The organism is Mesorhizobium sp. WSM3859, assembly GCF_002295065.1.
In the GTDB taxonomy this organism is placed as follows: Bacteria; Pseudomonadota; Alphaproteobacteria; order Rhizobiales; family Rhizobiaceae; genus Mesorhizobium.
Map to the genome: position 1 here is coordinate 1 of NZ_NSGG01000018.1, position 53,580 is coordinate 53,580.

The 53,580-nt window shown below is 64.8% G+C and carries 58 protein-coding genes, 1 tRNA gene and 1 pseudogene (1 of these 60 only partly in view); 31 read left to right on the forward strand and 29 right to left on the reverse strand.

Annotated elements, in window-relative coordinates:
• Window positions 1–162 precede the first annotated feature (162 nt).
• From CK230_RS28155 to CK230_RS28170, 4 genes are read right to left on the reverse strand one after another with little or no spacing between them, the layout of a single operon-like run.
• Complete coding sequence (locus CK230_RS28155; RefSeq protein WP_095820078.1) at window positions 163–1,299, reverse strand: ABC transporter permease; 1,137 nt, start codon at window positions 1,297–1,299, stop codon at window positions 163–165.
• On the reverse strand, window positions 1,296–2,216 hold the full coding sequence (locus tag CK230_RS28160; RefSeq protein WP_095820079.1) for an ABC transporter ATP-binding protein: 921 nt from the start codon (window positions 2,214–2,216) through the stop codon (window positions 1,296–1,298). Before CK230_RS28160 ends, CK230_RS28155 begins: the two co-directional genes overlap by 4 nt.
• The gene (locus CK230_RS28165; protein WP_095820080.1) at window positions 2,213–3,166 is read right to left on the reverse strand and encodes an HlyD family efflux transporter periplasmic adaptor subunit; all 954 of its coding nucleotides are present in this window, start codon (window positions 3,164–3,166) and stop codon (window positions 2,213–2,215) included. Before CK230_RS28165 ends, CK230_RS28160 begins: the two co-directional genes overlap by 4 nt.
• Entirely contained in the window at window positions 3,163–3,867 is a 705-nt protein-coding gene (locus CK230_RS28170; protein ID WP_095820081.1) for a DUF1956 domain-containing protein, read from the reverse strand. The genes CK230_RS28165 and CK230_RS28170 overlap by 4 nt, the downstream gene beginning before the upstream one ends.
• Window positions 3,868–3,958: 91 nt before the next feature.
• Here CK230_RS28170 and CK230_RS28175 point away from each other — a divergent pair, with 91 nt between their 5' ends.
• Window positions 3,959–4,432 carry a CYTH domain-containing protein gene (locus tag CK230_RS28175; RefSeq protein WP_095820082.1) on the forward strand — a complete coding sequence of 158 codons (474 nt, stop codon included), beginning with the start codon at window positions 3,959–3,961 and terminating at the stop codon, window positions 4,430–4,432.
• Window positions 4,429–5,358: a CHAD domain-containing protein gene (locus CK230_RS28180; RefSeq protein ID WP_095820083.1), complete on the forward strand. Its 930-nt coding sequence runs from the start codon at window positions 4,429–4,431 to the stop codon at window positions 5,356–5,358. Before CK230_RS28175 ends, CK230_RS28180 begins: the two co-directional genes overlap by 4 nt.
• Before the next feature lie 109 nt (window positions 5,359–5,467).
• Here the strand turns inward: CK230_RS28180 and CK230_RS28185 are convergent, their stop codons facing one another.
• Both CK230_RS28185 and CK230_RS28190 read right to left on the reverse strand, forming a co-directional pair.
• Window positions 5,468–6,844 (reverse strand): adenylate/guanylate cyclase domain-containing protein, encoded by a 1,377-nt coding sequence (locus CK230_RS28185; protein WP_095820084.1) that lies wholly within the window; start codon window positions 6,842–6,844, stop codon window positions 5,468–5,470.
• Window positions 6,845–7,039: 195 nt separating this feature from the next.
• Window positions 7,040–7,834 carry a helix-turn-helix transcriptional regulator gene (locus CK230_RS28190; protein WP_095820085.1) on the reverse strand — a complete coding sequence of 265 codons (795 nt, stop codon included), beginning with the start codon at window positions 7,832–7,834 and terminating at the stop codon, window positions 7,040–7,042.
• Between the two features lie 113 nt (window positions 7,835–7,947).
• Here CK230_RS28190 and CK230_RS28195 point away from each other — a divergent pair, with 113 nt between their 5' ends.
• Entirely contained in the window at window positions 7,948–8,802 is an 855-nt protein-coding gene (locus CK230_RS28195) for an ATP/GTP-binding protein (protein WP_095820086.1), read from the forward strand.
• 68 nt (window positions 8,803–8,870) lie between these two features.
• Here the strand turns inward: CK230_RS28195 and CK230_RS28200 are convergent.
• A pseudogene (locus CK230_RS28200) lies at window positions 8,871–9,123 on the reverse strand (helix-turn-helix transcriptional regulator).
• Here CK230_RS28200 and CK230_RS33835 point away from each other — a divergent pair.
• Complete coding sequence (locus CK230_RS33835; protein ID WP_245430082.1) at window positions 9,038–9,214, forward strand: hypothetical protein; 177 nt, start codon at window positions 9,038–9,040, stop codon at window positions 9,212–9,214. The pseudogene CK230_RS28200 and the gene CK230_RS33835 sit on opposite strands and share 86 nt — an antisense overlap.
• Window positions 9,215–9,219: 5 nt before the next feature.
• On the opposite strand, the gene CK230_RS28205 is transcribed toward CK230_RS33835, so the two are convergent.
• Together CK230_RS28205 and CK230_RS28210 are read right to left on the reverse strand one after the other, a co-directional pair.
• Window positions 9,220–9,930 carry a phosphatase PAP2 family protein gene (locus CK230_RS28205; RefSeq protein WP_095820087.1) on the reverse strand — a complete coding sequence of 237 codons (711 nt, stop codon included), beginning with the start codon at window positions 9,928–9,930 and terminating at the stop codon, window positions 9,220–9,222.
• Window positions 9,931–9,942: 12 nt separating this feature from the next.
• On the reverse strand, window positions 9,943–10,281 hold the full coding sequence (locus CK230_RS28210; protein ID WP_095820088.1) for a hypothetical protein: 339 nt from the start codon (window positions 10,279–10,281) through the stop codon (window positions 9,943–9,945).
• Between the two features lie 249 nt (window positions 10,282–10,530).
• Between CK230_RS28210 and CK230_RS28215 the strand changes: the two genes are divergently transcribed.
• Window positions 10,531–12,528, forward strand: a complete 1,998-nt coding sequence (locus CK230_RS28215) for a PhoX family phosphatase (RefSeq protein ID WP_095820089.1) — start codon at window positions 10,531–10,533, stop codon at window positions 12,526–12,528.
• A gap of 333 nt (window positions 12,529–12,861) precedes the next feature.
• Window positions 12,862–13,899 carry a phosphatidylglycerol lysyltransferase domain-containing protein gene (locus CK230_RS28220; RefSeq protein ID WP_095820090.1) on the forward strand — a complete coding sequence of 346 codons (1,038 nt, stop codon included), beginning with the start codon at window positions 12,862–12,864 and terminating at the stop codon, window positions 13,897–13,899.
• 242 nt (window positions 13,900–14,141) lie between these two features.
• Here CK230_RS28220 and CK230_RS28225 read toward each other — a convergent pair whose 3' ends face one another.
• The 8 genes from CK230_RS28225 to CK230_RS28260 form a co-directional block, all read right to left on the reverse strand.
• Window positions 14,142–14,939, reverse strand: coding sequence for an ABC transporter permease (locus tag CK230_RS28225; protein ID WP_095820091.1), 798 nt, complete (start codon window positions 14,937–14,939; stop codon window positions 14,142–14,144).
• A complete protein-coding gene (locus CK230_RS28230) occupies window positions 14,936–15,862 on the reverse strand; it encodes an ABC transporter ATP-binding protein (protein WP_095820092.1) in 927 nt (308 codons plus the stop codon). Before CK230_RS28230 ends, CK230_RS28225 begins: the two co-directional genes overlap by 4 nt.
• Before the next feature lie 286 nt (window positions 15,863–16,148).
• Window positions 16,149–17,900: a phospholipase D-like domain-containing protein gene (locus CK230_RS28235; protein ID WP_095820093.1), complete on the reverse strand. Its 1,752-nt coding sequence runs from the start codon at window positions 17,898–17,900 to the stop codon at window positions 16,149–16,151.
• Window positions 17,901–18,681: 781 nt separating this feature from the next.
• Complete coding sequence (msrA, locus tag CK230_RS28240; RefSeq protein ID WP_095820094.1) at window positions 18,682–19,425, reverse strand: peptide-methionine (S)-S-oxide reductase MsrA; 744 nt, start codon at window positions 19,423–19,425, stop codon at window positions 18,682–18,684.
• Between the two features lie 258 nt (window positions 19,426–19,683).
• Window positions 19,684–20,010 (reverse strand): hypothetical protein, encoded by a 327-nt coding sequence (locus tag CK230_RS28245; protein ID WP_095820095.1) that lies wholly within the window; start codon window positions 20,008–20,010, stop codon window positions 19,684–19,686.
• An 89-nt stretch (window positions 20,011–20,099) separates the two neighbouring features.
• Complete coding sequence (locus tag CK230_RS28250; protein WP_095820096.1) at window positions 20,100–20,786, reverse strand: DUF1223 domain-containing protein; 687 nt, start codon at window positions 20,784–20,786, stop codon at window positions 20,100–20,102.
• 122 nt (window positions 20,787–20,908) lie between these two features.
• Window positions 20,909–21,253, reverse strand: a complete 345-nt coding sequence (locus CK230_RS28255; protein WP_095820097.1) for an antibiotic biosynthesis monooxygenase — start codon at window positions 21,251–21,253, stop codon at window positions 20,909–20,911.
• Window positions 21,250–21,618 carry an NIPSNAP family protein gene (locus tag CK230_RS28260; RefSeq protein WP_095820098.1) on the reverse strand — a complete coding sequence of 123 codons (369 nt, stop codon included), beginning with the start codon at window positions 21,616–21,618 and terminating at the stop codon, window positions 21,250–21,252. The genes CK230_RS28255 and CK230_RS28260 overlap by 4 nt, the downstream gene beginning before the upstream one ends.
• Before the next feature lie 167 nt (window positions 21,619–21,785).
• Between CK230_RS28260 and CK230_RS28265 the strand changes: the two genes are divergently transcribed.
• A complete protein-coding gene (locus CK230_RS28265; RefSeq protein WP_095820099.1) occupies window positions 21,786–22,460 on the forward strand; it encodes a winged helix-turn-helix domain-containing protein in 675 nt (224 codons plus the stop codon).
• A 216-nt stretch (window positions 22,461–22,676) separates the two neighbouring features.
• Here CK230_RS28265 and ligD read toward each other — a convergent pair whose 3' ends face one another.
• From ligD to CK230_RS28280, 3 genes are all read right to left on the reverse strand, one after another.
• Window positions 22,677–25,178, reverse strand: coding sequence for a DNA ligase D (gene ligD, locus CK230_RS28270; RefSeq protein ID WP_095820100.1), 2,502 nt, complete (start codon window positions 25,176–25,178; stop codon window positions 22,677–22,679).
• An 8-nt stretch (window positions 25,179–25,186) separates the two neighbouring features.
• Window positions 25,187–26,047, reverse strand: a complete 861-nt coding sequence (locus tag CK230_RS28275) for a Ku protein (RefSeq protein WP_095820101.1) — start codon at window positions 26,045–26,047, stop codon at window positions 25,187–25,189.
• Window positions 26,048–26,149: 102 nt separating this feature from the next.
• The gene (locus CK230_RS28280; RefSeq protein ID WP_095820102.1) at window positions 26,150–26,656 is read right to left on the reverse strand and encodes a ferritin-like domain-containing protein; all 507 of its coding nucleotides are present in this window, start codon (window positions 26,654–26,656) and stop codon (window positions 26,150–26,152) included.
• 397 nt (window positions 26,657–27,053) lie between these two features.
• Here CK230_RS28280 and CK230_RS28285 point away from each other — a divergent pair, with 397 nt between their 5' ends.
• The 5 genes from CK230_RS28285 to CK230_RS28300 all read left to right on the forward strand — a co-directional run bounded on the left by CK230_RS28285 (window position 27,054) and on the right by CK230_RS28300 (window position 29,672).
• Complete coding sequence (locus CK230_RS28285) at window positions 27,054–27,200, forward strand: hypothetical protein (RefSeq protein WP_095820103.1); 147 nt, start codon at window positions 27,054–27,056, stop codon at window positions 27,198–27,200.
• A gap of 2 nt (window positions 27,201–27,202) precedes the next feature.
• Window positions 27,203–27,328, forward strand: a complete 126-nt coding sequence (locus CK230_RS34055; RefSeq protein WP_280952574.1) for a hypothetical protein — start codon at window positions 27,203–27,205, stop codon at window positions 27,326–27,328.
• 109 nt (window positions 27,329–27,437) lie between these two features.
• The gene (locus tag CK230_RS28290) at window positions 27,438–27,890 is read left to right on the forward strand and encodes a thiol-disulfide oxidoreductase DCC family protein (protein ID WP_095820104.1); all 453 of its coding nucleotides are present in this window, start codon (window positions 27,438–27,440) and stop codon (window positions 27,888–27,890) included.
• 156 nt (window positions 27,891–28,046) lie between these two features.
• A complete protein-coding gene (locus CK230_RS28295; RefSeq protein WP_095820178.1) occupies window positions 28,047–28,418 on the forward strand; it encodes a YciI family protein in 372 nt (123 codons plus the stop codon).
• A 6-nt stretch (window positions 28,419–28,424) separates the two neighbouring features.
• Window positions 28,425–29,672 carry an RNA polymerase sigma factor gene (locus CK230_RS28300; protein ID WP_095820105.1) on the forward strand — a complete coding sequence of 416 codons (1,248 nt, stop codon included), beginning with the start codon at window positions 28,425–28,427 and terminating at the stop codon, window positions 29,670–29,672.
• Between the two features lie 216 nt (window positions 29,673–29,888).
• Here CK230_RS28300 and cysK read toward each other — a convergent pair whose 3' ends face one another.
• The 5 genes from cysK to hrcA form a co-directional block, all read right to left on the reverse strand.
• A complete protein-coding gene (gene cysK, locus CK230_RS28310; protein ID WP_095820106.1) occupies window positions 29,889–30,869 on the reverse strand; it encodes a cysteine synthase A in 981 nt (326 codons plus the stop codon).
• 190 nt (window positions 30,870–31,059) lie between these two features.
• Window positions 31,060–31,677, reverse strand: a complete 618-nt coding sequence (locus CK230_RS28315) for a LysE family translocator (protein ID WP_095820107.1) — start codon at window positions 31,675–31,677, stop codon at window positions 31,060–31,062.
• A 258-nt stretch (window positions 31,678–31,935) separates the two neighbouring features.
• Window positions 31,936–33,276, reverse strand: coding sequence for a sorbosone dehydrogenase family protein (locus CK230_RS28320; RefSeq protein WP_095820108.1), 1,341 nt, complete (start codon window positions 33,274–33,276; stop codon window positions 31,936–31,938).
• Window positions 33,277–33,391: 115 nt separating this feature from the next.
• Window positions 33,392–33,589 carry a hypothetical protein gene (locus tag CK230_RS28325; protein ID WP_095820109.1) on the reverse strand — a complete coding sequence of 66 codons (198 nt, stop codon included), beginning with the start codon at window positions 33,587–33,589 and terminating at the stop codon, window positions 33,392–33,394.
• A gap of 24 nt (window positions 33,590–33,613) precedes the next feature.
• Complete coding sequence (gene hrcA, locus CK230_RS28330; protein ID WP_095820110.1) at window positions 33,614–34,711, reverse strand: heat-inducible transcriptional repressor HrcA; 1,098 nt, start codon at window positions 34,709–34,711, stop codon at window positions 33,614–33,616.
• A gap of 170 nt (window positions 34,712–34,881) precedes the next feature.
• On the opposite strand from hrcA, the gene rph reads away from it, so the two are divergent.
• The 5 genes from rph (at window position 34,882) to CK230_RS28360 (ending at window position 38,365) form a co-directional block, all read left to right on the forward strand.
• Window positions 34,882–35,598: a ribonuclease PH gene (gene rph / locus CK230_RS28335; protein ID WP_095820111.1), complete on the forward strand. Its 717-nt coding sequence runs from the start codon at window positions 34,882–34,884 to the stop codon at window positions 35,596–35,598.
• Between the two features lie 184 nt (window positions 35,599–35,782).
• Window positions 35,783–36,193, forward strand: coding sequence for a VOC family protein (locus tag CK230_RS28345; protein ID WP_095820113.1), 411 nt, complete (start codon window positions 35,783–35,785; stop codon window positions 36,191–36,193).
• Window positions 36,193–36,870: an RdgB/HAM1 family non-canonical purine NTP pyrophosphatase gene (rdgB, locus tag CK230_RS28350; protein ID WP_095820114.1), complete on the forward strand. Its 678-nt coding sequence runs from the start codon at window positions 36,193–36,195 to the stop codon at window positions 36,868–36,870. Before CK230_RS28345 ends, rdgB begins: the two co-directional genes overlap by 1 nt.
• Entirely contained in the window at window positions 36,867–38,039 is a 1,173-nt protein-coding gene (gene hemW / locus CK230_RS28355) for a radical SAM family heme chaperone HemW (protein ID WP_176480258.1), read from the forward strand. The genes rdgB and hemW overlap by 4 nt, the downstream gene beginning before the upstream one ends.
• A 5-nt stretch (window positions 38,040–38,044) precedes the next feature.
• Entirely contained in the window at window positions 38,045–38,365 is a 321-nt protein-coding gene (locus CK230_RS28360; RefSeq protein ID WP_095820115.1) for a low molecular weight protein tyrosine phosphatase family protein, read from the forward strand.
• 205 nt (window positions 38,366–38,570) lie between these two features.
• On the opposite strand, the gene CK230_RS28365 is transcribed toward CK230_RS28360, so the two are convergent.
• Window positions 38,571–38,759: a hypothetical protein gene (locus CK230_RS28365; RefSeq protein WP_095820116.1), complete on the reverse strand. Its 189-nt coding sequence runs from the start codon at window positions 38,757–38,759 to the stop codon at window positions 38,571–38,573.
• A gap of 157 nt (window positions 38,760–38,916) precedes the next feature.
• Between CK230_RS28365 and rsmI the strand changes: the two genes are divergently transcribed.
• Both rsmI and CK230_RS28375 read left to right on the forward strand, forming a co-directional pair.
• Window positions 38,917–39,807, forward strand: coding sequence for a 16S rRNA (cytidine(1402)-2'-O)-methyltransferase (gene rsmI, locus CK230_RS28370; RefSeq protein ID WP_176480259.1), 891 nt, complete (start codon window positions 38,917–38,919; stop codon window positions 39,805–39,807).
• A 51-nt stretch (window positions 39,808–39,858) separates the two neighbouring features.
• Window positions 39,859–40,236, forward strand: a complete 378-nt coding sequence (locus CK230_RS28375; protein WP_095820118.1) for a YraN family protein — start codon at window positions 39,859–39,861, stop codon at window positions 40,234–40,236.
• 237 nt (window positions 40,237–40,473) lie between these two features.
• Here CK230_RS28375 and CK230_RS28385 read toward each other — a convergent pair whose 3' ends face one another.
• On the reverse strand, window positions 40,474–41,280 hold the full coding sequence (locus CK230_RS28385) for an undecaprenyl-diphosphate phosphatase (RefSeq protein ID WP_095820119.1): 807 nt from the start codon (window positions 41,278–41,280) through the stop codon (window positions 40,474–40,476).
• A gap of 160 nt (window positions 41,281–41,440) precedes the next feature.
• On the opposite strand from CK230_RS28385, the gene CK230_RS28390 reads away from it, so the two are divergent.
• From CK230_RS28390 to mepA, 4 genes are all read left to right on the forward strand, one after another.
• A complete protein-coding gene (locus CK230_RS28390; RefSeq protein WP_042645260.1) occupies window positions 41,441–42,133 on the forward strand; it encodes a glutathione S-transferase family protein in 693 nt (230 codons plus the stop codon).
• Complete coding sequence (gene queG, locus CK230_RS28395; RefSeq protein ID WP_095820120.1) at window positions 42,114–43,265, forward strand: tRNA epoxyqueuosine(34) reductase QueG; 1,152 nt, start codon at window positions 42,114–42,116, stop codon at window positions 43,263–43,265. Before CK230_RS28390 ends, queG begins: the two co-directional genes overlap by 20 nt.
• Before the next feature lie 12 nt (window positions 43,266–43,277).
• The gene (locus CK230_RS28400; protein ID WP_095820121.1) at window positions 43,278–44,180 is read left to right on the forward strand and encodes an SDR family oxidoreductase; all 903 of its coding nucleotides are present in this window, start codon (window positions 43,278–43,280) and stop codon (window positions 44,178–44,180) included.
• Between the two features lie 79 nt (window positions 44,181–44,259).
• Window positions 44,260–45,342 (forward strand): penicillin-insensitive murein endopeptidase, encoded by a 1,083-nt coding sequence (gene mepA / locus CK230_RS28405; RefSeq protein WP_095820122.1) that lies wholly within the window; start codon window positions 44,260–44,262, stop codon window positions 45,340–45,342.
• Window positions 45,343–45,795: 453 nt separating this feature from the next.
• Here mepA and CK230_RS28415 read toward each other — a convergent pair whose 3' ends face one another.
• Entirely contained in the window at window positions 45,796–45,981 is a 186-nt protein-coding gene (locus CK230_RS28415) for a hypothetical protein (protein WP_141246129.1), read from the reverse strand.
• 187 nt (window positions 45,982–46,168) lie between these two features.
• On the opposite strand from CK230_RS28415, the gene CK230_RS28420 reads away from it, so the two are divergent.
• From CK230_RS28420 to CK230_RS28445, 5 genes are all read left to right on the forward strand, one after another.
• Entirely contained in the window at window positions 46,169–47,188 is a 1,020-nt protein-coding gene (locus CK230_RS28420) for a glucokinase (protein WP_095820125.1), read from the forward strand.
• 222 nt (window positions 47,189–47,410) lie between these two features.
• Complete coding sequence (locus CK230_RS28425; protein ID WP_095820126.1) at window positions 47,411–49,282, forward strand: ABC transporter ATP-binding protein; 1,872 nt, start codon at window positions 47,411–47,413, stop codon at window positions 49,280–49,282.
• Window positions 49,279–50,100 (forward strand): 4-hydroxy-tetrahydrodipicolinate reductase, encoded by an 822-nt coding sequence (dapB, locus tag CK230_RS28430; RefSeq protein WP_095820127.1) that lies wholly within the window; start codon window positions 49,279–49,281, stop codon window positions 50,098–50,100. Before CK230_RS28425 ends, dapB begins: the two co-directional genes overlap by 4 nt.
• Before the next feature lie 74 nt (window positions 50,101–50,174).
• A complete protein-coding gene (locus CK230_RS28435; protein ID WP_095820128.1) occupies window positions 50,175–50,795 on the forward strand; it encodes a 2,3-bisphosphoglycerate-dependent phosphoglycerate mutase in 621 nt (206 codons plus the stop codon).
• A gap of 335 nt (window positions 50,796–51,130) precedes the next feature.
• Window positions 51,131–51,215, forward strand: a tRNA-Leu gene (locus tag CK230_RS28445).
• 202 nt (window positions 51,216–51,417) lie between these two features.
• On the opposite strand, the gene CK230_RS28450 is transcribed toward CK230_RS28445, so the two are convergent.
• Window positions 51,418–51,609, reverse strand: coding sequence for a Flp family type IVb pilin (locus CK230_RS28450; protein WP_095820130.1), 192 nt, complete (start codon window positions 51,607–51,609; stop codon window positions 51,418–51,420).
• Window positions 51,610–51,975: 366 nt separating this feature from the next.
• Between CK230_RS28450 and CK230_RS28455 the strand changes: the two genes are divergently transcribed.
• The 3 genes from CK230_RS28455 to CK230_RS28465 form a co-directional block, all read left to right on the forward strand.
• Complete coding sequence (locus CK230_RS28455; protein ID WP_095820131.1) at window positions 51,976–52,266, forward strand: DUF1778 domain-containing protein; 291 nt, start codon at window positions 51,976–51,978, stop codon at window positions 52,264–52,266.
• A complete protein-coding gene (locus tag CK230_RS28460) occupies window positions 52,263–52,757 on the forward strand; it encodes a GNAT family N-acetyltransferase (protein WP_095820132.1) in 495 nt (164 codons plus the stop codon). The genes CK230_RS28455 and CK230_RS28460 overlap by 4 nt, the downstream gene beginning before the upstream one ends.
• Window positions 52,758–52,855: 98 nt before the next feature.
• Window positions 52,856–53,580, forward strand: partial view of a cyclic nucleotide-binding domain-containing thioredoxin-disulfide reductase gene (locus CK230_RS28465; RefSeq protein ID WP_095820133.1) — the 5' end (the start) only. It continues 943 nt past the right edge of the window; 725 of the gene's 1,668 nt are visible here — the first part of the coding sequence; its start codon is at window positions 52,856–52,858; the stop codon falls past the right edge of the window.

Genomic DNA, 53,580 nt, shown 5'->3' on the forward strand with positions numbered 1-53,580 from the left:
AAGCGATTCGTGTGTCATCCCCAGCGTAGAATCACAACCGATTCCGCACTGCAATGCCTATCTTAGCGCCTATGCCCTTGTGGGGGAGATGGCCGGCAGGCCAGAGGGGGCGCTGTCCCGCCAGCCTTCGGCTTTTGTGCGCGCAGGGTATCTTCCGTGATTTCAGTCCAAAGTCCGCCTGAACCGCACCAGGGCCACGCCGGCAAACAGCGCCACGAACACCGCCAGCCAGCCGATTTCCGTCGCCACCGCCGGCAGCTCGGCGCCCTTCAGCATGACCGCGCGGGTGATGCGCAGGAAATGCGTCAGCGGGAAGATCTCGCCAAAGGCCTGCGCCCAGCCCGGCATGCCGCGATAGGGGAACATGAAGCCGGAGAGCAGCAGCGAAGGCAGGAAGAAGAAGAAGGTCAGCTGCATGGCCTGCATCTGCGAGCGGGCCATGGTCGAGATCGTATAGCCGAGCAGCACCAGCGAAAGCACGAAGACCAGCACCGAGGAGAGCAGCAGCGTCAGGCTGCCGACGAAGGGGATGCCGAACAGGAGCTTCGCCGCCACCAGCACCACCACCACCTGCACGGCGCCGACCACAAGGTAAGGCAGCACCTTGCCCAGCATGATCTCCAGTGGGCTCGAGGGCATGGCGAGCAGGTTTTCCATCGTGCCGCGCTCGGTTTCCCGGGTCAGCGCCATGGCCGTCATCATCACCATGGTCATCTGCAGGATGACGCCGAGCAGGCCGGGCACGATGTTGTATTGCGAGACGCCTTCCGGATTGTAGCGCCGGTGCACTACGACATCGAGCTGGCCGCGCGCCGCTTCCCTGGCCGCGTCCTGGGTGCCCTGGGCTCTGAGCAGCGCCTGGCCGGCAACGGTGCTGAGCGTGGAGATGGCGCCGCTGGCGACGGACGGGTCGGTGGCGTCGGCCTCGATCAGGATCTGCGGATTGTCGCCGCGCTCCACCCGGTGCGCGAAATCGGCGGGAATGGTGACGACGAAGGAGACGTCGCCCCGCGCCATCAGGAACTCGGCTTGCGCCGCACTTTGCGCCACATGGTCGAAGCGGTAGTAGCCGGTGGTCTGCAGCGCCGAGACCATCGCCCGCGTGTAGGGATCGCTGCTGGTCGCCACAAGCGCGGCCGGCAGGCTCTTCGGGTCGTTGTTGATCGCAAAGCCGAACAGCACGAGCTGCATCAGCGGCACGCCCAGCATCATGGCGAAGGTGATGCGGTCGCGCCGCATCTGGATGAACTCCTTGATGAGCAGCGCGCCCAGCCTGGCGAAGGAGAAGATCGCGTTCATGCCATATTGTCCTTCGAGCCGGACATGAACTGGATGAACACATCCTCGAGGCTGGTCTCGCCCGGCGTCACCGTCACGTCCTTGTGCTCCTTCTCGACGACGGCAAGCGCCTTCTCCAGCGCCGCCTTGTCGGAGCCCACGACATGCAGCGTCGCGCCGAACGGCGCCACCTGGTCGACGGCCGGCCGCCCTTGCAGCGCCGCGGCCACCTGGTCGAGCCGCGGCCCATGCAGCACGAACGTGGTCAGCCCGGCATTCCTCACCACTTCGTCGACCGTGCCGCTGGCAAGCATCTTGCCATAGGAGATGTAGCTGATGCGGTGGCAGCGCTCGGCCTCGTCCATGTAGTGGGTGGAGACGAGCACCGTCAGACCGCCGCCGGCGAGGCGATGGATCTCGTCCCAGAACTCGCGCCGCGCCTTCGGGTCGACGCCGGCCGTCGGTTCGTCGAGCAGCAGCAGCTTCGGCTTGTGCATGATGCAGGCCGCCAGCGCCAGCCGCTGCTTCCAGCCGCCGGAAAGCGTGCCGGCCAGCTGGTTGCGGCGGCTCGCCAGGCCGAGCTCTTCCAGCGTCCTCGCCACATATTGCTCGACCGGCTTCAGCCGGTAGAGCCGCGCCACGAATTCAAGATTCTCGCCGATCGTCAGATCCTCGTAGAACGAGAATTTCTGCGTCATGTAGCCGACTTCGCGCTTGATCCTGAGCGCGTCGGTGCGGATGTCGAAGCCCAGCACCGTGCCGTTGCCCTCGTCGGGCGTAAGCAGCCCGCACATGATGCGGATGGTCGTCGTCTTGCCCGAGCCGTTCGGCCCGAGGAAGCCGACGATCTCGCCTTCGGCGACCGTCATCGTCACATGGTCGACGACAGTCTTGTCGCCGAAGCGCTTGACGAGGCCGTGGACGTCGATGGCATTCATTGCCCGAGATCCGCGAGATCGACATCGACGATCTGGCCGGGCTGCAGCGGCCCGGCATCGCCCTCCGGCCGCGCCTCGACGAGATAGACCAGCTTCTGCCGGTTCTCGAGCGAGTAGATCACCGGTGGGGTGAATTCCGGATCGGGCGAGACATAGCTGACGCGCGCCTTCAATCCCGTCCCGCAGCCGTCGCAGTGGACATTGAGTCCGGTGCCGACCTTGACCGACGAGAACGCGCTTTCGGGGACATAGACACTGAGCTTCACGGCGCCGTCCGGCAGGATCGAGATCACCGGCGCCGTCGGCCCGGCGGTGTCGCCGGGATTGCGGATCACGTCGTTGACGCGTCCGGGCGAGGGCGCGGTCAGCACCCGCTTCGACAGCCGCCACTCAGCCTGCCGCAGGGCCGACTGCGCCTGCTTGACCTGGTTGTCGGCGGCCTTGATGGTTTCAGTCCGCGCCGGCAGGTTGCCGACGGCGAGATTGGCTTCCGCCTGACCGACCTGGGCATTGGCCGTCTCCAGCGAGGCCGAGGCGGTGTCGTAGTCGGCCTGTGTGCCGGTGCCGCGCTTGTAGAGGTCGCTGGCGCGGTCATATTTGCGCTTGGCGTCGGCGGCCTGGGCTTTCGCCATGTCGACCTCGGCCCTCAGCACGGCGATTTCCTCGGGACGCTTGCCGACCTGCAGGTCGGCAAGCTGCGCCTGCGCCTGGGCGAGCGCGGCCTCGGCCTGCGCCACCTCGATCCTCGCGTCGGCATCCTCGAGCGTCGCCACGGCCGCGCCGGTCTCGACGCGGTCGCCGCGCCTCACCGTAACCGTCGCCACCTGGGCCACTTCGATCGGCGCCATCAGCACATATTCGCCCTCGACATAGCCGACGGCCAAAGGTGCGGCCGGCGCGCAGGCGCCGAACAGCTGGGCCGCGAGCGGCAACGAACAGAGAAAGCTCATGATTTGCCCTTCTTGCCGGCGGCCGGCCTGCGCGCCGCCAGCATTGCCCTGAGGTTGTCGGTCGTGGCCGCCACCACCATGGCGGCCTCTTCGTCGCCGATCTCGCGCCAACCCATGCGACGCATCACCGCTTCGCGGCCGATGCGGAAATAGATGACCTGGCCGATCAACGTGAAAACGGTGAGCCGGGTTGCCTCGCTCTCGGCCGGCTCGCCGGTCGCCTGTTCCCAGATCTGGCACAGCCGGCGATGCGTCGGCTCGAACACGCCGGCATAGATGCGGTCGAGCGCGGCGGTCGGGTGCGAGAGCTCGCGAAGTACGAATTGTACGATCTCGCCCGCCTGCGGACTGACGACGACGAAGCCCACCATCCGCTCCAGCGCGGCGAAGAGCTGTGCTCTCGCGGCTTCCGGATTTGCCGGGGCGGCCGCCTGGGCACCGCCCAGCGCCTGGCCGGCGATGCCCTGGATGGTTTCGACGATGAAGTCGGCGGCGGCGGCGCGCAGGCCTTCCTTGCCGCCGAAATGATAGGCGATCGAGCCGATATTGGCCTTGGCTTCCGCCGCGATCTGGCGTGTCGAGGTGCCGTCGAAACCCTGCCGCCCGAACAGCTTGAGCGCCGCTTGCACCAGCGCCGCGCGCGTCTGCTCGGCGGTGGTGGCCTCGCGCTGCTGCCTTTTTGAGTCCAGTTGCTTCTTCATGTCGCAACTTTAATCAATCGATTGATTAAAGTCAAATTTGACCTTTGAACCGGCTTGCCTTCCCGGCCCCTACAGGCTTTAGTGCGCGGCCATGGGCAAGGAAGTCGAGCGCAAGTTCCTGGTCTCCAGTTCCGCCTGGCGCGACGAGGTCGAGGCGGAGATCCGCATTCGCCAGTTCTATGTCGCCGCCCAGCCCGGTCGCACCGTGCGCGTGCGCATCAGCGACGGACGCTCCGCCGAGCTGACGCTGAAGTTCGGCGACAGGGCGCGCGAGCGCGACGAATTCGAATATTCGATCCCGCTTGCCGAGGCCGAGGAATTGATGGCCTTTGCCATCGGACGTGTCATCGAGAAGACACGCCACCATGTTAGACACCGCGGCTATCTCTATGAAGTCGATGTTTTCGGCGGCAAGCTCGCGGGTTTGGTGATCGCGGAGTTGGAGACGCCGGAGGACGTATCTGACGAAATGCTGCCCGACTGGCTCGGTCGCGAGGTCACCGGCGAGTCGAGGTTCTATAACGCTTCGCTGGCCCTCGGGGGGATTCCGGAGATCGCCGCATGAGCTTCCGCATCGATCCGCGCTTGCCGCTGACCGGCGAGGTCAGGCGCATATTGGCCGACGAGATCGGCAAGGCCATCGGCCATCTCGAGACCGCGCGCGAGAAGCCGGAGCAGGGCCTGCACAAATGCCGCAAGCGGCTGAAGAGCGTGCGGGCCTTGCTGCGCTTGGTTCGTTCCGGAGACGAACCGTTCTGCCAGACCGAGAACGAATGTTATAAGCAAGTCTCGGCGCTGCTCGCCGGCCCGCGCGAGGCGACCGCTTTGATCGAGACCGTCGATCGTCTCGCCGATGCCTTTGCGGAGCAATCGGTCGGCGGCCTCGATTCCGTGCGCGAACGGCTGGTGCTGCGCCAGCACGAGCTCCACGCCGGCCCGGACCTCGACGCCGCCATCAATGCGGCCGTGGCCGCCTGCCGGGAAGGCCTGGAGCGCATCGACCGGCTGGCGCTGCCCGACCAGCCGGAACAGGCGGCCGACATCCTGGCCGACGGCGCCCGCACCACCTTGCGGCGGGCGAAGAAGGCGCTGGACAAGGCGCAGTCGCGCGGCGAAGCCGACGATTTTCACGATCTGCGCAAGGCGGCCAAGACGCACTCGATGCATCTGTCCTTGCTCGGCCGCTTGTGGCCGACGCCGATCAAGGCGCGACGCAAGGCGGTCGACAGACTCGGCGAGCAGCTCGGCGAATTGCACGACGTCTTCGTCATGCGCGCGCTGCTCGACGCCGAGGGCGAGCCGCTCGGCCCCGCCGATGAAACGAAGCTTCTGCGCAAGCTGTTGAAGCGCTCCGAAAAGAGCCTGACCAAGGCCTGCCTCGCCGATGCCGCGGAGCTCTTCGGCGACAGCCCGAAACGCTCGGCCAAAAGGCTCGCCCGCAAGGCGCGCGACGACATCGCTGCGCCGCAGGAAGAAGCGAAGGCGGCCTGATCACGGCGCTCGTGCACGTGATGGCTTTCGGCCTGGGTCAGGACATGCCCCTATGGCGGGAGCTACTGCTATCCGGACGACGTGCAGGCTTTTCGCATGGCGGCCTGTATCAGGCTGAAACCGCAACAGCGCCTTGGTCCTCGGCTCTGTGCTCGACCCAGACATGGACCGGTTCGTCCCGACCGCGGACGCTGACCGGCCCATGATCGCGCGCATTCAACTGTGTCGTGGGCGATTCCGCCTTTGCGGCCTCTATCAGTCGTGACCCAAAGCAGATATTCGCCCGAAGCTCGCGGCAGAGCGCCTGCAAACGGCTGGCGACATTGACGGTGTCGCCGACCACCGCGAAGGACAGATTACGCTCGCTGCCGACCGCGCCGATGACGACTGCGCCATATTGCGCACCGATACGAACGTCCAGCGGCGGGTATCCCCTGGACACACGCTGCACATTCCATGCTTCGACAGCGGCGACTATCGCTTCAGCGCACTTGATGGCCCGGGTCGCGTCGTCATGGCTGGTCTGCGGAACTCCGAATGTCGCCATGATGCAATCGCCGATATAGTTGTCCACGGTGCCATGGTGATCGAAGACGACCTGCTCCATCCGGCGGTGGAACTGACGCAAAAGTTCGAACACTGCTTCGGCCGGATTATCCTCGGAATAGTGTGTGAAGCCGACGATGTCGGCGAACAGCACCGCGATATCCTGCCGGCGGACGGGGCCGAAGGGCTCGTCATCCGTGGCGAGCTGGTCGACCACATTGGGCGAAAAATGCCGGGCGAGATTGGCGCGGGCGCGCTCCGCCTTGACATAGTCTTCCGAGAGACGCCGTGAACGGGAGACGACCAGCGCCATGATCGCGCCGATGATCAACACAACCAACACGTTGGTCGCCTGCGTGAACGTATCGACGAAATTGGGATTGAGATAGAGGTTCAGTCGCTCTGCTATCGGCAGCGAATAGAGGTTCGTCGCCGGAATGACGGTTCCCGGATCAAGGATCACCCATCCCACGCCAGTCGCCCAAGTGAAGGCGGCGAGCGCGCCGAGATAGAGCGCCAATCGTGGCGAAAGGGTCAGCGCGCCAAGGCATACGAAAATCAGCAGGTATTTGAAGCTACCCTCGCGCAGTTGCATCGCAGCCGGCGTGACCTCCGGGGAAAACGGGTTGGGCGTGACCAGCAGAACGGTCAACAGGATGATGTCCAGCGTGCCGACCAGGTAACCGATCCACCATGGCGCCGTGGGGCGGCGCTCAAAGAGAAACTGGATCAGGCCGACGAGTTGGAACAGCACGAGGCCCGCCAGCACGAAGAGCAGCGCGGCATCCCAGCGACTGATCAATGAAAAAAAGCAGAAGATCGCGGCGAGCGATGCGGTACGTGCCCAGAACTGCAATCCAGCACCTTGCCGCTCTGCGCGCTCCCGCAATTTTTGCAGGCGCGAATAGCGGCGAAGTTCGAGTGTTGGCGCGGTCGGCATTGGATCACTTCGATTTCGCATTCGGCAAACCCGCCCCACCACTGTCCGGCAAATCAGTGCGTGAATTCTATCATGAATGTTGATGCCGGATTTCTATTCTATCCCGACGGTCGGCGTCACCGGCGGCGATCCGCGCCGACGGAGCGGCGCGCGACAAGCTCGACCGCCAGATGCAATCCTGCTCAAGATGAATGGTCAGGCCGGCAAGGGGCGGCGTCCCTTTGCAGGAGCGGCGGCCTGGGCGCCGGCGTCGCGCGGATGCGGCCCGATCGGCATGATCGCCGGAAACGGTGTCGCCCCGAAGGCAAAGGTCCATTTGTAGCCGGTGAGCTGTTCCTCCGGCGTGGTGTGCTGGTCGTGATGGGCAAGCAGCCTGGCGCGTTCGGCGAGCTCGTCGGCCTCGCGGCGCAGCATCTCGGCCGTTTGCGGCCGCATGCGCCGGGAAAAGCTGATGAAGGTCGCGGCATGCTCCATATGGCCGAGCGCCCAGCCGACAAAATTCTTGTTGGTCATCTCGAAATGCGGCTTCAGCGGCCCCTCGAAATCCCACTGGATCGGCGTGTCGACCAGCAGCCTTGCCGAAAGACCGCGCCCCAGCGTCACCAGCCCGAGCTCCTCGAGATCGCGCAGATAGAGGAACATCGAGGCTTCGCTAAGGCCTTGCGAGCGCATGATGCCCTCGGGCGTGAATTTCTCCGACAGCATGATGAAGACGAAAAGCAGCGCCGGTCGCGCCGCCAGCCGGCGCTCGATCTCCGGCGAAACGCGGTTGGCCGGGCCCGGCCCGCGGTTCATCGCGCCGAGCACGTTCTCCAGCTCGACATCGGCCGCGGCGCAGATCTCCATCAGCCGGTCGAGCTTGCAGTTCCGCTCATGGAATATCCGCTTCACCGTCGGCTCGGAAACGCCCATGCGCTCGGCCAGCGTCCGGTAGGTCAGGCCCTTGGCCTTCAGCGTGCGTTTCAGCGCCTCGAAGATCGGACCGTTCATGGACTGCGCCTCTTTCGTGCGGTTTGGTATCGGAGCGCGATACTAGCCTCATTCCTGCTTTCCGAGAAGTATCGAAAATCCTAGCTCTCCTTCGTCATCACAGGAGAGCACTCATGAAACGTCTGATCGCCTCAACCATCATCGCCGTTGCGGCCCTGTCTGTCGCGCAGGCCGGCGAGCTCTGGCGTAGCACCGGTTTCGAGCAGCCGGAATCCGCGCTTGTCGACGCCGCCCACAACCGCATTGTCGTCTCGAACATTGCCGGCAATCCCGGCGCGGCGGACGGCAATGGCTATTTGTCGCTGCTGTCGATGGACGGCAAGGTCATCGCGCGCCGCTGGGTGGACGGCATGGACGCGCCCAAGGGCATGGCGATCGCCGGCGGCAAGCTCTACGCCGCTGACATCACCAAGGTGCGCGTCGTCGATCTCGCCAGCGGCAAGCTGATCGAGACCATCGACGTGCCGGGCTCTGTCTTCCTCAACGATATGACGCAGGACAGCGCTGGCAAGGTCTATGTGAGCGACATGCTGGCCGACACGATCTACCGGATCGATGGCGACAAGCCGGAGTTGTTCGTCAAGGACCCGTTGCTTGCTTCGCCCAATGGCGTCTTCGCCGATGGCGACAGGCTGATCGTCGCGTCGTGGGGGAAGGGCATCAACAAGGCCGATTTCAGCACCGCCGAGCCCGGCGGATTGCTGTCGGTCGACCTCGCCACGAAGACGATCACGCCGCTGCCCGGCGCTCAAAACTTCGCCGATCTCGACGGCGTCATCGCCATAGGCGACACCATCTACGCCACCGCCTACATGACCGGCACGCTTTACAGCTACAAGCCCGGCGGCAAGCCGGAAGCGGTGACGAAGTTCAAGCCGGGCAGCGCCGACATCGGCACGGACGGCAAGGCGACCATCTTCGTGCCGCTGATGGGCGAGGGCGAAGTCGCGGCGCTTATGACTGACTGAGATCGGTCGCGGCGGAAACGGCGTCTATCGGGATTGGACCGGCGTTCACCCCGCCGCCTGGCAGCGCTTTACCCTTGCGGGTTCTGCGCCGCGGCGGCCTTGAGGCGCACGCCTCTGCCGCCGCGCCCGCTGGCCTGGTTCTCGCCAATCAGCTCCACGCCGACCGCGTCGAGCGCCTGGATGACCTTCATCAGTGTGTCGACCACGCCCCTGACGACCCCGTTCGCTCGCTTCCATGCGCTGGATCGTCGGAAGCGAAACTCCGGCACGCTCGGCGAGCGTCTTCTGGTCGATGCCGGTCAACGCCCGCGCGGCGCGCATCTGTGCGGCAGTGATCATCGGCCAGAACCTGTTTCTGAAGATACGAAAGATGTATATTTTAAATATTACAATGTCTCAAGCATCATTTTAAATGCTTCAGCCATCGATGTCGCTTTCGGCCACCACTTTGCGCCGCTGCAGCAGGCGTGCCGCGAGCCAGCACAGCATGGCCCAGGCGAAGCCCGCGCACCAGCCGGCAAGCACGTCGGACGGCCAGTGCACGCCGAGATAGACGCGGCTGGCGCCGACCAGCACGGTGGTGAGCACGGCAAGGCAAAGCACGAATATCTTCGTCCTGCGGTCCGGCAGGAAACGCGCGGCCAGCGAGCCGAGCGTCAGATAGGTCACCGCCGATAGCATGGCGTGGCCGCTTGGAAAGGACAGTGACGTCTCGGTAACCAGATGCGAGACGAGATCGGGCCGAGGTCGGTCGACCTCGAACTTCAGCAGGCTGGAAAGCACCTGCCCGCCGGCTATGGCGACGAAGACGAAGAGTGCCGTCGCCGGCCTGCGGATCAACAGCAGGTACAGGATGGCCGCAGTCGTGATCAATACTAGCACAGTTGTGCTGCCGAGCGCGGTGACGTCACGCACCGCGCCCTGCAGCCAAAGCGGGCCGATCGGGCTGTCCGGCTGCCCGGCATGACGGAAGGCAAGCAGGATCTCGGTGTCGAAGGCGTGCGGCGTCGTGGCGCGCGCCACTTCCATCAATTCTTCAAAACCCCACAACCCGCCAGCGATGACCAGCCCGGCCAGCAGCACCGGGAATTCCATTTTGTTGAGCAGCGCGTTGGCGACAGATCTCATTCGAGCCTTGCCCTATAGCCGCTGCATATAGTGCCCGAGCGTGATCAGGGCGACGGCGGCGATCGCCAGCACCATGCCGGTCGCCTGGAAAGCATTGAGCCGTTCGCCGAAAAAGGCGATCGCCACGACATTGACCGCCACGAGCTGGATAACCGCCGACAGGCTGAACGACACCGACATGCCGAATTCGCGCACCAGCCTCAGCATGATCAGGTTGCCGGCGGTATAGAACGCCAGCGTCAAGACGAGCTTGGCCAGGTTCGGCGCCAATCCCCATTGCTTGGCCGCCATGGCTGCCAGCAGGAACATCACGGTCGAAATGCCGAGCTGCGCCAGTCCCCAGAAACTCACCTGCCATCCCCCTCTGAAGCGCCGTCGCCACGCCGGCCGCAGCCCTTGTTTCCGAAGCGGGCGAAGCCGTCAAGCCGATCGCGGCCGATCCCCCGTGCGCGTCAGGGATTGAAGCCGGCCAGCCGCCGCTCAGCCGACAAACCAGTCTTGCGGTTTGATCACGGCAGATGTCACGAAAATGTGATCGGCGCGCTTTAGGGGTCGAAAGGTCAAAACCCCAGCCACCTCAAGAAGCCAGAGGAACAGCCTATGACCATGACCCCTGAGACCCGCTTCCGCACCAGCCAGCTCGAGGAGAATGACGGCCCGCCCGTCAACCCGACCGACAACCGCACCATGGGCGAGATCATCGCCGCGCGCTTCTCGCGCCGCGGTTTTCTCATGGGTTCGCTGGCCGTCTCGGCCATCGCCGCCACCGTCAGCCCGCTGGCGCTCGTCGCCGCCGACGAAGCGCGCGCCGCCGAGGCCTCGGCCTTCAACTTCGACGAGCTCGAAGCCGGTATCGATGAGAAGCACCATGTCGCGCCCGGCTATGATGCCGACGTGCTGCTGCGCTGGGGCGATCCGCTGTTTGCCGATTCGCCGGAGTTCGATCCGCTGACGCAGTCGGCCGCAGCCCAGGCCAAACAGTTTGGCTACAACAATGACTATGTCGGCTACATCCCGATCGACGGCTCGGCCGAGCATGGCCTGCTGGTCGTCAACCACGAATACACCAATCCGCATCTGATGTTCCCCGGCATCGTTTCGATCGTCGAGAAGGACGGGAAGAAGAAGGCCGAGGTCGCGCCGCTCTCGAAGGAGCAGGTCGATATCGAGATGGCGGCGCATGGCGGCACCATCGTCGAGATCCGCAAGGAAGGCGGCAAATGGCAGGTGGTGCGCGACGGCAAGCTCAACCGCCGCATCATGTCGACCACCGAGATGGCGATTTCCGGCCCCGCCGCCGGCCATGACCGCCTCAAGACCAATGCCGATCCGTCCGGCACCAAGGTCATCGGCACGATGAACAATTGCGCCGGCGGCGTCACGCCCTGGGGCACCTATGTGATGGCCGAGGAGAACATCCATGGCTATTTCTCGGGCGGGCTGCCGGAAGGCCACAAGGAAGCCGCCAATTACAAGCGACTCGGCATTCCGGAAGGCGCCTATGAGTGGGGCGCACATTACGACCGCTTCAACCTCGCCAAGGAGCCGAACGAGCCCAACCGCTTCGGCTGGATCGTCGAGGTCGACGTCAACGATCCGAACTCGGTCCCGAGGAAGCGCACCGCCATGGGCCGGTTCAAGCACGAGGGTGCGGAGTCGATCGTCGCCAGGGACGGCCGCGTCGTCTTCTATCTCGGCGACGACGAGCGCTTCGACTATGTCTACAAGTTCGTGACCGCTGGCAAGTTCAATCCCGATGACCGCGCGGCCAACATGAACCTGCTCGACGACGGCACGCTGCATGTGGCGAAGTTCGCCGAGGACGGCTCGATCGAATGGATGCCGATCGTCTTTGGCCAAGGCCCGCTGACGGCGGAGAACGGCTTTGCATCCCAGGCCGACGTTCTCATCGAGACGCGGCGCGCCGCAGACCTGCTCGGCGCCACCAAGATGGACCGGCCGGAGGACATCCAGCCCAATGCCGGCAACGGCAAGGTCTATGTCATGCTGACCAACAATTCCAAGCGCAAGGCCGAGCAGGTCGACGCCGCCAACCCGCGTGCTTCCAACGCCTTCGGCCACATCATCGAGATCGTCGAGGAGGGCCGCGACTTCGCCGCCACCAAGGGCAAGTGGGAAGTGCTGTTGAAATGCGGCGATCCGTCGGTCGCCGATGTCGGCGCTACCTTCTCGACCGCGACCACCGCCCATGGCTGGTTCGGCATGCCGGACAATTGCGCCGTCGATTCCGCCGGGCGCCTGTGGGTCGCCACCGACGGCCAGGGTCCGAAGGCCACCGGCCGCACCGACGGCCTGTGGGCGGTGGACACCGAAGGCCCGGCGCGGGCGACATCAAAGCTGTTCTTCCGCGTGCCGATCGGCGCCGAGATGTGCGGCCCGCTGTTCGCGCCGGACGACCAGACGGCTTTCGTCGCCGTCCAGCATCCGGGTGACGGCGGCGAGGACTGGGAAGGATTCGGCCGCCCGTCCTATTACGAGGATCCGTCGACCCGCTGGCCGGACTTCAAGCCGGACATGCCGGTGCGGCCGTCGGTCGTTGCGATCACCAAGCAGGGCGGCGGCAAGATCGCGGTTTAGAGACGGCGCGGAGGCTGCCAATCTCCCCCCTCGTGGAGGAGATGTCCGGCAGGACGGAGGGGCGCGAAGGATCGCGAACGTTCGGGGAGCGGCGCAAGCCTCCCCGACGTCGTCTGCCATTGAGGCATGCGACCCGCCTGCGCATGAAAAAGTCAAATCAATGCTCGCGGGACGCCTTTACACGTCCGATGGCCAGACCAGTCGCTTTCGGACGTTTGCCCTTCATTCGCCGTCAATTGCATCCTATATCGCTGGCGCGACGTGGCCGGCAGCGGTCGCCAGCGATTCGCGACCTGAGGGCGGCAGGTCATCACTTCTTGGCACGCGGAGCTCATGGCGCCCCTGCGCATCTATTTCGACAGGCTTCTCGATGCCGGGGCGCCCAAGGTTCCGCGGCGCGAATTGAGCGATGAGGAGCGCCTGGCGCTGGTGCGCCGCCATGGCGATTTCTCGATCGCCTATTCCACGGCCGTGCAGAAGAAGCTGTCCTATTTCAGCGACGGCGACGGCTACATCGCCTTCGGCACCAAGATGAGCCGTCATTTCGCGCTGGGCGATCCGGTGGCCGACCCGGCCGACCGCCCGGCCTATATCAAGCGCTTTGTCGAGACGGCCGGCAGCCCCTGGTTCGTGCAGATCGGCGCCGACACCGCCAAGGTGCTCGCCGGTCTCGGCTACCAGGTAAACCGGCTCGGCGTCGACACCAGGCTGCTTTTGCCGGAGCATGATTTTTCGGGCAAGCGCAACGAGACCGTGCGCTATTCCGAGCGCTGGCTGACGAAGAAGGGCTTTGTCCTCACCGAGGGCACGGGAGACGTGCTGCTCGAGGAGATCAAGCAGCTTTCCGCCGACTGGCGCAAAAAACGCATCATCAAGCGCTGGGAGATGGGCTTCCTGAACCGTCGCTTTTCCAGCCAGCTGGGCGCCGACATGCGCCGCTTCCTGCTGCACAGTCCCGAAGGCCGGCTTCTCGCCATCCTGGATTTCGACCCGCTGTTTCGCGACGGCAAGGTCTTCGGCTACACCACCGCCTTCAAGCGCAAGCAGATCGACGCCACGCCGCATGCCGAGGTCGGGCTGACAAAATTCGCCGTCGACCGCTTCCGTGAGGAGGGCATCTCGATGGTGACCCTCGGCCTCTCGCCGCTGCTCGACATGGAGCCCAGCGGCTTCGCCGAATCGGATTTCTGGCGCAACGCCTTCCAGCGCGCCTACAACTCGCCCTGGGTCAACCGCTCGCGCTTCAACCTGCAGGGCCAGGCGGCGTTCAAACGCCGCTTCCACGGTGTCGAGGAACCGACCTATATCGCGTTCCGGAAAGGGACCTTCGTGGAGATGCTGGGGCTGCTGCGCCTGACCAAGGCGATCTGAGGCAAGCCTCTTCCTCGCCCCCGCAAAGCGGGGGAGAGGTGGCTCGGGCGAAGCCCGAGACGGAGAGGGGGCGACATCCGCGACGGGAAAATCCGGCGCGAAAGGGGTGCGACATAAGCCTTGATCTGAAGAACAGGGGCTACCGCACAACGAGATTCCACCCGTCGGCGCAGGCCCCTCTCCGTCCCGGCTTCGCCGGGCCACCTCTCCCCACTTTCGTGGGGCGAGGAAGCCGAGTTCCGTCAGTTCCTCAGCCGATATCCCGTCTTGAATATCCACGCCACGATCGCGATGCAGATGGCCAAGAACACCAGCGTCATGCCGAGGCTGACGCCGACGGAAACATCCGCCTTGCCGTAAAAACTCCAGCGGAACCCGCTGATCAGGTAGACGACCGGGTTGAACAGGGTGATCGTCTTCCAGATGCCCGGAAGCATGTGGATCGAATAGAAGCTGCCGCCGAGGAAGGTGAGCGGCGTGACGATCAGGAGCGGCACCAGCTGCAGCTGCTCGAAGGTCTTCGCCCAGATGCCGATGATGAAGCCGAACAGGCTGAAGGTCACCGCGGTCAGCACCAGGAAGGCGATCATCCAGAACGGATGCTCGATCCTGAGCGGCACGAACAGCGCGGCGGTGGCGAGGATGATCAAGCCGAGCATTATCGACTTGGTCGCCGCGCCCCCGACATAGGCTATGATGATCTCCAGATAGGAAACCGGCGCCGACAAAAGCTCGTAGATCGAGCCGACGAATTTCGGAAAGTAGATGGCGAAGGACGCGTTGGAGATCGACTGCGTCAAGAGCGACAGCATCATCAGGCCGGGCACGATAAAGGCGCCGTAGGCGATGCCGTCGATCTCGTTGATGCGCGAGCCGATGGCCGAGCCGAAGACGACGAAATAGAGCGATGTCGAGATCACCGGCGAGATGATGCTCTGCAGCACCGTGCGGAAGGCACGCGCCATCTCCACCCGGTAGATCGCCCATACAGCACGGAAATTAGGGGCAGCACGAAAATTAGGGGCCGCGCGCAGGTTCATGGCTCTTGCCTCAGGAGACTGACGAAGATCTCTTCGAGCGAGCTGTTCTTGGTGTCGAGGTCGCGGAACTGGACGCCGGCCGCCTCCAGGTCGCGGATCAGCGAGGCGACGCCCGGACGGTCGCTCTGGTTGTCATAGGTGTAGGTGAGCTGGTTGCCGTCGGCGGACAGCTCCAGCGCATAGCGCGACAGGCTCTCCGGCAGGGCCGCAAGCGGCGCGCGCAGCTCCAGCTTCATCTGCTTGCGGCCGAGCTTGCGCATCAGCTCGGCCTTGCCCTCGACCAGGATGATCTCGCCCTTGTTGATGACGCCGACGCGGTCGGCCATCGCCTCGGCTTCCTCGATGTAATGGGTGGTGAGGAGGATGGTGACACCGTCCTCGCGCAGCCGCCTGACCATCGCCCACATGTCCTGGCGCAGCTCGACATCGACGCCGGCCGTCGGCTCGTCGAGGAACAGCACGCGCGGCTCGTGCGACAGCGCCTTGGCGATCATCAGCCGGCGCTTCATGCCGCCCGACAGTGTGATCGCCTTGGAATCCTTCTTCTCCCAGAGTGAGAGGTCGCGCAGCACCTTCTCGACGAAGTCCTTGTTGGGCGGCTTGCCGAACAGGCCGCGGCTATAGTTCACCGTCGCCCAGACCGTCTCGAAAGCGTCGATGGTGAGTTCCTGCGGCACAAGCCCGATCAGGCTGCGCGCGGCGCGGTAATCCTTGCTGATGTCATGACCGTCCACGGTGACGCTGCCCGACGAGCGGTTGACGATGCCGCAGACGATCGAGATCAGCGTCGTCTTGCCGGCGCCGTTCGGCCCGAGCAGCGCGAAGATCTCGCCGCGCTCGATGTCGAGGTTGATTTCCTTCAATGCCTTGAAGCCGGTGGCATAGGTTTTCGTGACACCGGAGATCGAGATGATGGATGACATGCTGAAATACGGCCGGCTGGAAAATGTGACCTCATATAGGTCGGATGCCGCTCAAGGCAAACGGCAAATCGATGCGGCTCCTGACAGTTCTGGACAGTGGGCCGACAGGCGACAGCATCGACAATTGACGACGCGGCCGATGACGGCGTCTTTCCCCCCGTCACTATACGGGGAGAAATGCCCGGCAGGGCAATGAGGGGCAGCGCAAACCTGTCAGGCAAAGCCTACCGCATTCCTTCGACCAATGACGGCTCGCGGCTGCCAACTACAAACGCCGGCGCTGCCCTCATCCGCCCTTCGGGCACCTTCTCCCCGTGGGAACGGGGAGAAGGACTACCCCTGCTCCGTCCAGAACGCGATCTCCTGCGCCTTGGTCCGGAGCTCCGTCTTCAGCCCACTGGTCGTCGTCGTCGAGATAGCTCCAGGGCGTCTTGCCCTCAGCCCGCATCTCGCGGATGTAGGAGCGGTAGCGATAGTGGCTGTAGACCGACATCGCATAGGTGGCATAGGCGGCGGCGAGCTTGCGGTGGCCGCGGACAATGACCAGGTTCTCGTCGTTCTTCTGGCTCGCCGGCGCCGAGAAATTGTGGGTGCCGGTCACCACAACGCAGTCCTTCGAGTGCGGGTCGGTCACGAGTATCTTCGAGTGCACGATGGCGTGGCCGATCTGCGACAGGAACTCCCGCCGGTTGACCTCGGCGATCCACGGCCCAAGCGGCGCGTCGAGGCCCTGCGGCTGCGCCACCGCGTAGCGGTCGGGCGTGAATTTTCGGTCGCTGCTCACCAGGTCGATGTCGAGGAAGTTCTGCTCGGTGCCACCCTCGTCCGCGCTCAGCGTCGAGACCACGCCGCGCACATACATGTCATTCTCCTTGGCCCGCTCTCCGGCAAGCGTGTGCAGCCCCTGCTTGCCCGGCGTGAACATCAGGAACAGCACCGCCTGCCTGGCCGAGCTGATGACCTCGCGCAGCGCATCCATGTCGGCCCTGTTCGAGGTGCGGGTGAACCAGACGGTCGTCTTGGCCGTCCCGACCGTGAAGGTTTTAGGCGCGTTGTTGTCGGCCATCAGCGCCGGCGTGAAATTGGCGGGGTCGGTCTTCGGCGGCGAGGCATCCTTGAGCAGGTCCCAATGCTTGCGGAAATGCGCCGCTACCGTCGCGTCCTCGATCAGCAGCCCGTTGTTGACCTGCGTGCACAGGCCAGTGGTGCTCCAGTTGGTGCTGCCCGTCCATACCATCTCGGGAACGTTATCCCTGGACACCACGACGAACTTGTTGTGGCCGAGCCCTTTCGATTTCAGCATCCGGTCGATGGTCGCGATTCCGTGGTCGTTGACGTTCTTGCGCGCCGCCTTGTTGCCGTCGCCGCCCTTATCGGAACCATTGGCGAGGATGAGATGTAGCCGCGGCCCGAGCCCGATCAGCGCCGTCTCCAGCGTCGCATCGCCGAGCTCGTAGAGCGCGGCATGCAGCTCGTCGCCGGCGCCTTGGGTCAGCCCAACCATGCGCAGGCCGAGATCGCCTTCCAGGAAAGCGCGGAATTTTGCGTCGCCCTTGGTCTGCAGGCTCTTCTTGAAGGCCGCGGGCGTGAGCCTGTTCTTGGCCATGTAGCGGGCGACGAACTGCGACAGCACGAGCCCGCGGTTGAAGTAACAGGAAAAGCCGTCCCCTGCGTCGGTGGCAAGCGTCTTCCAGTCCGTCCAGTCGCTGGAAACGCCCTTGGTCAGCGGCTTGCCGGGTCCCGTGCTTGTCATCGCGGTGACCCGGTAACGCACGACATTGCCGACATCGGCCGCATGGTCGGTCCAGTTGAAGCGCTGGAACGGCCAGACGTCCGAGGGCCTGTGGTCGCCCGATTTCGGCCTGTCCTTGGTGAAGCCGACGCGATTCTCCACCGGCTCGATCTTCTCGGTCGCGCCGACCTTGCGGCCGCGCTCGAGCAGGAAACCGCGGCATCCCGCGATGAAGTCGCTCGGCGCCCAGGCGACAAAGGCGTCGTCGCCATTGGTGTAGACGGAAACCTTTATGCTGACGGCCATTGTCGCTGCTCCCCATCTATAGTTCCTGCCGATGCGGCGCCGGCATGGCGGACCTATCGCTGCAGCCAACAGAACCCGCGCCGGAAGCACGGCTCAGATCAGCTGAAAGAGAGTTTTCGAAAGGGTGACGGCGATGATTATGTGGCGGCAGCAGATCGAACGTCAATGTTTTGCAGCGTCAAGTATAACTCTATGAACTGCTTCACATTTCGTTCCGTCTGCCAGCAAAACGAAGGGTGGATGGTTTCGAGGGCCATGGGTTCAAACGGCAGACGGGGCCAGGAGCACTCCAGGAAAAGTGCGAGCGGCGCCGTTTGTCGGCGGGCAGGATTTTCACCATTCCTGTCCGTGAAATCGGCGCAAGCGCCGGGGATTGGCAGAGGCCGCTTGAACCTCGTCATTCCAGGGCGGAGCAGCCGCGAAGCGGCGTCGCGGAGACCCTGGAATCCATTCCGTGACTTTGATCGAAGAGTGCGGCGGAGCAGGATTCTGCACCGCGGCAGCACTCATGCGACACGGAATGGATCCTCGGGTCTGCGCGCGTCGCTTCGCTCCTTGCTCCGCCCGTGGATGACGACTGAGTGGGCGTTCCGGTCAATCCCGAAGGGATGCCGTCTGTGCCAGGAACCGGCCGGCCCGGAGACCGTTTCGAAATTCGTTCCGGCGAGTCATATGGTGGTGGTTTCGAGAACCGGAGCGGAGCGTACTGAAGTACGTGAGCACCGGAAGCGCAGAAACCGCCAGCAGATGGCCGCCGGAGTAGAATTTCCAAACAGGTCTCTCAGCTCTTGCTGGAGGCCAGCACCAGCACCGGCTTCTCGCTGTAAAGCTGCGGGAACAGCGCCTTCAGATTCTCGACCTTCGGCAGGTCGTTGTAGACGATATAGGGATAGGTCGGGTTCAGCGTCAGGAAGTCCTGATGGTAATCCTCGGCCGGGTAGAAGGTCTTGCCGGTTTCCAGCGTGGTGACGATCGGCTTCGAAAACACCTTGGCCTTGTCGAGCTGGGCGATGTAGCTCTCGGCGAACTTCTTCTGCTCGTCATTTTCGGCGAAGATCGTCGAGCGGTACTGGGTGCCGGAATCCGGCCCCTGGTAGTTGAGCTGCGTCGGGTTGTGCGCGACCGAGAAATAGACCTGCAGCAGCTGTCCGTAGGTGACCTTCGACGGGTCGAAGGTGATCTCGACCGATTCAGCGTGGCCCGTGCGGCCGGTCCCGACCACCTCATAGACGGCGTTTTCGGCGCTGCCGCCTGTATAGCCGGATACCGCCTTGCTGACGCCCTTGACGTGCTGGAACACGCCCTGCATGCCCCAGAAGCAGCCGCCGGCGAAGACCGCCTTCTCGGTGCCGCTCGCCGCCTTTTCGTCCATTGCCGGCGGCGGGATCACCACCGCGTCCTCGGCCGAACGCGCCGGGCTCTGCCACAGGGCGGTAGCCGCAACGGTCGCAAGGCCAAGCGCGGCCAGAGTGCCGCGCGCGAAAAATGGCGATCGCCGCGCGGCCTTTGTCTTTATGCCGTTCATGTCTGATCTCCTTGCTGTTGTCTCAGTATACACGAAGGAAGGCGTAGGTAGGTTCTCACTTTGCCGTGCGGCGGCTAATGGCTAACGCCGGCGCTCCCCCTCATCCGGCCGCTTCGCGGCCACCTTCTCCCCGGGGGGAGAAGAGATAGGCGCCGGCGCCGACCGCCTCCTCTCCCCTCGGGGAGAGGTCGGATTGCCCCGAATTGCTCTTCGCAATTCGGTTTGGCAATCCGGGTGAGGGGGCGTGCCGAGCTCGCCTTACTGAGCAGTCGTATCCGCCGGCTTCATCGCGTCCGTCGCCGGCTTCATGGCGTCGGTTGCAGGCTTCATCGCATCCGCCGGCTTCATGGCATCCGTGGCCGGTTTCATCGCCTCGGTGCTCATCGCATCGGGCTTCATCGCATCCGTCGCCGGCTTCATCGCATCCGCAGGCTTCATGGCATCCGTCGCCGGTTTCATCGTGTCGGTCGCCATCGCATTGGCGGGCTTCATCGCATTGGTCGTGTCGTCGGCGCGGGCGCCGGCCACGAAGACCGCGGCGGAAAGCGCGAAGGCCAGAGCCGGCAGCGTGAGGAACTTGGTCATGACATAGTCTCCTTGGGTTTTGGCGCGCGCATGCGGGCCTTGGTGAAGCGTTGCCGCCCATGCGGCCCCGCGCGAAGGGGAAAGAAAGATCAGTTGGCGGCGGCGGCCAGAATCGGTCCGCCGCGCGGCGCCTGCACCAGCACGGCGGTGGCCAAGCCGCCGTCAGCCGCCGGCAGCGGCAGCGTCGTCGCTTCGCCGTTCCAGCTGCCGAGCTTTGTCAGCGCATGCACGACATTGGCGTGCGGCAGCGTGCGGCCGGTGTTCTCGCCGCGCGCCACCGGCACCTCGACGACGCCTCTGTTGTAACGCACCAGCCAGATGTCGGCGCCGCCGCCCGGCGCCTTGCCGGCGCCGATGCTGACCTTGCCCTTGCCGAGTGAAAGCTCCGGACCTTGCGTGTGGCCGCTTTCGGCGATGAGGCCCTGGATCTCGCCCGGCGCCGCGCCCACGGCGTCATGACTGCCGTTCACCACCACTTGCGGCGTGAACGGTCCGTCGCGGCCGAGCGGCGGCTCATAGGTCACCTGGCGATCGGTGAATTCCTTGCGGCCAAAGGTGTCCTTCCAGCCGAGATAGTCCCAATAGGTGACGTTGAACGACAGCGCCAGCACGCCCGGCTGGTCCTTGACCTTGATCAGGTTGGCATTGGCCGGCGGGCAGGACGAGCAGCCCTGACTGGTGAACAGTTCGACCACGGTCAGCGGCTGGGCGGCCGCGGCGCCGATCGTGGCGGCGAGCATCGCGCCGGCGAGCAGGCCTGTCTTCAATCCGGTCATGGGAAGCAATCTCCGTAGCGGGGTCATGCTCCCATTTCGCCGCGACGGATCGCTTCGTTACAGGCTTCACCGGTTTGTGATTGCAGGCCCTCCCCGCTTCTCCCCCTGTCGTGGAAGAAAGCTCACCCGTTCGCCGCGCGGTTATCTTCGGGCGCTTCGGCCCTTTCCGTCAGCCCATAATCGCGCACGACCTGGGCGATGCGCAGACGGTAGCCGGCAAAGATGCCGCCGCGCCCGGCCCGCTGCGCCTGGCGATGCTCCTCGGTGTTGCGCCAGGCTTTCACCGCTTCCTCGTCGCGCCAGAAGGACAGCGACAGCACGCGCTTCGGATCGGTCAGGCTCTGGAAGCGCTCGACCGAGATGAAGCCGTCGATGCTCTCGAGCAGCGGCCTGAGTTCGGCGGCGATGCCGAGATAGGCATCGCGCTTGCCCTCGGCCGGTTCCACTTCGAAGATGACTGCGATCATGCCTCAATTCCTTCCCTGACCGTTACATCGGTCTTGAAAAGCTGCCGCGGGCCATGCGGCCCCGACACCAGCTTCAGAAAGACGCGATCTTCCTTGAGAATGAATTTCTCGCGCCTGGCGAACTCGTAATTTGCCTTGCCGGCCGGGTCGGCGGCAAGCCGGGCGCGATAGGCCTCGTAGGCGGCGAGGCTCTCGATATTGTAGGCGGCGTAAGCCGTGGTGGCGGAGCCTTCATGCGGCGCGTAGTAGCCGATCAGATCGGCGCCGCAGCGCGGAATGGCCTGGCCCCAGGCGCGCGCATATTGCTCGAAGGCCGCCTTGCCGAACGGGTCGATCTCGTAGCGAATGAAGCAGGTGATGGTCATATCGGTCTCCTCGGTTGGCTTCCGCACGTCGATGCTTCGACCGTGATCGAAACATCGCTGGCGCCTGGGTGCTAGGCATTCTCCTGTCAGGAGTGTTTGCCTGGGCTGCTTGAGATGGTCGCAGAATAATGCTTCCTTGACGGGAATGCTTCGATAGTGATCGAACCATGCGTGAAGGACCCGACATCGCCCGTATCGCCAGCCTGGTCGGCGACCCGGCCCGCGCCAACATGCTGAACGCGCTGATGGGCGGCACGGCGCTGACGGCGTCGGAACTGGCGCTGGAGGCCGGCGTGTCGCTGCCCACCGCTTCCTCGCATCTGTCCAAGCTGATGGATGGCGGGCTGCTGACCTTGGCCAGCCAGGGCCGCCACCGCTATTACGGGCTTGCCAGCGCACAGGTGGCGGGCATGATCGAGGCGATCATCGGCGTCGCCGAGGCGGTCGGCCCGAAGCGGGTGCGGCCCGGCCCGCGCGATGCGGCCATGCGCGTGGCGCGGGTCTGCTACGACCATCTTGCCGGCGAGCAGGCGGTGGCCATACTCGACCGGCTGTTCGACAGGAAGCTTCTGCTGCGCGAGGACAGTGAAATCAGGCTGTCATCCTCCGGCGCGGCGCATTTTTCCGCGCTCGGCATCGAGATCCAGGCCAAGGCGCGGCGGCCGGTGTGCCGGGCCTGCCTCGACTGGAGCGTGCGGCGCTCGCATCTCGCCGGCACGCTGGGCGCGGCCATCCTCGACAAGATCATCGCCGAGAAATGGGCACGGCGCGAGAAGGACAGCCGCGCCGTGGTGTTTTCGCCCGGAGGAAAGCGGGAGTTTGAGAAGGTGTTTCTGGCGTAGGGCTGCGCAGAAACAACAGCCTCGCAATGTTGGCGCGAGGCACCCCCCTCTGCCCTGCCGGGCATCTCCCCCGCAAGGGGGGAGATTAAGCGCTCAGCCGATTTCGCCAATCTCCACCGTTGAAAGAATGGCGCGGCGCCAAAACTGCCAATCTCCCCCCTTGCGGGGGAGATGGCCGGCAGGCCAGAGGGGGGTGCTGTCCCGCGACGCTGAAAATCACCCCCTTTTCAACACCTTCCCCAGCTTGAAGAATTCCTTCCAGGGATCGGCCTTCTTTAGCTGCGCCAGCGTCGCCTCGTCGCCAAGCGGGAAGGCATTCGGAGCCAGCCCCTTCTCGATCTCCGGCCAGGTCACCGGCATCGATATCGTCGCGCCCCTCTTGGCGCGCGAGGAATAGGGCGCGACCGTGGTCGAGCCGCGACCGTTGCGCAGATAGTCGACGAAGATCTTTCCGGTACGCGCCTTCTTGGACAAAGTCGCCGTGTAGCGGTCGGGCGCGGCCTGCTCCAGCGCGCGGGCGAAGTCGTGCGCGAAATCCTTGACCTCGTCCCATTCCGCCGAGGGCTTCAGCGGCACCAGCACATGATAGCCCTTGCCGCCGGAGGTCTTGACCAGATTGGGCAGCGACAGCTCGTCGAGCTGCCTGCGGATGTCGAGCGCCGCCTCGCGCACCCGGCCGACGTCGACGCCTTCGTCCGGATCGAGGTCGAAGATGATCTGATCCGGCTTTTCCAGCTCATCGATCGTCGAGCCCCAGATATGGACCTCGACCACGCCGTACTGGACCAGCGCCGCAAGGCCGTCGAAATCCTTGATGTAGAGGATCTCCTCGCCATCCGTCGGATCCTTCATTCTGGCGATCTTGTCGCTCATGCCGGGCGAGGCGTGTTTCTGGAAGAAGCGCTGGCCGTGGATGCCGTCCGGCGCGCGCACGAGGCTCAGCGGCCGGTTGACGACGAATTGTTCCATACGCGGCCACACCAGCGCGTAGTGCTCTAGCAGGTTCTGCTTCGAGACCTTCTCGTCGGGCCACAACAGCTTGTCGGGATGCGAGAGCTTTATCGATGTCTTTGCCGTTCCGGCCGAGGGCTTTGACGGCGCTTTTGCGCCCGGCTTGGCTTCGCTCCCGGCCTTCTTCGGCTTTTCCTCCACGACTTCCTCCGCCGGCTTGTCCTCGCGCAGCCCCTGGAACGAGGCGTGGCGGATTATACGGTCGGATGTCCAGCTGCGGAACTCCACCTCGCCGACAAGCTCGGGCTTGACGAAGGTGAGCCCCTTGCCCTTCGGCACCGCCGCCGAGAAGGGCGATGTCTTCGCCTCGAGGCGATCGAGCTTCTTTTTCAGATCCGTCATCACCTTGCCGGAAAAGCCGGTGCCGACACGGCCGGCGTAATTGAGCTTGCCGCCTTCATAATAGCCGACGAGAAGCGAGCGCACGCCCCGCCCGGTCTTGTCCGAAGGCAGATAGCCGCCGATGACGAATTCCTGCCTGAGCGTGCATTTCGACTTGATCCAGGTGAGCCCCCGCCCGCTGCGATAAGGCGCGTCGGCGCGCTTCGACACCACGCCTTCCAGGCCCATGCGGCAGACATGCTGCAGCATGACCTTGCCGGGCTCGTGGAAATGATCGCTGAAGCGCAGCGCCGAATCCTCGGGCTGCCGGCCCAGCAGCTCGGCCAGCGCCTGCTTGCGCTCGACCAGCGGCTCACGGCGCAGATCCTCACCATCAAGGCGCATTGAATCGAACACATAATAGATGAAGCGGTCGGCGCGGCGCGCCGACAGGTCCGCCTGCAGCAGCGGGAAGGACGACGCGCCGCTGTCGGCAAGCACCACGACCTCGCCGTCGATAATCGCATCGCGGCATTTCAATTTGGCCAGCGCCGCCGTGACCGGCCCGTCGAATTTTTCCGTCCAGTCGAGACCGGCGCGGGTGAGCAGCCTGACCTCGCTGCCTTCGATCTGCGCCTGCATGCGATAGCCGTCGAATTTCACTTCATGCAGCCAGTCGTCGCCGGCCGGCGCTTCCTTCTCCAGTGTCGCCAGCTGCGGCTCGATGAATTCGAGCTTCCGGACCTGGCCGGCCTTGGCCTTGCCGGCGGCCGGCCTGTTGGACTGCCAGACCTTCGGTGTCTGCCCCTTGGCCGCCTTGCCTTCGCCGACCTCCTCGATGGTCAGGCCCGATTTCACCGATTTCGGTTCTTCTTCGAGGATGTCCTCGCCAGGACGGGCGGCGGCATCGTCGGATTTGATCAGCAGCCAATTGTCGCGCTTCTCGCCGGGGCGGGGCCTCAACCTGACCAAGTGCCAGCGGCCGTTGAGCTTGTGGCCTTCGAGCTCGAAGTCGATATGGCCTTTCTTCATGCCCTTGGCCGGATCGCCATCGGGCACCCATCTGCCTTCGTCCCAGACGATGACGGCGCCGCCGCCATACTGGCCCTTCGGTATGGTGCCTTCGAAGGAAGCGTAGTCGATCGGGTGATCCTCGACATGCACGGCTAGCCGCTTCTCATGCGGGTCGAGGCTCGGGCCGCGCGTAACCGCCCAGCTCCACAGCACGCCGTCGTGTTCCAGGCGGAAATCGTAATGAAGCCGCGTGGCGGCATGCTTCTGGACCACGAAGATGCCGCCGGCCTGCTTGCCGCGTTTCACCTTGCCGGCCGGCTCGGCGGTTCTCCTGAAATCGCGCTTGGCGTGATATTGTTCGAGGCTCGCCATTGCAGCTCCTATGCGGACTTTCGCTTCGGCGCGGCCTTGGCCTTCGCCCGTTTGGCCGGCGCTTTGGACGATGCCTTGCCGGCTTTGCCGTCATCCGCGTTGAGGCTCTTCTTCAGCGCGTCGAACAGGTTGACGACATTGGACGGTTTCGGCGATGCCTTGGGCTTTGGCGCCTTTCTCCCGGCCTTCTTGGAGCGGACCAGCTCGAGCAGCGATTCCTCGTACCGATCCCTGAACTTTGCAGGGTCGAACTTCGCCTTCTTCTTGTCGATGATATTCTCGGCCAGCCCGATCATCTCGCCGTCCAGCTTCGTCGACTGGATATCGGCGAAGACGCCGGACGCGTCGCGCACCGTGTCGCCATAGCGCAGCGTCGTCAGCAGCATGCCTTTGCCGAACGGCTCGATCATCGCCGGGCGCTCGCGCTGATAAAGCACGATGCGGGCGAGGCCTGCCATTTTCTTCTCCGCAAGCGCATCGCGAATGACGGCGAAGGCCTCCTGCGAGACCTTGTCTGCGGGCGAGACATAATAGGGCGTGTCGAGATAGACTTGGTCTATCGAGGCCTTATCGACAAAACCGTCGAGGTCGAGCGTGTGGGAGGACTCGATCTGGACAGCCTCGATATCCTCGTCCTCGATGCGGATGAATTCGTCCTTGCCGACCTCGAAGCCCCTGACCTCCTCATCCTCTTCCAGCGGCTTTTGGCTTTTCTGGTCGACATAGACACGACGGACCCTGTTGCCGGTCTTGCGGTTGAGGATGTGGAAGGACACCTTTTCGGCATGGGTGACGACGTTGCTCAATTCGATGGCGCAGGTGACCAGTGAAAGCTTGAGATAACCGCTCCAGGCGGGGCGCGGCGCCATGACAAACTCCTTGCAGCATCGAGACAAACCGAAACGGCCTGAGCGCCGCTTCGGTTCCCGGGAACGGGAAGGCCGACGCCATGTGCCGACCTTCCTGGCAGGCTACTCGGCGGCCTGCAGGTTGACCTTGCTCTCGGCGATCTCGGTGAGCTTGCGGTCGGTCGCCTCTTCTTCCTTGAGGTTCTTGGCGAGCACATTGGCGCAGTCGCTACGGCCGAGCTGCTTCGCCCAGGCGATCAGCGTGCCGTAGCGCGTTATCTCATAGTGCTCGACGGCCTGCGCCGAAGCGATCAGCGCCGCATCGAGGACTTCCTTGTCGTCGACATCGCCGCTCACCTCGTCGGCCTCTGCGAGGATGCCGTCGATGGCCGGGCAATTGACCGTCTTGGCCTTGACGCCGTGCAGCTCGAACACCTGCTCGACCCGCTCGATGTGCCCCTTGGTCTGGGTGAGATGCTTCTCGAAGCCCGCCTTCAATTGCGGATCGGTCGCCTTGTCGATCATCTTCGGCAGCGATTTCTCGATCTGCTTTTCGGCATAATAGATGTCGCGCAGCGTGTGGATGAAGAGATCGTCCAGCGTCTTGATGTCTTTCGAAAAGAAGCCCATGGCGGTTGCCTTTCCATGTTTCGCGTTGTGGGAAGGTTGCGCGGCGGACAGCCGTCAACATGGCCGGGTTCATCCCGGCCTTGCGGTGTCAACGTCGTCTTCCGTGACAGGTTCCTGCCGGGCCTGTTCCGCGAAAGGAAATTTCCGGGCGCCACCTGGAGACGAAACAGAAGCCCTGCCAAGCGACATCCGAACGAAACATATGTGGTGCAAAAGTCACACGGCTCGGAAACGCGACGAAAGGCACCGAAACACCGCGAATCAGCCGCAATCCGGCCACGATGCAACGAGTTTCGGACCAGAAATTAACATCACGTTCACCGACTATTCACGCCTCGACGCTATGCTCTCGAACAAATCGGACGGGACATCCGAAAGCGGGACAGGGACAGGTAAAATGAACTTCTGGAATCACATCTCCGGCTACGCCGCCGCCATTCGCGAATTCGTCGCGCCGACCTATCGGCCGGAGCGCTACTACATGCGCGGCCCCGGTCCGGCCTGCGCGCGCCGCGGCAACTCGCTGGGCGTGAGCGCGAACTGATCATGACCCGCGTACGCGCCCATCACAGCCGCATCTGCCGGCCGGCCACCGACCAGCGCGCCACCACCTATCGCGCCGAGCGCCTTGTGCTCGCCGCCAACTGGCGTGCGACAACGCCGCGACTTTGACGCCGCCGCCGGCTGGCTTAATGTCTCCCTAGTTTGACGCAATTCCCGACGGAAAACCGCTCACACTTTTCCTGGAATTGCTTTAGGGACACAAGCAGCCGGGGCCGCCATGACCGACCTGCCCGAACCGAACCGTCCCGCCTCTCCAAGCCAGGCCTATGATACACGCTACCCGCTGATCGTCTTCGACGGCGTCTGTGTGTTCTGCTCGGGCTTCGTCCAGCTTGTCCTGAAACTCGACCGGGAAAAACGCTTCCGCTTCGCCACGGCGCAGTCGCCGCTCGGCGAGGCGCTGTTTCGCCGGCACGGGCTGCCGACCGACGATTACGACAGCAACCTCGCCATCATCGACGGCGCAGCCTTCACCAAGCTCGACAGTTTCGTCGCCGTCATGACCGCGCTCGGCTGGCCCTGGCGCGCCGCGAAGGCGCTGCTCATCCTGCCGCGGCCGCTGCGCGACTGGCTCTACGACCGCGTCGCCAGGAACCGCTACGCGCTGTTCGGCCGCAAGGACAGTTGCGATATTCCGTCGGCCGAACTGAGGCAGCGGCTGATCGGCTAAGGAGTTGAGAGGAACGAACAAGCGCAGAGTGAATGGCCTACTTTGCATGCACCGCGACAGGTAGCAAAAAATTTCGGGCGCCTGTCGAAATCGGTCGATGCCGCACGACATAGGTCGGCACGCAATGACGCGGCCTTCAAGAAACGGGAGAAGACCATGCGATACATGCTTTTGATCTACAATGACGAAGCCGCGATGGCGAATGCTCCGACAGAGCGGACCCAACAGGTGCTCGCCGCCTATGGTGCCTATACCGAGGCGCTGAAGAAATCCGGCGCTTATATCGCCGGCGAGCGGCTGCGCCCGACCCAGGCGGCCACCTCGGTGCGGCTCGCCGGGGGCAAGACCAACGTGCTCGACGGCCCCTATGCCGACACCAAGGAGCAATTGGCAGGTTTCTACATGATCGAGGCGGCCGACATCGACACGGCCATCGAATGGGGCGCGCGCTGTCCCGCGTCCTCCACCGGCACGGTCGAGGTGCGGCCGATCTGGGAAATGGCAGAGTACGTCGCCGCCGCCGAGTGACCCGCGATGGACGACCGCTCGGAGATCGCGCGGGCGGCGGCGGAGGCGGCCGCCCGGCGCAGCTACGGCAAGCTGGTCGCCTGGCTGGCGGCGCGCACGCGCGATGTCGCCGGCGCCGAGGATGCGCTGGCCGATGCCTTCGCCGCCGCACTGGAGCGCTGGCCGCGGACAGGCGTGCCGGCGCAGCCGGAAGCCTGGCTGCTTGCGGTGGCGCGCCGGCGCGACGTCGACGCCGTGCGGCGGCGGCTGACCGGCGAGGCGGCGCGCGATCACCTGCAGCTGATCGCCGAGGAGATGGAGGCGCGCATGCTCGGCGAGGAGCTGCCCGACGACCGGTTGCGGCTGATGTTCGCCTGCGCCCATCCGGCGATCGAGGCCAGCGTGCGCGCGCCGCTGATCCTGCAGACGATCCTGGGTTTCGACGCCGCGACGATCGCCTCGGCCTTCCTGGTTTCGCCGGCGACGATGGGCCAGCGACTGGTGCGGGCCAAGGCGCGCATCCGCGAGACCGGGATCCCGTTCCGCGTGCCGGAGCAGGCGGAACTGGGCGAGCGGCTGGGCACGGTGCTCGAAGCCATCTACGCTACCTTCGCCGAGGGCTGGTCGGATGCGACCGGTACCGACAGCCGGCGGCGCAACCTCGCTGGCGAAGGCATCTGGCTCGGACGGCTGGTCGCCTCGCTGATGCCGGACGAGCCGGAGGCGCTCGGACTGCTGGCGCTGATGCTGTTCGCCGAGGCGCGCCGCTCGGCGAGGCGCGGGCCGGGTGGAGACTTCGTGCCTTTGGCCGAGCAGGATATCGCGCTCTGGGACGACAGCCTGATCGACGAGGCGGAAGCCCTGCTGGCGGGCGCCGCGCAAAGGGGCATCATCGGCCGCTACCAGCTGGAAGCCGCCGTGCAGTCCGCCCACACCGCGCGCCGGCGCGGCGGCGGCACCGACTGGGCGGCCATCCGCCAGCTTTACGACGCGCTGCTGTCCATAGCCGGTTCACCGGTGGTGGCGATCAACCGCGCGGTGGCGATCGCCGAAACCGAGGGCGCTACGGCCGGGCTGGCGGCGCTCTATGTGCTGGGCGAGGATAAGCGGCTGCAGGACTACCAGCCCTATTGGGCCGCGCGCGCCGGGCTCTTGGCCAGGCTCGGTAATATCAGGCAGGCGGCGCAGGCCTACGACCAGGCGATCGGCCTCGAGCGCGACCCGGCGCTGCGCCGCTTCCTGCAGGGCGAGAAGGCGAAGCTTGTCGGGGGTTAGGCAAACTGTTGAGGCTGGAGGGACAGCGCCCCCCTCTGTCCTGCCGGACATCTCCCCCACGAGGGGGGAGATTGGCCGCCACGCCGGCTTTCGCCAATCTCCGACGTTGTAAAATCGAACCAGGCGCCGAAGCTGCTAATCTCCCCCCTCGTGGGGGAGATGTCCGGCAGGACAGAGGGGGGCGCGAAGGATCTCGGCGCTCGGGCGTTTGGGCGCCTAAGCCCCCAGCCCGTCGAACAGGATAGTCGACAGATAGCGCTCGGCGAAGGAGGGGATGACGACGACGAGGTTCTTGCCCTTGTTCTCCGGCCGCGAGCCGACGACGATGGCCGCCTGCAACGCCGCGCCCGACGAAATGCCGACCGGCACGCCTTCGAGGCGCGCGACGAGACGGGCATTGGCGACCGAATCCTCGTTCGAGACGCGCACGATCTCGTCATAGATGGAGGTGTCGAGGATTTTCGGCGCGAAGCCGGCGCCGATGCCCTGGATCTTGTGCGGGCCGGGCTGGCCGCCGGACAGAACCGGGGAGGCCTCCGGCTCGACCGCCACGACATGCACCGAAGGCTTGCGCTTCTTCAGCACCTGGCCGACGCCCGTGATGGTGCCGCCGGTGCCGATGCCGGCAACGAAGATATCGACCTCGCCATTGGTGTCGTTCCAGATCTCCTCGGCCGTGGTGCGGCGGTGGATCTCGGGATTGGCCGGATTCTCGAATTGCTGCGGGATGATGGCGTTGGGCAGCGTGGCGGCAAGCTCATCGGCCTTGGCGATGGCGCCCTTCATGCCTTTCGGCCCTTCGGTCAGCACCAGCTCGGCGCCGAGCAGCGCAAGCATCTTGCGGCGCTCGACCGACATGGTCTCCGGCATGGTGAGGATCAGCTTGTAGCCCTTGGCGGCGGCGGCGAAGGCGAGCGCGATGCCGGTGTTGCCGGAGGTCGGCTCGATCAGCGTGGTCTTGCCGGGCGCAATCTTGCCGGCCTCCTCGAGCGCCTCGATCATGGCGACGCCGATGCGGTCCTTGACGGAGGCGATGGGGTTGAAGAATTCGAGCTTGGCCATGAGGTTGGCGACGATGCCCTTCTCCTTCGCGAACTTGTCCAGCCTGACCAGCGGCGTGTCGCCAATCGTCTCCGTGATCGAATTGAAGACGCGGCCGCGGCCGGGCACGCGCGCGGAGGTGACGGGCTTGTTCATTTGGTTCGCTCCCAGGGCAATGGCATAGGCAAAACAGAATAGGGCTTTCAGCCGCGCAAGATAGGCCGGCGTTTGAAAATATCCGAGTGGGGCGGTTGCTGAAAAGCGCGCCGCAGCGGAAATGCATTTTCCGCGGTCAGCGGTTTCAGGAATGGTTTGGCTGAAATCGGGGAGCGGCTGACATTGGAGCCTATTGCCGCGCAGCAATGGCCGCGGCCGCGCCCATCATGAAGCCGGCGGCTGTGCGGTTCAGCACCTTCAGCGCACGCGGCGATTTCAGGAACCAGCGCACCTTGGCGGCCAGCGCCAGATAAGGCACCAGCACCAAGAACAGCACCGCCACGGTTAGCATCGCCAGGATGGCGTAGTCGGAGAGCGTGATCGTCTTCAGGTCGACGATGGTCGGCGTGATGGCGAGATAGAAGATCATCGTCTTGGGATTGCCGAGCGTCACCGTCAGCCCGGCGATGAAGCTCGACACCAGCCCGCCCTTGGCCTTCCGCGCCTCGACGGTCTCGGGCGAGATGCCGCTGGTCCAGAAGCGCCAGGCGAGGAAGGCGAGATAGGCGACGCCGGCCCATTTGATGGCGAGGAAGACCATGCCGAAGGTCTGAGCGACGAAGGCCAGGCCCAGCACCACGGCGGTGAGATAGGTGAGGTCGCCGAGCATCAGGCCGAACGACATGGCGAGCGAGGAACGGAACCCGGAGCCGAGCGCGCGGGCGACCAGCGCCGTTACGCCGGGGCCGGGAATGGCGGCAGCGACGCCGAGCGCGGCGCTGTAAGCGAGGAATCCGGTGAGTGTCATGGTTGCAGTCCCGAGATAGGGACGCGCTTGTCGCACGAAATCGAACGGAAATGAATTCGCTATCGGGCAATTCGTTTGCGCCAGCCCCCTCATCCGGCCGCTGCGCGGCCACCTTCTCCCCGAGGGGAGAAGAGATTGCGTCGGCGCCGACCGCTCCTCTCCCCCCGGGGAGAGGTCGGATTGCCCCGAATTGCCCTTAGCAATTCGGTTGGCAATCCGGGTGAGGGGGACCTGCGCGCGAGGGCGAACGGGTACCGGCTACCCGCCGTAAGTAATGCGCCAAATCGTGCCGTTGCCATCCTCGGTGAGGATCAGCGCGCCGTCCTTGGCCACGGCGACGCCGACCGGCCGGCCCCAGACCGCGTCGTCGGCGATGACGAAGCCGGTGGCGAAGTCGTCATATTCGCCGGTCGGCTTGCCGTCCTTGAATCTCAGCCGCACCACCTTGTAGCCGGTGCGGACATTACGGTTCCAGGAGCCATGCAAAGTTACGAAGGCGTCACCTTTGTAGTCGGCCGGGAAATTGCCGCCGTCGTAAAAGGCGATGTTGAGCGGCGCCGAATGCGCCTGGATCAGCACGTCGGGCATCGTGACCTTGCCGGCGAGGTCGGGGCGCGTGCCTTTATGGCGCGGGTCCTCATTGTCGCCGATGTAATACCAGGGCCAGCCGTAGAAGGCGCCGTCCTTGACGGCGGTGGCGTATTCGAAGGGGACATTGTCGCCAAGCTCGTCGCGCTCGTTGACGACGCACCAGAGCGCGCCTGTCGCCGGCTGCACCGTCATGCCGGAGCAGTTGCGCAGGCCGGTGGCGAGCGTCCTGCGGTTCTTGCCGTCGGGATCGAAGGCGAGCACGTCGGCACGGCCTTCCTCCAGGCCCCAGGCGGCACCCAGCGGCTGCGATTTCGCCCAGTCTTCGAGGCCGCCCTTCGGCCTTGCGCCCATATCCTCGGCGATGTTGGAGCCGGAGCCGACCGACAGATAGAGCGTCTTGCCATCGGGCGAGAAGGCAATGTCGCGCGTCCAGTGATGGCTGGCGGGGATCTTGGCGACGATGGTTTCCGGCTTGCCGGACGCTTCGAGGTCGCCGTCGCGATAGGGGAAGCGCACGATGCTGTTGCTGTTGGCGACATAGACCCATTGCGGCTTGTCGCCTGGCGGATAGAAGGCGATGCCGTAGGGTCGCGTCAGGCCCTTGGCGAAGATTGACGTCTCGGCGGGCTTGGCGCTGCCTTGCGCCAGACGATAGACGCGGACCTGGTTCGCCCGGCTGTCGGCAACGAAGAGGTCGCCATTCGGCGCCACGCGCACCACACGCGGACTGTCGATGCCCGATGCGACCAGCTCGGCGGAAAAGCCGGGCGGAAGCTGTAGCTTCGCGCCGTCGGGACGATCAGTGACGCCGCCGCCATTCGAGGCGGACTCCGTCACATAGGGCTTCGGCATATCCTGAGGCTTCAGCAGCCGGCGCACGCCAGGACGGTCGGCCTTCCAGTCGCCAAAGGCCTTTTCGCCGCTGAGCAAGGGCTGATCGGCCTGCTGCGCAAAGGCACCCGTGGCACAAACCAGCGCGAGGCCCGCAAGGCCGGCGATCCGCATCATGCTGTCCTCCGTCACCTGTCGACGCGCCCAGATTGATCGGACGCCCGCAGACAGGAGATATTGGGCAACCGTCCCAAAAAAGAAGCTTGCGCAAGCGGATTGACGGAGCGCCGGGTCAGGCTTCTTCCGCATCCAGATCGTCATCGAGGCGCTTTTCCAGCTCGACGAGATCGGCCGGCAAGGGCAGGCCCATGGCGCGGAGTTCCCGCAATTTCTCGCGCAGCTGCTCCTGGATCTCGTGATCGTCCTCGGGCTGGTTGATCATTTCCTGAAGCAGGAGGTCGATCTGGGCCTTGATTGCTTCCAGCGCCATTTTTCTTGCCCTCCTTCCAGTATGCTATCTGAGCATGCGCGAAATCAGCTGCGCCGTATAGTCGACCATCGGCACGATGCGGGCGTAGTTCAGCCGCGTCGGCCCGATGACGCCAAGCGCGCCGATGACACGAGCGTCCTTGTCGCGATAGGGCGCGACGACCAGCGATGAGCCGGATAGCGAAAACAGCTTGTTCTCCGAGCCGATGAAGATGCGCACGCCCGGCCCTTCCTCGGCGAGGTCGAGAAGCTGCAGCAGCCCGTCCTGAGTCTCCAGGTCCTCGAACAGATGGCGCAGCAGTTCGAGGTCGGCCTGGGCGGTGACATTTTCCAGGAGGTTGGCGCGGCCGCGCACGATGAGACGCGCCGGCAGGCCGCTTTCGGCGCCCGCCCAGACCGCCAGGCCTTTCTCGACAAGATCCTGCGACAGCGTGTCGAGGGCGGATTTGGTCTCGTCCTTGATGCGGGCGATCTCGGCGCGCGCCTCGGCCAAAGTGCGGCCCCTGATATGGGCGTTGAGGAAATTGGATGCCTCGTGCAGTTGCGACACGGTGGTGCCTGCGGGCAGGTCGACGACGCGGTTCTCGACATCGCCATTCTGCGACACCAGCACGGCAAGCGCCTTGGTGGGCTCGAGCTGGATGAACTCGATATGCTTCAGCGCGACCTCGTTCTTGGAGGCGAGCACGAGGCCGGCGCCGCGCGACATGCCGGACAGCATCTGGCTGGCCTCGGTCAGCATATGCTCCAGCGTCGCGCCCGAGCTCGAGGCGCGCACCTGCGCCTCGATGATGCGGCGCTCGTCGTCGGAAAGGTCGCCGAGCTCCATGAAGGCGTCGACGAAGAAGCGCAGGCCCGTCTGGGTCGGGAGCCGCCCGGCGGAGATGTGCGGCGCGTAGATCAGGCCCAGATGCTCAAGGTCGCTCATCACGTTGCGGATGGTGGCTGGCGACAGCGAGGAGGGCAGGATGCGCGACAGGCTGCGCGAGCCGACCGGCTCGCCGTCGCGCAGATAGGAATCGACAATCCGCCGGAAAATATCGCGCGAGCGCATGTCGAGTGACTGAAGTACCGGCGACTGAAGCCCGGGTGACTGCGACGTCGGATCGACTGGTTTGTTCATTCCGGCGAGAAACCTCCTGCCGAAAAGATATAGACTTAAGCCACCCCCGCGCAACCCAGTGCCGCGTTTGCGGTCACCGCCTCGTTTTGCTGCCCCTTTTCCTTTGCGACTTGCCGCGCATGCGTCTACAAGCCGGCCAAGATTCCGAAAACGACAAGAAAGCAGGCCGAATGCGCCCCTCCAAACGCCAAGCCGATGAAATGCGCGCCATCTCCTTCGAGCGCGGCGTGTCCAAGCACGCCGAAGGCTCTTGCCTGGTGAAGTTCGGCGACACGCATGTCTTGTGCACGGCCAGCCTTGAGGAAAAAGTGCCGGCCTGGATGCGCAATTCCGCCAAGGGCTGGGTGACGGCCGAATACGGCATGCTGCCGCGCTCGACCGGCGAGCGCATGCGGCGCGAGGCCTCCGCCGGCAAGCAGGGCGGCCGCACGCTGGAGATCCAGCGGCTGATCGGCCGTTCGCTGCGCGCCGTGGTCGACCTGCAGGCGCTGGGCGAACAGCAGATCACCGTCGACTGCGACGTGATCCAGGCCGATGGCGGCACCCGCACCGCCTCGATCACCGGCGGCTGGGTGGCACTTTACGACTGCCTGCGCTGGATGGAAGCGCGCCAGATGGTCAGCGTCGCCAAGGTGCTGAAGGACCATGTCGCGGCGATCTCCTGCGGCATCCATGACGGCCAGCCGGTCATCGATCTCGACTACCTCGAGGATTCCTCGGCCGGCACCGACGCCAATTTCGTCATGACCGGCAAGGGCGGCATCGTCGAGATCCAGGGCACGGCCGAGGGTGAGCCTTTCTCCGAGGAGCAGTTCGCAGCGCTGATGGGCCTGGCCAAGAAGGGGATTTCACGGCTGGTGAGCCTGCAGCAGATGGCGGTGGCGTAGGGTTTCCAATGCCGAGCCTAGGCCCCCCTCTCTGGCCTGCCGGCCATCTCCCCCTCAAGGGGGGAGATTGGATGTCACGGCGGCTTTCGCCAATCGCCAACGTCGCAAGATGTGCGGCGACGTCGACGCTGCCAATCTCCCCCCTTGAGGGGGAGATGCCCGGTAGGGCAGAGAGGGGGGCCTCGTGACTCCCTCTGCGATTTTGGAATCAGCTCTCTATGTCACCGATTTGGCTGAAGTCGAAACCTTCTACCGCGACATCATCGGCCTCGAACCCGTGGGCAAGGTCGAAGGCCGCCACGTCTTCTTCCGCTGCGGCGACGGCGTGCTGCTTCTCTTCAACGCGGAAGCCACCAAAATCCCGCCGGCGTCTGACGCCAGCCTGAAAGTGCCGCCGCATGGCACGGCCGGCGAGGGGCATCTCTGCTTTGCGGCTACCGCAGACGAGATCGCCAAATGGCGCGACCATCTCGCCGCGAACAACATCGCCATCGAAAGCGATTTCGAATGGCCGCAGGGCGGGCATTCGATCTATATCCGCGATCCGTCGGGCAATTCGATCGAGTTCGCCGAGCCAAGGATCTGGGGTTTTTGATGCATTCGCTGAACGGAAAGAAGATCGTCGTCGCCAGCCATAATGCCGGCAAGCTGCGCGAATTCGCCGACCTGATGGCGCCGTTCGGCTTCGAGGCGAAATCGGCCAAGGAATACGGCCTGCCCGAGCCGGACGAGACCGGCACGACCTTCGAGGAGAACGCCTACATCAAGGCCTTCGCGGCGGCCAAGGCGACCGGCCTGCCAGCGCTGTCGGACGATTCCGGGCTCTGCGTCGACGCGCTCGGCGGGGCGCCTGGCGTCTACACCGCCAACTGGGCTGAAAAGCCGGACGGGTCACGCGATTTCGGCATGGCCATGCAGAAGACGGAAACGGCGTTGCAGGAAGTCCGCGCGACCGAGCCCGCCCAGCGCACCGGCCGATTCGTCGCCGTCATTTGTCTCGCCTTCCCGGACGGCGAGGCGGAGTATTATCGCGGCGAAGCGGAAGGCACGCTGGTATGGCCGCCGCGCGGCACGCTGGGCTTCGGCTACGATCCGGTGTTTTTGCCCAACGGTTTCGACAAGACCTTTGGCGAGATGAGCGCGGAACAAAAACATGGCTGGAAGCCCGGCCAGGCGACGGCGCTTTCGCACCGCGCCCGCGCCTTCCAGAAATTCGCGCAAGCGCGATTGGATTTGGCCAGATTGGATCTGGCGCGATCAGGACCCTTATGAGCGCAGTGACCATACCGCTCGACCGCAGCCCCGGCTTCGGGGTCTATATCCACTGGCCGTTCTGCGCGGCCAAGTGCCCTTACTGCGACTTCAACAGCCATGTCCGCCATCAACCGGTCGACCAGGAGCGTTTTGCCCGCGCCTTCGAGACGGAGCTTGCGACCATGCGCGCCCGCACCGGGCCGCGCGAGGTGACCAGCATTTTTCTCGGCGGCGGCACGCCGTCACTGATGAAGCCGGAAACGGTGGGCGCCGTGCTGGAGGCGGTGGCGAAGAACTGGACGGTGCCGGCCGGCATCGAGGTGACGCTGGAGGCCAACCCGTCCTCGGTCGAGGCCGAGCGTTTCCGCGGCTATCGCGCCGCCGGCGTCAATCGCGTCTCGCTCGGCGTGCAGGCGCTGAACGACAAGGACCTGCGCTTCCTCGGCCGGCTGCACAATGTCGAGGAAGCCTTGCACGCCATCGGCCTCGCCCGCGAGATTTTTCCGCGGCTGTCCTTCGACCTGATCTATGCGCGGCCCGGCCAGACGCCCGAGGCGTGGGGAGCGGAGCTGGAGCAGGCGATCGGCTATGCGGTCGACCATCTGTCGCTCTACCAACTCACCATCGAGGAGGGCACGCCCTTCCATGCGCTTTACGCGGCGAAGAAATTCACGCTGCCCGACAACGACCACGCCGCCGACCTCTACGCGCTGACGCAGGAGGTGACGGCGGCGCATGGACTGCCGGCCTACGAGACTTCCAACCACGCCCGGCCGGGGGCCGAAAGCCGGCACAACCTGACCTATTGGCGCTATGGCGAATATGCCGGCGTCGGCCCGGGCGCGCATGGCCGCTTCGTCGAGAACGGCCGCCGCACGGTGACGATAGCGGAAAGAATGCCGGAGACCTGGCTCAACCTGGTCGAGGCCAAGGGCCATGGCATCACCGGCGGGGAAGTCCTGACGCGCGCGGAAGAAGCCGACGAGTTCCTGCTGATGGGACTGAGGCTCGCCGAAGGCATCGACTTGCAGCGCTACGAGGCGCTGTCAGGGCGCGGCCTTTCGACCGCGCGGCTTTCCGTGCTGCAGGAAGAAGGGCTGGTGGCGCCGGTCGGCAATGCAAGGCTGCGCGCCACGACCGCCGGCATGATCGTGCTGGATGCGGTGGTGGCGGATCTGGCGCGGTAGCCTTCTTGAAGAACGTCCTCTTCGTCTGCAGCCAGAACCGCCTTCGCAGTCCGACCGCCGAGCAGGTGTTTTCCAGGCGCCGAGACATCGAGGTGGAATCGGCCGGTACCAATCATGACGCCGACAACCCGCTGACGCATGAGCTGGTCGCCTGGGCGGACATCATCTTTGTCATGGAAAAGGCGCATCGCGCCAAGCTGCAGAAGAAATTCCGGTCGAGCCTGAAGGGCGCCAGAGTGATCTGCCTCGATATCCCGGACGACTACGACTTCATGGACCCGGAGCTGGTGCGGCTGCTGGAAGCGAAGGTCGGCAGATACCTTTGAAGATAGCGCGCTGCTAGCGCGTTCGTCATTCTCGGGCTTGACCCGGGAATCCATGCCGTGACCTATGCGACGGGTGCGGCGGTGCAGAATTCTGCACCGTTGGTGGCGCTTCGATGTAACGGCATGGATTCCAGGGTCTGCGCGCGTCGCTTCGCTCCTTGCTCCGCCCTGGAATGACGAAGCGCGGGATCGCGAACGGTGCTGGTTAAGCGTCGTGCTTCTGACGGTGTTTGCCGCGGGTCTTCTCGCCATGCGCCTCACCGTGGCGGACCTGCTTCTGGTCGGCCTTGTCGCGGCGTGCGCCGTGCTGCTCGGCGATGGGGTGTGGAGGGATGCCCTCGCGGGCGGTCTTGCTTTCAAGTCGGCTGATGAAAATGTCGAAGCGATTGGGCATCGTTCGGTCCTGCCTCCTCCCGGGGAATCAGGGGTTAAATTCGCCGTCGTCGGTTTCGTTCCGCACTGTGGCAAAGGCATGGCGATTTCGTTAACCCGACCTCACGTTTTGCAACAGGCCGTCAGCCATGCCAAACAGGGTGAACGGAGGGTTATCCTTGACCGGCGACAGAAGCAGCTACTTGATCGGAACGACCGAGATCGCGGCACGGCCGCTCCAGCCGGCGCTTTATCTGGTGGCGACGCCCATCGGCAATCTGGCCGACATCACGCTGCGCGCGCTGGAGACGCTGGCCGCCGCCGACATCGTCGCCTGCGAGGACACGCGCGTGTCGCGCGTGTTGCTCGAACGCTACGGCATCCGCCGCCGTACCACCGCCTATCACGAGCACAATGCGCAGGACGCTGGGCCGAAGCTGATCGAGGCGCTGGCGGCCGGGCAGAGCGTGGCGCTGATCTCCGACGCCGGCACGCCGCTGGTCTCCGATCCCGGCTACCGGCTGGTCGGCGAGGCGCTTGAGCAGGGCATCCGCGTGGTGCCGATCCCGGGGCCCTCGGCCGCGCTCGCGGCGCTGACGGCTTCCGGCCTGCCATCCGATGCTTTCCTGTTCGCGGGCTTCCTGCCGGTGAAGACCGGGCAGCGACTCACCAAGCTCGAAACCTTCAAGGCGGTGCCGGCAACGCTGATCTTCTTCGAATCGCCGCGCCGGCTGGCGGAGACGCTTGCCGCCATGGTCGAGGCGCTGGGCGGCGCACGGCAAGCCGCGATCGGCCGCGAGCTGACCAAGACCTTCGAGGAGATGCGCACCGGAACGCTGGCCGATCTGGCCGACCATTATGCGGCGGCCGATACGCCGAAGGGCGAGATCGTCATCTGCGTCGGTCCGGCGGAGGTGACGAAGGACCAGCCGGCGGACATCGACCGGTTGCTGTTGTCGCTCGCCACGGAAATGCCGGCGTCCAAGGCGGCGGCGGAAGCGGCGAAGATGACCGGCGGGCAGAAGCAGGCGCTTTACCGGCGATTGCTGGAGCTGAAGGACGGACCATGATCCCAAAAAGTGGAAGCCGGTTTTTGGATAAGATCATGGTCAAGCAAAAAGATGGCTGAGCGTACTTTAGGCCATCGCCGAAAAGCCTATCGGCGCGGCCACCGCGGCGAGTGGCTGGCGGCGCTGGCGCTGATGCTGAAAGGCTACCGCATCCTTGCCCGCCGCCATCGCACCAGGCTCGGCGAGATCGACCTGATCGCCCGGCGCGGCGACCTCGTGCTGTTCGTCGAGGTCAAGGCGCGGCGCACGCTGATCGAGGCAATGGAAGCGATCGCCCATGAATCGGAGCGCCGCATCGAGGGCGCCGCGGATATCTGGCTGTCGCGCCAGCCCGACTATGGCAGGCTTTCGATGCGCTTCGACATGGTGGCGGTGCTGCCCTGGCGCTGGCCGGTGCATGTCGAGAACGCGTTTTATGGACGGAATTGAGCGGGCCTCCCTCAGCCGACCCTTACGAATGTCGGCGGGACAGCACCCCCCCTCTGTCCTGCCGGACATCTCCCCCGCAAGTGGGGAGATTGGCAGCTTAGGCGCCGCGCCCTTCATAGAAGTCGACAATTGGCGAAAGCCGCGGCGACATCTGATCTCCCCCCTTGCGGGGGAGATGGCCGGCAGGCCAGAGGGGGGTTGGCGGGAACTCGACGAATGGTGCGGGCAAAGCCCGCCTCACCCCCAAACCATCAGCGCCGCCAGCCCCGCAATACCCACCACGAGCCGCCACCAGCCGAACAGCGCGTAGCCTTTGCGCGAGACGTAATCGAGCAGGAAACGCACCACGATGAGCGCGGCGACGAAGGCGGCGATAAAGCCGACGGCGATGATCGGCAGGTCCGCCGCGGTCAGCACGTTGCGGTTCTTGAAGAGGTCGAAGGCGAAGGCGCCGACCATGGTGGGCATGGCGAGGAAGAAGGAGAATTCCGCCGCCGCGCGCTTGTCGACGCCCATCAGCAGCGCGCCGACGATGGTCGAGCCGGAGCGCGAGGTTCCGGGGATCAGCGACAGGCACTGGAACAGGCCGATCTTCAAATAAACGCTCAACGGAAAGCGCTCGACGTCGTGATGCACCGGCTTGAAGTTGATGCGGTCGACGACGAGCAGCACCACGCCGCCGATGACCAGCATAATGCAGATCAGCCTGGGCGATTCGAACAGGATGGTCTTGATGAAATCATGCGCCAGCGCGCCGATGACCGCTGCCGGAAGGAAGGCGATGAGGATGCCGATGACGAAATGCCGGGTCTGCGGGTCGCTGGGGAGCTTGATCAGCATCTGCCAGAGCTTGCTGAAATAGACGCTGAGGATGGCCAGGATCGCGCCGAGCTGGATCAGGATCTCAAAAGCCTTGCCGGTGGAGTGGAAGCCGAGGAAATGGCCGGCAAGCAGGATGTGGCCGGTCGAGGACACAGGGATGAACTCGGTCAGGCCCTCCAGCAGCCCGAGCAGCAGCGCTTCGACGATGGTCTGGCTTTCCATGGCAACCTCAGGATTTCGGGGACAGCTGGGGACAACGGCTTGCTTGTCACGGCGCGGAAGTCCCCCTATAGGTCGCAACACCGTGACGGCCGCATGATGGGCCGCCAAGACTTACCGGCGCTGACACCGATTCGCCAGTGCGCCCTATCATCGCGGAACCATGCTGACGCTTTTCCATCATCCCATGTTCGCCACCTGCCGGTTCGTGCGCCTCGCCTTCGGCGAGTATGGCGAGGAGCTGGCGCTGATCGAGGAAAAGCCGTGGACCAGGCGCAAGGAGTTTCTGGCGCTGAACCCGGCCGGCACGCTGCCGATCCTTTTGGCCGAAGGCGACGTGCCGATCGTCGGCGCCATGGTGATCGCCGAATATCTCGACGAGACGCGCGGCGTCTTGAAGCGCGACAAGCGGCTGTTCGCCGAGGACCCGATGCAGCGCGCGGAAATCCGCCGGCTGACCGACTGGTACCTGGCCAAGGCCGAAAGCGAAGTCACCCGCCATCTGGTGCGCGAGCGCGTGCTGAAGCCGGTGATGCCGGAAACCGCCGGCGGGGGCTCGCCCGATTCGGCGGCGATCCGCGCCGCGCGCGCCAACATCCGCCAGCACATGAAATACACCAATTGGCTCGCGGGCACGCGCCATTGGCTGGCCGGCAACAAGGTGACCTATGCCGACCTCGCCGCCGCAGCGACGCTTTCGGTGCTCGACTATCTCGGCGAGATCGACTGGCGCGAACACAGCGCCGCGCGCGAATGGTACACGCGGGTGAAATCGCGGCCGTCGTTCCGGCCGCTGCTCTCCGACCGGGTGCGCGGCCTGTCGCCGGTGTCGCATTATGCGGACCTCGACTTCTGAAAACTTACGCGCGCTGATCGAGGCGGAGGCGCGCCGCGCCGGCTTCGAGGCGGTTGCCGTGACCCGGCCGGACGCGATCCCGCAGGCGCCGGCAAGACTTGCCGAATTCGTCGCCGACGGTTTCCACGGCTCGATGGACTGGATCGTCGAGACCCTTCAGCGCCGCGCCGAGCCCTCGACGCTGTGGCCAGAGGTCCGCTCGATCATCGTGCTGGCGATGAATTACGGCCCGGATCATGACCCGCGCGATATCCTCACAAGACCCGACCGCGGCGCGATCTCGGTCTATGCGCAGAACCGCGATTATCATGACGTGATGAAGGGCCGACTGAAGGAGATCGCCGGCAAGATCGTGGCCAAGGCCGGCGGCGACGTTAAGGTGTTCGTCGATACCGCCCCTGTCATGGAAAAGCCGCTGGCGGAGGCGGCCGGGCTCGGTTGGCAGGGCAAGCACACCAACCTGGTCAGCCGCGCGCATGGCTCGTGGTTGTTCCTCGGCACGATCTTCACCACGGCGGAGCTCGAGCCGGACGAGGCCGAGATCGACCATTGCGGCTCCTGCCGCGCCTGCCTCGACGTCTGCCCGACCGATGCCTTTCCGGCGCCCTACCGGCTCGACGCGCGCCGCTGCATCTCTTATCTCACCATCGAGAACAAGGGGCCGATCCCGCGCGAATTCCGCGAAAAGATCGGCAACCGCATCTATGGCTGCGACGATTGCCTGGCCGCCTGCCCGTGGAACAAGTTCGCCAGCGCGGCATCCCAGGCGAAGCTTGCCGCGCGCGAGGATTTGCGCGAGCCAAAGCTGTCGGAACTGCTCGCCCTCGACGACACGGCGTTCCGCTCGTTTTTCTCGGGGTCGCCGGTCAAACGCATCGGCCGCGACCGTTTTGTTCGCAACGTGCTGATCGCCGCCGGCAATTCGGGCGACTTCTCGCTAACGCCCACTGTGCGTGGCCTGCTTGGCGATGCCTCGCCGCTGGTGCGGGGTGCGGCGATCTGGGCCCTGTCGCGGCTGCTGTCCGACCGCGAATTTGGCAAGCTTGCCGCCACCGCCTCGAAGACCGAGACCGATGCGGCGGTCCGTGAGGAGTGGCTGGCGGTGCTGGCAAAACCGGCGAAGGCCGATTGAAGGAGTTCATCGATGGGCGAAAGACGCTTCTTCATCTTCGGCGCCGGCTATTCCGGCCAGGCTTTCGCGCGGGCCAATCAGCACCACGCGCCGGTCTCCGGCACGACCCGGGCGCCTGAAAAGTTCGAGGCGCTGCGATCGGCCGGCATCGAGCCGCTGCAATTCGACGGCGCGCTGTCGCTAGAGCTCGGCGAGGCGCTCGCCGGGACCTCGCATCTCATCGTCTCGGTCGCTCCCGACGAGGCCGGCGATGCGGTGCTCAACGCCGCCGGCGATGCGCTGCGGGAAAAGATGCCGGCGCTGGAGTGGATCGCCTATCTCTCAACCGTCGGCGTCTATGGCGACCATGGCGGCGCCTGGGTGGACGAGACCAGCGACTGCCGCCCCGTGTCGAAGCGCTCGGTCATGCGGGTGGCGGCCGAACAGGAATGGCTGAGGCTTGGCCGCGAGACCGGAAAGCCGGTGGCGGTGCTGCGGCTTTCCGGAATCTATGGGCCCGGCCGCAACGCGCTCGCCAATCTCGAGGAGGGCACCGCAAGGCGGCTGGTCAAGCCGGGACAGGTGTTCAACCGCATCCATTGCGACGACATCGCCGGCGCGCTCTGGCACCTCGCCGAGAACAATCTCGGCGGGATCTTCAACGTCACCGACGACGAGCCGGCGCCGCCGCAGGACGTCGTGGCTTACGCCGCTGGGCTGATGGGCGTCGAGCCGCCGCCCGAAATTCCCTTCGAGACCGCCCAACTTTCGCCCATGGCGCGGTCTTTCTATGGCGAGAACAAGCGGGTCGCCAACAAGGCGATCAAGGCGGCCGGCTATCGCTTCCGGTTCCCGAACTACCGGGTGGCGCTGGAGCGGATGTGGGCCGAGGGCAACTGGCGGGATGGAGCGCCGCGCAGCCCGATGAGGCGCTGAAGATCGATGCGGGACGCGCGGCGTGGTATGGTGGCCTGACCGTGCCGCAAACGGGTAGACTGGAGAGGGATCCGGCCTGATGAATTTGCGATCGCTGCCCGACAGGAAGCCGTTCCTGACCGCCGCGCTGGCGCTGGTGACCTTGGCTGCGCTGGCGGCGGCCGCGATCTCGGCCGAACCGCGGGCCAAGGACCTGTTCGGCGCCAAGAAACTGCCGGCGGTGGTGCCCGCGCAATCCTTCGGTTTCTATTCCAAGGGCTGCTTCGCCGGCGGCGTCGCCCTGCCCATGGACGGGCCGACCTGGGAAGTGATGCGCCCCTCGCGCAACCGCCGCTGGGGCCATCCGGCCATGATCGCGCTGATCGAGAAACTCGCGCGCGACGCGGCAGCCGACGGCTGGCCAGGGCTTCTGGTCGGCGACGTCTCGCAGCCGCGCGGCGGACCGATGATGACCGGCCACGCCTCGCATCAGATCGGGCTCGACGCCGACATCTGGCTGACGCCGATGCCGAAGCGGCCGCTGACCATGGCGCAGCGCGAGAATATGAGCGCCACGCTGATGGTCGACGAAAAAACGCATCTGGTGAAGGACGCGCTGTGGACGCCGGCGCACACAAGGCTGCTCAAGCGCGCCGCGAGCTATCCGGAAGTCGAGCGCATCCTGGTCAATCCCGGCATCAAGAAGAAGCTGTGCGACACGGTCAGCGGCGACCGGTCCTGGCTGCGCAAGATCCGCCCGTTCTGGGGCCACGACTATCATTTCCATATGCGCATCGGCTGCCAGCCGGGCTCGCCCGGTTGCAAGGGGCAGGAGGCGACGCCCGCGGATGACGGCTGCGGCAAGCCGCTGGCCTGGTGGTTCACCGAGGAGCCGTGGCGGCCCAACAAGAACCCCGATGCGCCCAAGGCCCGCGACCTGATGACGATGGCCAATCTGCCGAAAGAGTGCCAGGCGGTGCTCGCCGCGACGGATGCGCCGTCGTTGGCGGCCGTGACCTACCAGGGTGGCAGCGCCACAGCGGTCGCCGTGGCCGAACCGGAGCCGACCGAGCCGGCGGAGACGATCTCCACCGGCAACGCAGCGATGCCGGCGGCGGCGAGCGCTTTCGCGCCGACGCCCAAGATCGGCATTCCGCTGCCAAGGCCGAGACCGGGGAACTGACTCCGAAGCTGGGGAATGTGTCCGTTTGAATCAAAACCTTAGAGAGTAGCGGGATTTCCTAGCCTGTCCCACGCTTCCAGATACTGAGGAAGCGCATAGGATTTTGGCTGTAGCCAATAAGATACCGTGCCAATCTCATTCATTCCGCGATGAGCAGCTGCTCTCACCTCGTCTTTCGTGAGGACGTAGCAGGTAGGGGCTGCGGTGTTCGCGTTGATCGTTACAACCCACCAATCCGAGCGAAGGGTATCCAGTGAACTACCCAGCGGCACGGGAGCCCTCTTCGACAATGCCTTTGACTGAATGGGGAGGACGCGGCTCTCGTCGTCGCTTGCGGCATAAAGGTCTGCGCCACGCGCGTTGCGTACAGTGGGCATGACATGCCAACCGCGTCGCGACAGTTCCCGCGCCACGTGGTACAGACCGGCGTTGCCAGTCAGCTGGTGCCGCATTTTAGCTGGGGTACTCCAACACGATGATGTAGCCGGACGGCTGCCTGAATTCGCCATCCTCTGTTCGGATGTCTCGTTCCGGTTGCCAGATCACGTTGATGATCCGGCTTCCCTCTTCGCCCAGACTGTGGAGCAACGTCTTCAGCCGCTCAACGTCGTCAGGACATGTCGCGACGGCATATGACATGATATCCCCCTTGCTTTTGGTAAGCATATAGGAGTTCGAAGCGCCGCGCGACAATCGGGCTACAGCGGGTGGTAGCCGGTCAATTTCAAACTGAGACACCGGCCGAAGCCGCTTTCCCTTTGCAGGCCCATGCGCTAGTCAACGAACAAACAGCGGCAGACAGCCGAACGGGGAAGCGCGAGAAGAAATGGTAAGCGAGAACGAGACAGCGCTGCGGTTTCCGGTCCTGATCGGCGACATTGGCGGCACCAATGCGCGCTTCTCGATCGTGCTCGACGCCAATTCCGAAGCGACCGAGCCGCAGATCGTCCAGACGGCGAATTTCAAGACCATCGACGAGGCGATCCAGGCGGCGGTGCTCGACCGCTCCTCGATCCAGCCGAATTCGGCGGTGCTGGCGATCGCCGGGCCGGTCGACGGCGACGAGATTCCGCTCACCAACTGCCCCTGGGTCGTGAAACCCCGGCAGATGATCGCCAATCTGGGCCTGAGCGAGGTCGTGGTGCTCAATGATTTCGAGGCGCAGGCGCTGGCCGTCGTGGCGCTCGGCGAAGAGCATATGGAAAAGATCGGCGGCGGCACGCCGGAACCCAATGCGAGCCGCGTCGTGCTCGGCCCCGGAACCGGGCTGGGCGTCGCCGGGCTGATCTATGCGCTCGATCGCTGGATTCCGGTGCCGGGCGAGGGCGGGCATATGGATATCGGACCGCGCACGCCGCGCGACTTCGAGGTGTTCCCGCATATCGACAAGCTGGAAGGCCGCATCTCCGGCGAGCAGATCCTGTGCGGGCGCGGGCTGGTCAACGTCTATCGCGCCGTGGCCAGGACGGACGGCAAGCCGACGCCGTTCACGACGCCGGCCGAGATCACCGGAGCGGCGCTCGCCAAATCCGACGCGGTGGCCGGGGAGGCGCTGGAGCTGTTCGTCACCTGCCTCGGCCGCACCGCGGGCGACCTGGCGCTAGTGTTCATGGGCCGCGGCGGCGTGTTCCTCACCGGCGGCATCGCGCAGAAGATCGTGCCGGCGCTGAAGGAAGGCAATTTCCGCGCCGCCTTCGAGGACAAGGCGCCGCACAGCGCGCTGATGCGCGAAATGCCGGTCTATGTCATTATCCATCCGCTGGCGGCGCTGCTCGGCCTTGCCGCCTATGCCAGGACGCCTTCGCTGTTCGGCGTGCAGACCGCCGGCCGGCACTGGCGGGCATGATCGCGCCAGGGCCCGGGCCGGCGCTCGGCCGCCGCGACGAAGTTTCGCCATAGGCAAGCCGTAGCCGGGGCGCTAAAGCGCGTCGCGATCTTTCAGATTCGCTCCATGCGCTTTCGGTTTTTGATTTTACGCATGTCTTTATCCCGAAACCGGTTCCCACTTTCGGGAGACATGCTTTAAGAGGGTTGGCCTTATGACGAGAACCCACGAAGCGCTTCCGATTTGACACTTCAAAATCCAGACAAGCACAAGACCCGACCGGGCGAGGTCACCGCGGTGCTGCGCCGCATCGTCGCCGAAAACGGCTATGACCATCGCTGGTCCTACGCGGTCGTCATCGTCTGCTCGCTGCTGGTTTCGGGCGCGACCGCCTTCTCCGCATGGGTCATGGCGCCGATGGTCAATCAGATCTTCTACGAACGGAGCAGCGGCGCCGTCTGGTGGATTTGCGCCGGCTTCATGGGCGCCTTCCTCGTGCGCGGCTTTGCCGGTTACGGCCAGGCGGTGATGCTGGCCAAGGTCGGCAACAATCTCGTCGCCCGCTACCAGAAGCGCTGCTTCGACCAACTGATGAAGCTCGGCGTCAATTTCTTCAACGACACGCGTTCCGGGCGCCTGGCGGCGCAGCTGGACGAGAATGTCGGCGGCATCCGCGACCTGCTGTCGCTGACCTTGATTTCGATCACCCGCGACGCGGTGACGCTGATCGGCCTGGTCTGCCTGATGGTCTACCAGGATCCGGTCCTGTCGCTGAGTTCGCTGCTGATCGGACCGCCACTGATCTGGGCCGTCGTCTACATCACCCGCCGGGTGCGCAAGATCAACCGCGAATCCGTGCTGATCAACTCGCGACTGAGCGGCTCCGTGCAGGAGGCAGTTCAAGGCATAGCCATCGTCAAGGCCTTCACCATGGAGGACGAGCTGGCCCGCCGCATCGGCGTCATGGCCGATACGGCCGAGCAGCGCAGCAACAAGATCGCCCGCGTCTCCGAGCGGCTGTCGCCGATTTCCGACATGCTGGCCGGCCTCGCCGTCACCGCCGTCATCGCCTATTCCGGCTATCGGGCTTTGTATCTCGGCCAACCGCCTGGCGCGGTGTTTTCCTTCATCACCGCGCTGATCCTGGCCTATGATCCGGCGCGGCGCCTGGCGCGCATGCAGGTGACGATGGAACGCGCGCTGGTCAATGCGCGCATGATCTACGAGCTGCTCGACCTCGAGCCGAGGCAGGGGGATGCCCCCGACGCGGTCGAGGCGAAGATCACCACGGGCGAGGTGCGCATCAACGACGTGACCTTCGGCTACAGCGCCGACATGCCGGTGCTGCGGGAGCTGAGCTTCTCCGCCGCCGCCGGCAAGGTGACGGCGATCGTCGGCGCCTCGGGCGCCGGCAAGTCGACGCTGGTGGCGCTGCTGCAGCGCTTCTACGACGTTGACGAGGGCTCGATCGAAGTCGACGGCCAGGACATCTCGAAGGTGACCAAGCGCTCGCTGCGCCAGTCGATCGCCTATGTCTCGCAGGCGCCCTACCTGTTCGAGGGCACGATCCGCGACAACATCCGCTATGGTCGGCTTTCGGCCACCGATGCCGAGATCGAGCATGCGGCGAAACTGGCCGCCGCCGACGAGTTCATCCGCCAGCAACCGCAAGGCTACGACACGCCTGTCGGCGAAGGCGGCTCGACGCTGTCGGGCGGCCAGCGACAGCGCGTCTCGATCGCGCGCGCCATCGTGCGCCAGGCGCCGATCCTGCTGCTCGACGAGGCGACCTCGGCACTGGACAACGAGGCCGAGGCGCGTGTCCAGGAAGCGCTGACCCATGTCATGGAAGGCCGCACGACGATCGTGATCGCGCACCGGCTGTCGACGGTGGTCAATGCCGACCATATCATCGTGCTGGAAGAGGGCAGGCTGGTCGAAGAAGGCACGCATGCGACGCTGATGGCCGACCCGCACTCCATCTATGCCCGCTTCCACCGGATCCAGGGCAAGAAGGGGCTGGGGCTTGTCGACGACGCCAAGGCAAGCCAGACTTCGGGCCAAACTCCCGCACCGCGCAGCCGCGCCAGGAAGACCGTCAGGAGAAGCGCATGAGCGAAGCCGGCGATATGGGCCTGGTCGTGGTGGGCGCCGCGGGCCGCATGGGCCAGACCCTGATCCGCGCCATACACACGATGCCCGGCGCGCGCGTCGCCGCCGCGATCGAGCGGCCGGACTCCCCGCATCTCGGCAAGGATGCCGGCGAGCTCGCCGGCATCGGCATCATCAACGTGCCGATCGTCGACGATCCGCTGCCGGCCTTCGCCAAGGCCGACGGCGTGCTCGATTTCACCGCGCCGGGCGCAAGCGTCGAATTCGCCGGCTATGCCGCGCAGGCGCGCATCGTCCATGTCATCGGCACCACCGGCTGCTCGGCCGACGATAATGCGAAGATCGCCGCCGCCGCGCGGCATGCGACGATCGTCAAATCCGGCAATATGAGCCTCGGCGTCAACCTTCTGGCGGTGCTGGTCGAGCAGGCCGCTAAGGCGCTCGACCCGGAGGATTTCGACATCGAGATCCTGGAAATGCACCACCGCCACAAGGTCGACGCGCCGTCCGGCACGGCGCTGCTGCTCGGCGAGGCGGCGGCCAACGGGCGCGGCATCGATCTTTCCGGCAACAGCGTGCGGGTGCGCGACGGACATACCGGCGTGCGCAAGGCGGGCTCGATCGGCTTCGCCACGCTGCGCGGCGGCTCCGTGGTCGGCGACCACAGCGTGATCCTTGCCGGCACCGGCGAGCGCATCACGCTGTCCCACCATGCCGAGGACCGGGCGATCTTCGCCCGCGGCGCGGTGAAAGCGGCGCTTTGGGCGCGCGGCAAGAAGCCCGGACTCTATTCCATGCGGGACGTGCTCGGACTTTCCTGACACAAGCCTGAAGCATTTCCTTCTTACGCAGTTCCGGAAACCGTTGGAATTGCTCAAACCACAGAGGAGCAAACATGTCGGGAACTCTCGTGCTCGTGCGCCACGGCCAGAGCGAATGGAACCTGAAGAACCTGTTCACCGGCTGGCGCGATGTCGACCTGACCGACCAGGGCAATGCGGAAGCGCTTGCCGCCGGCGAAAAGCTCAAGGCGCGCGGCCTGAAATTCGATGTCGCCTACACGTCGGCCCTGAAGCGGGCGCAGAAGACCTGCCAGCACATTCTCGACGTGGTCGGCCAGAGCGATCTCAAGACCATCCGCGACCAGGCGCTCAACGAGCGCGACTATGGCGATCTCTCCGGCCTCAACAAGGACGACGCGCGCAAGAAATGGGGCGAGGAGCAGGTGCATATCTGGCGCCGTTCCTACGACATCGCGCCGCCCGGCGGCGAAAGCTTGAAGGATACCGGGGCGCGCGTGTGGCCCTATTACCTGCACGAGGTGCAGCCGCATGTGCTGCGCGGCGAGACGGTGCTGGTGGCGGCGCACGGGAATTCGCTGCGCGCGCTGATCATGGCGCTGGACGGCAAGTCGGGCGAGGAGATCGTCAAGCTCGAGCTCGGCACCGGCGTGCCGGTGATCTACAAGCTCAACGCCGATTCCACCGTGGCGAAGAAGGACGTGCTGGAGGGGTGAGGAGCAGCTTCCTTCTCCCCGTCACTATACGGGGAGAAGGTGCCGGCAGGCGGATGAGGGGCAGCGCCAGCTTCGGGGACTAACTTGTCCAGGCTCGAAGCGAACCCGGAACCCCATCTGACCAGCGTCGGCGCCGCCCCTCACCTGCCTGCCGGCATCCTCTCCCCGTATAGTGACGGGGAGAGGGAGGCTCTCGCCACCGATTTCGCCAATCGCCAGCGTTGCAGGAAGAGCGCCGACGCGGCGGCCCGGCAGGGCAATGAGGGGCAGCGCCAACGCTGGTGAAAAAAGCGCGTTGACACACATCGTTTGCCCGCTTACATGAGCGCCCACCAGCCCAGATGGCGGAATTGGTAGACGCGCACGGTTCAGGTCCGTGTTCCGCAAGGAGTGGAGGTTCGAGTCCTCTTCTGGGCACCATCCTTCGCTCTTCGAGCTTCGGATGGCAGGCCATCCGGTAGTTCCAAGAGCGAAGAGTATCCGCAACGCCAATCGAGAAGGTTGCGGTTCAATCCTCCCTTCCCGAAGGCCACGCGGCCGTGTCGCTGCCTTCCGACGGCACAAAAAGGAGAGGCCGCCCGAAGGCGGCCCCCGAAGCCGTGCCGTAACACGTGGACAGAAGTTATGTCGGACATCCAGAAGCTTTGGGGTCCTTGACGCAGTCTGCGACCAGCTTGAACTTGGCGTTCAACGCCCCGCCGAGCGAGCTGGCGCCGAGCATGATTGCCAACGCGATCAGCGCCGCGATCAGGCCGTACTCGATCGCCGTGGCGCCGGATTCGTCATTCTTGAACCGCGTAATCAGTTTGAGCATTGTACGATTTCCTCGTTGCCCGTTGGTGACCCGCGAAAACTATACAGAAACGATTTTGAAGACCTTAATCCAAACGGTTAAGATTCTGTTACTACGGCTATATCCATAATATTCTTTGTCGACTCGTTGGGTAATAACAGGACATCGTTATAAAGCGATCTCTAATATATGATTTTGGCTATATCAGAGCTGGATACATTCATGTGCAAAATGAGACGGTTGACTGATGCTCGCGATTTGCCACGCGCCCGACTCCCGTCTATACCGCTCGATAGAAGCATTTTTATCATCTGCATTGATTTCGATGCCAACAAAACCTGATTTCATTATAATGACAATGTCATTACAAGATACTACTCTTGCACAATGAAGCACGAATCGCCGGACGCTTCGAAGAGAAGCACGCTGAACATGCGCATCAGGCCCGAAGAGCGCGGCCTGATCGACGAGGCCGCGCGGACGCTCGGCATGACCCGAACGGATTTCATCCTCGACGCCGCCCGGCGTATGGCTGAGGACACGCTGCTCGAGCGCACGCTTATCAAGGCTTCGCCGGACGCTTATGCCGAGTTCCTTGTCCGGCTCGATGCGCCGGCCAAGTCGAACGAGCGACTGTCCAAACTGATGAACGCGCCGCTGCCTTGGGAAACCAAGTGACGCTACAGGCGCCGGTACCGCTGGATCGTGGCCACGATCTTTCGTCTTTTTCATCCGGTGTTGCGGCGGCGGATGACTGGGTCAAACGCCGGGCGCTCGCCAACCAGGACAGTGGCGCGACGCGCACCTTCGTGGCCTGCGAGGACGACAAGGTTGTCGCCTATTACGCGCTCGCTTCGGGCGGCGTCATTGCCAGTCATGTGCCGGGCCGGTCCCGGCGCACCATGCCCGATCCGATTCCGGTGGCAATTCTTGCCCGCCTCGCAATAGACACGTCCTGTCGGCGGCAGGGAATCGGCAGGGTGCTCGTCCAGGATGCAGCACGCAGAGTGATGAATGCCGCAGGCTCGCTCGGCATCCGCGGCATCCTGGTCCACGCCGTCTCCGATGAAGCGCGAAGCTATTACACGGCGCTTGGATTCGACCCGTCGCCCCTCGATCCCATGACGCTGGTGATCTCTCTCACCGATCTGCGTGAGGCGATCAGGTAGGGCCATTCGACCGACGAAGCGACCCCGGCACCTCCCCTTCCGGCCAGCCCTCCAACAAACCGCTTCAAACCCGGCGGCCATAACGCTACGGTCGCGCCATGGCCCCTTCCGTCAGTCCGACCATCGCCGCCCGCCGCGACCAGATGTTCCCGATCCTCGGCGAGGCAGACATCGAGCGCATGCGCCGTTTCGGCGAGGCACGCGCCTATGCCGCCGGCGAGCATATCGTGACGGCCGGCACGGTTTCGCCAGGCGTGATCCTCATCCTGTCGGGCAAGGTCGACATCACCCAGGCCGGCGGGCTCGGCCAGCCTGAGCCGATCGTCACCCATGGCGCCGGCAATTTCATCGGCGAGCTGGCGCAGCTATCGAACCGGCCGTCGCTGGTCAATGCCGAGGCGGTCGAGCCGGTCGAGGCCATCGTCATCCCCTCGCCGCGGCTGCGCGACCTGATGGTGCAGGAGGCAAATCTCGGCGAACGCGTCATGCGGGCGCTGATCCTGCGCCGCGTGGGGCTGCTCGAAAGCGGCGCGAGCGGGCCGGTCGTCATCGGCCCGCCGGGCAATGGCGACGTGCTGCGACTGCAGGGTTTTCTGCGGCGCAGCGGGCTGCCACACCGGGCGCTCGATTCCGACACCGACCCTTGCGCGAAAACGCTGATCGAGCGGTTCCATATCGATCCGCACCATCTGCCGATCGTGCTCTGCCCGAACGGCAAGCTGATGCACAATCCGGGCGAGAACGAGCTTGCCCGCTGCGTCGGCCTGCTGCGGCCGATCGATGCCGACAAGGTCTATGACGTGGCGATCGTCGGCGCCGGACC

Excerpts from the sequence above, each read along its gene's own strand:
- CK230_RS28155 (WP_095820078.1), bottom strand. The coding sequence starts at position 1,299 with ATGAACGCGATCTTCTCCTTCGCCAGGCTGGGCGCGCTGCTCATCAAG.
- CK230_RS28160 (WP_095820079.1), bottom strand. The coding sequence starts at position 2,216 with ATGAATGCCATCGACGTCCACGGCCTCGTCAAGCGCTTCGGCGACAAG.
- CK230_RS28165 (WP_095820080.1), bottom strand. The coding sequence starts at position 3,166 with ATGAGCTTTCTCTGTTCGTTGCCGCTCGCGGCCCAGCTGTTCGGCGCC.
- CK230_RS28170 (WP_095820081.1), bottom strand. The coding sequence starts at position 3,867 with ATGAAGAAGCAACTGGACTCAAAAAGGCAGCAGCGCGAGGCCACCACC.
- CK230_RS28175 (WP_095820082.1), top strand. The coding sequence starts at position 3,959 with ATGGGCAAGGAAGTCGAGCGCAAGTTCCTGGTCTCCAGTTCCGCCTGG.
- CK230_RS28180 (WP_095820083.1), top strand. The coding sequence starts at position 4,429 with ATGAGCTTCCGCATCGATCCGCGCTTGCCGCTGACCGGCGAGGTCAGG.
- CK230_RS28185 (WP_095820084.1), bottom strand. The coding sequence starts at position 6,844 with ATGCCGACCGCGCCAACACTCGAACTTCGCCGCTATTCGCGCCTGCAA.
- CK230_RS28190 (WP_095820085.1), bottom strand. The coding sequence starts at position 7,834 with ATGAACGGTCCGATCTTCGAGGCGCTGAAACGCACGCTGAAGGCCAAG.
- CK230_RS28195 (WP_095820086.1), top strand. The coding sequence starts at position 7,948 with ATGAAACGTCTGATCGCCTCAACCATCATCGCCGTTGCGGCCCTGTCT.
- CK230_RS33835 (WP_245430082.1), top strand. The coding sequence starts at position 9,038 with ATGCGCTGGATCGTCGGAAGCGAAACTCCGGCACGCTCGGCGAGCGTC.
- CK230_RS28205 (WP_095820087.1), bottom strand. The coding sequence starts at position 9,930 with ATGAGATCTGTCGCCAACGCGCTGCTCAACAAAATGGAATTCCCGGTG.
- CK230_RS28215 (WP_095820089.1), top strand. The coding sequence starts at position 10,531 with ATGACCATGACCCCTGAGACCCGCTTCCGCACCAGCCAGCTCGAGGAG.
- CK230_RS28220 (WP_095820090.1), top strand. The coding sequence starts at position 12,862 with ATGGCGCCCCTGCGCATCTATTTCGACAGGCTTCTCGATGCCGGGGCG.
- CK230_RS28225 (WP_095820091.1), bottom strand. The coding sequence starts at position 14,939 with ATGAACCTGCGCGCGGCCCCTAATTTTCGTGCTGCCCCTAATTTCCGT.
- CK230_RS28230 (WP_095820092.1), bottom strand. The coding sequence starts at position 15,862 with ATGTCATCCATCATCTCGATCTCCGGTGTCACGAAAACCTATGCCACC.
- CK230_RS28235 (WP_095820093.1), bottom strand. The coding sequence starts at position 17,900 with ATGGCCGTCAGCATAAAGGTTTCCGTCTACACCAATGGCGACGACGCC.
- msrA (WP_095820094.1), bottom strand. The coding sequence starts at position 19,425 with ATGAACGGCATAAAGACAAAGGCCGCGCGGCGATCGCCATTTTTCGCG.
- CK230_RS28245 (WP_095820095.1), bottom strand. The coding sequence starts at position 20,010 with ATGACCAAGTTCCTCACGCTGCCGGCTCTGGCCTTCGCGCTTTCCGCC.
- CK230_RS28250 (WP_095820096.1), bottom strand. The coding sequence starts at position 20,786 with ATGACCGGATTGAAGACAGGCCTGCTCGCCGGCGCGATGCTCGCCGCC.
- CK230_RS28255 (WP_095820097.1), bottom strand. The coding sequence starts at position 21,253 with ATGATCGCAGTCATCTTCGAAGTGGAACCGGCCGAGGGCAAGCGCGAT.
- CK230_RS28260 (WP_095820098.1), bottom strand. The coding sequence starts at position 21,618 with ATGACCATCACCTGCTTCATTCGCTACGAGATCGACCCGTTCGGCAAG.
- CK230_RS28265 (WP_095820099.1), top strand. The coding sequence starts at position 21,786 with ATGCGTGAAGGACCCGACATCGCCCGTATCGCCAGCCTGGTCGGCGAC.
- ligD (WP_095820100.1), bottom strand. The coding sequence starts at position 25,178 with ATGGCGAGCCTCGAACAATATCACGCCAAGCGCGATTTCAGGAGAACC.
- CK230_RS28275 (WP_095820101.1), bottom strand. The coding sequence starts at position 26,047 with ATGGCGCCGCGCCCCGCCTGGAGCGGTTATCTCAAGCTTTCACTGGTC.
- CK230_RS28280 (WP_095820102.1), bottom strand. The coding sequence starts at position 26,656 with ATGGGCTTCTTTTCGAAAGACATCAAGACGCTGGACGATCTCTTCATC.
- CK230_RS28285 (WP_095820103.1), top strand. The coding sequence starts at position 27,054 with ATGAACTTCTGGAATCACATCTCCGGCTACGCCGCCGCCATTCGCGAA.
- CK230_RS34055 (WP_280952574.1), top strand. The coding sequence starts at position 27,203 with ATGACCCGCGTACGCGCCCATCACAGCCGCATCTGCCGGCCGGCCACC.
- CK230_RS28290 (WP_095820104.1), top strand. The coding sequence starts at position 27,438 with ATGACCGACCTGCCCGAACCGAACCGTCCCGCCTCTCCAAGCCAGGCC.
- CK230_RS28295 (WP_095820178.1), top strand. The coding sequence starts at position 28,047 with ATGCGATACATGCTTTTGATCTACAATGACGAAGCCGCGATGGCGAAT.
- CK230_RS28300 (WP_095820105.1), top strand. The coding sequence starts at position 28,425 with ATGGACGACCGCTCGGAGATCGCGCGGGCGGCGGCGGAGGCGGCCGCC.
- cysK (WP_095820106.1), bottom strand. The coding sequence starts at position 30,869 with ATGAACAAGCCCGTCACCTCCGCGCGCGTGCCCGGCCGCGGCCGCGTC.
- CK230_RS28315 (WP_095820107.1), bottom strand. The coding sequence starts at position 31,677 with ATGACACTCACCGGATTCCTCGCTTACAGCGCCGCGCTCGGCGTCGCT.
- CK230_RS28320 (WP_095820108.1), bottom strand. The coding sequence starts at position 33,276 with ATGATGCGGATCGCCGGCCTTGCGGGCCTCGCGCTGGTTTGTGCCACG.
- CK230_RS28325 (WP_095820109.1), bottom strand. The coding sequence starts at position 33,589 with ATGGCGCTGGAAGCAATCAAGGCCCAGATCGACCTCCTGCTTCAGGAA.
- hrcA (WP_095820110.1), bottom strand. The coding sequence starts at position 34,711 with ATGAACAAACCAGTCGATCCGACGTCGCAGTCACCCGGGCTTCAGTCG.
- rph (WP_095820111.1), top strand. The coding sequence starts at position 34,882 with ATGCGCCCCTCCAAACGCCAAGCCGATGAAATGCGCGCCATCTCCTTC.
- rdgB (WP_095820114.1), top strand. The coding sequence starts at position 36,193 with ATGCATTCGCTGAACGGAAAGAAGATCGTCGTCGCCAGCCATAATGCC.
- hemW (WP_176480258.1), top strand. The coding sequence starts at position 36,867 with ATGAGCGCAGTGACCATACCGCTCGACCGCAGCCCCGGCTTCGGGGTC.
- CK230_RS28365 (WP_095820116.1), bottom strand. The coding sequence starts at position 38,759 with ATGCCCAATCGCTTCGACATTTTCATCAGCCGACTTGAAAGCAAGACC.
- CK230_RS28375 (WP_095820118.1), top strand. The coding sequence starts at position 39,859 with ATGGCTGAGCGTACTTTAGGCCATCGCCGAAAAGCCTATCGGCGCGGC.
- CK230_RS28385 (WP_095820119.1), bottom strand. The coding sequence starts at position 41,280 with ATGGAAAGCCAGACCATCGTCGAAGCGCTGCTGCTCGGGCTGCTGGAG.
- CK230_RS28390 (WP_042645260.1), top strand. The coding sequence starts at position 41,441 with ATGCTGACGCTTTTCCATCATCCCATGTTCGCCACCTGCCGGTTCGTG.
- queG (WP_095820120.1), top strand. The coding sequence starts at position 42,114 with ATGCGGACCTCGACTTCTGAAAACTTACGCGCGCTGATCGAGGCGGAG.
- CK230_RS28400 (WP_095820121.1), top strand. The coding sequence starts at position 43,278 with ATGGGCGAAAGACGCTTCTTCATCTTCGGCGCCGGCTATTCCGGCCAG.
- mepA (WP_095820122.1), top strand. The coding sequence starts at position 44,260 with ATGAATTTGCGATCGCTGCCCGACAGGAAGCCGTTCCTGACCGCCGCG.
- CK230_RS28415 (WP_141246129.1), bottom strand. The coding sequence starts at position 45,981 with ATGTCATATGCCGTCGCGACATGTCCTGACGACGTTGAGCGGCTGAAG.
- CK230_RS28420 (WP_095820125.1), top strand. The coding sequence starts at position 46,169 with ATGGTAAGCGAGAACGAGACAGCGCTGCGGTTTCCGGTCCTGATCGGC.
- dapB (WP_095820127.1), top strand. The coding sequence starts at position 49,279 with ATGAGCGAAGCCGGCGATATGGGCCTGGTCGTGGTGGGCGCCGCGGGC.
- CK230_RS28435 (WP_095820128.1), top strand. The coding sequence starts at position 50,175 with ATGTCGGGAACTCTCGTGCTCGTGCGCCACGGCCAGAGCGAATGGAAC.
- CK230_RS28450 (WP_095820130.1), bottom strand. The coding sequence starts at position 51,609 with ATGCTCAAACTGATTACGCGGTTCAAGAATGACGAATCCGGCGCCACG.
- CK230_RS28455 (WP_095820131.1), top strand. The coding sequence starts at position 51,976 with ATGAAGCACGAATCGCCGGACGCTTCGAAGAGAAGCACGCTGAACATG.